This is a genomic window from Sulfitobacter albidus (assembly GCF_018200035.1).
In the GTDB taxonomy this organism is placed as follows: domain Bacteria; phylum Pseudomonadota; class Alphaproteobacteria; order Rhodobacterales; family Rhodobacteraceae; genus Sulfitobacter; species Sulfitobacter albidus.
Genome location: NZ_CP073581.1, coordinates 3,349,835 through 3,405,547, shown reverse-complemented (window position 1 = coordinate 3,405,547; position 55,713 = coordinate 3,349,835). Strand labels below are relative to the sequence as shown.

At 64.4% G+C, this 55,713-nt stretch carries 56 protein-coding genes and 4 pseudogenes (1 of these 60 running past the window's edge); 34 read left to right on the top strand and 26 right to left on the bottom strand.

Features of this window, described 5'->3' with window-relative positions; all coding sequences use genetic code 11:
* Positions 1–56 precede the first annotated feature (56 nt).
* From KDD17_RS16675 to KDD17_RS16665, 3 genes are all read left to right on the top strand, one after another.
* Complete coding sequence (locus tag KDD17_RS16675; RefSeq protein ID WP_212704683.1) at positions 57–395, top strand: STAS domain-containing protein; 339 nt, start codon at positions 57–59, stop codon at positions 393–395.
* Positions 392–838, top strand: coding sequence for an ATP-binding protein (locus KDD17_RS16670; protein WP_212704682.1), 447 nt, complete (start codon positions 392–394; stop codon positions 836–838). Before KDD17_RS16675 ends, KDD17_RS16670 begins: the two co-directional genes overlap by 4 nt.
* 219 nt (positions 839–1,057) lie before the next feature.
* On the top strand, positions 1,058–2,632 hold the full coding sequence (locus KDD17_RS16665) for a gamma-glutamyltransferase family protein (protein ID WP_212704681.1): 1,575 nt from the start codon (positions 1,058–1,060) through the stop codon (positions 2,630–2,632).
* A 226-nt stretch (positions 2,633–2,858) separates the two neighbouring features.
* Here the strand turns inward: KDD17_RS16665 and hspQ are convergent, their stop codons facing one another.
* A complete protein-coding gene (gene hspQ / locus KDD17_RS16660; RefSeq protein ID WP_212704680.1) occupies positions 2,859–3,185 on the bottom strand; it encodes a heat shock protein HspQ in 327 nt (108 codons plus the stop codon).
* A gap of 84 nt (positions 3,186–3,269) precedes the next feature.
* Here hspQ and KDD17_RS16655 point away from each other — a divergent pair, with 84 nt between their 5' ends.
* The 3 genes from KDD17_RS16655 (at position 3,270) to KDD17_RS16645 (ending at position 5,164) form a co-directional block, all read left to right on the top strand.
* Entirely contained in the window at positions 3,270–4,151 is an 882-nt protein-coding gene (locus KDD17_RS16655) for an AEC family transporter (RefSeq protein ID WP_212704679.1), read from the top strand.
* 75 nt (positions 4,152–4,226) lie between these two features.
* Entirely contained in the window at positions 4,227–4,811 is a 585-nt protein-coding gene (locus tag KDD17_RS16650) for a transglycosylase SLT domain-containing protein (protein WP_212704678.1), read from the top strand.
* On the top strand, positions 4,808–5,164 hold the full coding sequence (locus KDD17_RS16645; protein ID WP_212704677.1) for a VOC family protein: 357 nt from the start codon (positions 4,808–4,810) through the stop codon (positions 5,162–5,164). Before KDD17_RS16650 ends, KDD17_RS16645 begins: the two co-directional genes overlap by 4 nt.
* Before the next feature lie 3 nt (positions 5,165–5,167).
* Here the strand turns inward: KDD17_RS16645 and KDD17_RS16640 are convergent, their stop codons facing one another.
* The 4 genes from KDD17_RS16640 to KDD17_RS16625 form a co-directional block, all read right to left on the bottom strand.
* Positions 5,168–5,773 (bottom strand): LolA family protein, encoded by a 606-nt coding sequence (locus KDD17_RS16640; RefSeq protein WP_212704676.1) that lies wholly within the window; start codon positions 5,771–5,773, stop codon positions 5,168–5,170.
* 190 nt (positions 5,774–5,963) lie between these two features.
* On the bottom strand, positions 5,964–8,996 hold the full coding sequence (locus KDD17_RS16635) for a DNA translocase FtsK (protein WP_212704675.1): 3,033 nt from the start codon (positions 8,994–8,996) through the stop codon (positions 5,964–5,966).
* Positions 8,997–9,009: 13 nt separating this feature from the next.
* Positions 9,010–10,197, bottom strand: coding sequence for an aminotransferase class I/II-fold pyridoxal phosphate-dependent enzyme (locus KDD17_RS16630; protein ID WP_212704674.1), 1,188 nt, complete (start codon positions 10,195–10,197; stop codon positions 9,010–9,012).
* Positions 10,198–10,313: 116 nt separating this feature from the next.
* Entirely contained in the window at positions 10,314–11,651 is a 1,338-nt protein-coding gene (locus KDD17_RS16625) for an amidase (protein ID WP_212704673.1), read from the bottom strand.
* A gap of 84 nt (positions 11,652–11,735) precedes the next feature.
* On the opposite strand from KDD17_RS16625, the gene KDD17_RS16620 reads away from it, so the two are divergent.
* Positions 11,736–12,962 (top strand): FAD-dependent monooxygenase, encoded by a 1,227-nt coding sequence (locus KDD17_RS16620; protein ID WP_254796832.1) that lies wholly within the window; start codon positions 11,736–11,738, stop codon positions 12,960–12,962.
* On the opposite strand, the gene KDD17_RS16615 is transcribed toward KDD17_RS16620, so the two are convergent.
* The 5 genes and pseudogenes from KDD17_RS16615 to KDD17_RS16595 all read right to left on the bottom strand — a co-directional run bounded on the left by KDD17_RS16615 (position 12,959) and on the right by KDD17_RS16595 (position 16,528).
* Positions 12,959–13,111: a Trm112 family protein gene (locus KDD17_RS16615; protein WP_431358162.1), complete on the bottom strand. Its 153-nt coding sequence runs from the start codon at positions 13,109–13,111 to the stop codon at positions 12,959–12,961. The genes KDD17_RS16620 and KDD17_RS16615 overlap by 4 nt on opposite strands.
* Before the next feature lie 29 nt (positions 13,112–13,140).
* Complete coding sequence (locus tag KDD17_RS16610) at positions 13,141–13,785, bottom strand: LON peptidase substrate-binding domain-containing protein (RefSeq protein WP_212704670.1); 645 nt, start codon at positions 13,783–13,785, stop codon at positions 13,141–13,143.
* 26 nt (positions 13,786–13,811) lie between these two features.
* Positions 13,812–14,725, bottom strand: a pseudogene (locus KDD17_RS16605) (tetratricopeptide repeat protein).
* A 68-nt stretch (positions 14,726–14,793) separates the two neighbouring features.
* The gene (locus KDD17_RS16600) at positions 14,794–15,582 is read right to left on the bottom strand and encodes an exodeoxyribonuclease III (protein WP_212704669.1); all 789 of its coding nucleotides are present in this window, start codon (positions 15,580–15,582) and stop codon (positions 14,794–14,796) included.
* Between the two features lie 259 nt (positions 15,583–15,841).
* On the bottom strand, positions 15,842–16,528 hold the full coding sequence (locus KDD17_RS16595; protein ID WP_212704668.1) for a response regulator transcription factor: 687 nt from the start codon (positions 16,526–16,528) through the stop codon (positions 15,842–15,844).
* 164 nt (positions 16,529–16,692) lie between these two features.
* On the opposite strand from KDD17_RS16595, the gene ribA reads away from it, so the two are divergent.
* Complete coding sequence (gene ribA / locus KDD17_RS16590) at positions 16,693–17,772, top strand: GTP cyclohydrolase II (protein WP_212704667.1); 1,080 nt, start codon at positions 16,693–16,695, stop codon at positions 17,770–17,772.
* Positions 17,769–18,263 (top strand): L,D-transpeptidase family protein, encoded by a 495-nt coding sequence (locus tag KDD17_RS16585; protein WP_212704666.1) that lies wholly within the window; start codon positions 17,769–17,771, stop codon positions 18,261–18,263. The genes ribA and KDD17_RS16585 overlap by 4 nt, the downstream gene beginning before the upstream one ends.
* On the opposite strand, the gene KDD17_RS16580 is transcribed toward KDD17_RS16585, so the two are convergent.
* Positions 18,260–18,913 (bottom strand): YggS family pyridoxal phosphate-dependent enzyme, encoded by a 654-nt coding sequence (locus KDD17_RS16580; protein ID WP_212704665.1) that lies wholly within the window; start codon positions 18,911–18,913, stop codon positions 18,260–18,262. The two genes, KDD17_RS16585 and KDD17_RS16580, sit on opposite strands and share 4 nt — an antisense overlap.
* 100 nt (positions 18,914–19,013) lie before the next feature.
* Positions 19,014–19,913 (bottom strand): porin, encoded by a 900-nt coding sequence (locus KDD17_RS16575; RefSeq protein WP_212704664.1) that lies wholly within the window; start codon positions 19,911–19,913, stop codon positions 19,014–19,016.
* A gap of 265 nt (positions 19,914–20,178) precedes the next feature.
* Between KDD17_RS16575 and KDD17_RS16570 the strand changes: the two genes are divergently transcribed.
* The 5 genes and pseudogenes from KDD17_RS16570 to KDD17_RS16550 all read left to right on the top strand — a co-directional run bounded on the left by KDD17_RS16570 (position 20,179) and on the right by KDD17_RS16550 (position 25,418).
* On the top strand, positions 20,179–20,673 hold the full coding sequence (locus KDD17_RS16570) for a DUF3576 domain-containing protein (protein WP_431358133.1): 495 nt from the start codon (positions 20,179–20,181) through the stop codon (positions 20,671–20,673).
* 84 nt (positions 20,674–20,757) lie between these two features.
* Positions 20,758–23,319, top strand: coding sequence for a leucine--tRNA ligase (gene leuS, locus KDD17_RS16565; protein WP_212704663.1), 2,562 nt, complete (start codon positions 20,758–20,760; stop codon positions 23,317–23,319).
* The gene (gene lptE / locus KDD17_RS16560; protein ID WP_212704662.1) at positions 23,306–23,815 is read left to right on the top strand and encodes an LPS assembly lipoprotein LptE; all 510 of its coding nucleotides are present in this window, start codon (positions 23,306–23,308) and stop codon (positions 23,813–23,815) included. The genes leuS and lptE overlap by 14 nt, the downstream gene beginning before the upstream one ends.
* A pseudogene (holA, locus tag KDD17_RS16555) lies at positions 23,812–24,809 on the top strand (DNA polymerase III subunit delta). Before lptE ends, holA begins: the two are co-directional and overlap by 4 nt.
* A gap of 18 nt (positions 24,810–24,827) precedes the next feature.
* Positions 24,828–25,418 (top strand): glutathione S-transferase family protein, encoded by a 591-nt coding sequence (locus KDD17_RS16550; RefSeq protein WP_212704661.1) that lies wholly within the window; start codon positions 24,828–24,830, stop codon positions 25,416–25,418.
* On the opposite strand, the gene KDD17_RS16545 is transcribed toward KDD17_RS16550, so the two are convergent.
* Together KDD17_RS16545 and KDD17_RS16540 are read right to left on the bottom strand one after the other, a co-directional pair.
* A complete protein-coding gene (locus KDD17_RS16545) occupies positions 25,415–26,599 on the bottom strand; it encodes a TIGR03862 family flavoprotein (RefSeq protein ID WP_212704660.1) in 1,185 nt (394 codons plus the stop codon). The two genes, KDD17_RS16550 and KDD17_RS16545, sit on opposite strands and share 4 nt — an antisense overlap.
* Positions 26,596–27,934, bottom strand: a pseudogene (locus tag KDD17_RS16540) (mechanosensitive ion channel family protein). Before KDD17_RS16540 ends, KDD17_RS16545 begins: the two are co-directional and overlap by 4 nt.
* An 80-nt stretch (positions 27,935–28,014) precedes the next feature.
* On the opposite strand from KDD17_RS16540, the gene KDD17_RS16535 reads away from it, so the two are divergent.
* On the top strand, positions 28,015–28,314 hold the full coding sequence (locus tag KDD17_RS16535; protein WP_212706281.1) for an HNH endonuclease family protein: 300 nt from the start codon (positions 28,015–28,017) through the stop codon (positions 28,312–28,314).
* A gap of 123 nt (positions 28,315–28,437) precedes the next feature.
* Here the strand turns inward: KDD17_RS16535 and KDD17_RS16530 are convergent, their stop codons facing one another.
* Positions 28,438–29,046 carry an enoyl-CoA hydratase/isomerase family protein gene (locus KDD17_RS16530; protein WP_212704659.1) on the bottom strand — a complete coding sequence of 203 codons (609 nt, stop codon included), beginning with the start codon at positions 29,044–29,046 and terminating at the stop codon, positions 28,438–28,440.
* Positions 29,043–29,789, bottom strand: a complete 747-nt coding sequence (locus KDD17_RS16525) for an SDR family oxidoreductase (protein WP_212704658.1) — start codon at positions 29,787–29,789, stop codon at positions 29,043–29,045. The genes KDD17_RS16530 and KDD17_RS16525 overlap by 4 nt, the downstream gene beginning before the upstream one ends.
* A gap of 142 nt (positions 29,790–29,931) precedes the next feature.
* Between KDD17_RS16525 and KDD17_RS16520 the strand changes: the two genes are divergently transcribed.
* The 6 genes and pseudogenes from KDD17_RS16520 to lpxK all read left to right on the top strand — a co-directional run bounded on the left by KDD17_RS16520 (position 29,932) and on the right by lpxK (position 36,263).
* Positions 29,932–31,461: a DUF2125 domain-containing protein gene (locus tag KDD17_RS16520; protein WP_212704657.1), complete on the top strand. Its 1,530-nt coding sequence runs from the start codon at positions 29,932–29,934 to the stop codon at positions 31,459–31,461.
* 127 nt (positions 31,462–31,588) lie between these two features.
* Positions 31,589–32,934, top strand: a pseudogene (locus KDD17_RS16515) (TldD/PmbA family protein).
* Positions 32,921–33,712, top strand: a complete 792-nt coding sequence (locus KDD17_RS16510; RefSeq protein ID WP_212704656.1) for an inositol monophosphatase family protein — start codon at positions 32,921–32,923, stop codon at positions 33,710–33,712. Before KDD17_RS16515 ends, KDD17_RS16510 begins: the two are co-directional and overlap by 14 nt.
* A gap of 64 nt (positions 33,713–33,776) precedes the next feature.
* The gene (locus tag KDD17_RS16505; protein ID WP_212704655.1) at positions 33,777–34,019 is read left to right on the top strand and encodes a DUF4170 domain-containing protein; all 243 of its coding nucleotides are present in this window, start codon (positions 33,777–33,779) and stop codon (positions 34,017–34,019) included.
* Positions 34,020–34,029: 10 nt separating this feature from the next.
* A complete protein-coding gene (locus tag KDD17_RS16500; RefSeq protein WP_212706288.1) occupies positions 34,030–35,262 on the top strand; it encodes a 3-deoxy-D-manno-octulosonic acid transferase in 1,233 nt (410 codons plus the stop codon).
* On the top strand, positions 35,262–36,263 hold the full coding sequence (lpxK, locus tag KDD17_RS16495; protein WP_212704654.1) for a tetraacyldisaccharide 4'-kinase: 1,002 nt from the start codon (positions 35,262–35,264) through the stop codon (positions 36,261–36,263). The genes KDD17_RS16500 and lpxK overlap by 1 nt, the downstream gene beginning before the upstream one ends.
* A gap of 61 nt (positions 36,264–36,324) precedes the next feature.
* Here lpxK and KDD17_RS16490 read toward each other — a convergent pair whose 3' ends face one another.
* The 3 genes from KDD17_RS16490 to KDD17_RS16480 are packed head-to-tail and all read right to left on the bottom strand — an operon-like array spanning position 36,325 to position 38,679.
* Positions 36,325–37,437: a CaiB/BaiF CoA transferase family protein gene (locus tag KDD17_RS16490; protein WP_212704653.1), complete on the bottom strand. Its 1,113-nt coding sequence runs from the start codon at positions 37,435–37,437 to the stop codon at positions 36,325–36,327.
* Positions 37,437–38,120 carry a DsbA family protein gene (locus KDD17_RS16485; RefSeq protein WP_212704652.1) on the bottom strand — a complete coding sequence of 228 codons (684 nt, stop codon included), beginning with the start codon at positions 38,118–38,120 and terminating at the stop codon, positions 37,437–37,439. Before KDD17_RS16485 ends, KDD17_RS16490 begins: the two co-directional genes overlap by 1 nt.
* A 40-nt stretch (positions 38,121–38,160) precedes the next feature.
* A complete protein-coding gene (locus KDD17_RS16480) occupies positions 38,161–38,679 on the bottom strand; it encodes a DUF721 domain-containing protein (protein ID WP_212706280.1) in 519 nt (172 codons plus the stop codon).
* Between the two features lie 149 nt (positions 38,680–38,828).
* On the opposite strand from KDD17_RS16480, the gene mutY reads away from it, so the two are divergent.
* The 3 genes from mutY (at position 38,829) to KDD17_RS16465 (ending at position 41,564) form a co-directional block, all read left to right on the top strand.
* Positions 38,829–39,860, top strand: coding sequence for an A/G-specific adenine glycosylase (gene mutY / locus KDD17_RS16475; RefSeq protein WP_254796831.1), 1,032 nt, complete (start codon positions 38,829–38,831; stop codon positions 39,858–39,860).
* 70 nt (positions 39,861–39,930) lie between these two features.
* A complete protein-coding gene (locus tag KDD17_RS16470; RefSeq protein WP_212704650.1) occupies positions 39,931–41,082 on the top strand; it encodes an alkane 1-monooxygenase in 1,152 nt (383 codons plus the stop codon).
* Positions 41,083–41,138: 56 nt separating this feature from the next.
* A complete protein-coding gene (locus KDD17_RS16465) occupies positions 41,139–41,564 on the top strand; it encodes a response regulator (protein ID WP_212704649.1) in 426 nt (141 codons plus the stop codon).
* Between the two features lie 111 nt (positions 41,565–41,675).
* Here KDD17_RS16465 and KDD17_RS16460 read toward each other — a convergent pair whose 3' ends face one another.
* The 3 genes from KDD17_RS16460 to KDD17_RS16450 all read right to left on the bottom strand — a co-directional run bounded on the left by KDD17_RS16460 (position 41,676) and on the right by KDD17_RS16450 (position 44,185).
* Positions 41,676–42,776 carry a site-specific DNA-methyltransferase gene (locus tag KDD17_RS16460; RefSeq protein WP_212704648.1) on the bottom strand — a complete coding sequence of 367 codons (1,101 nt, stop codon included), beginning with the start codon at positions 42,774–42,776 and terminating at the stop codon, positions 41,676–41,678.
* A gap of 104 nt (positions 42,777–42,880) precedes the next feature.
* A complete protein-coding gene (gene rnhB, locus KDD17_RS16455) occupies positions 42,881–43,495 on the bottom strand; it encodes a ribonuclease HII (RefSeq protein WP_212704647.1) in 615 nt (204 codons plus the stop codon).
* 147 nt (positions 43,496–43,642) lie between these two features.
* On the bottom strand, positions 43,643–44,185 hold the full coding sequence (locus KDD17_RS16450; RefSeq protein WP_212704646.1) for a hypothetical protein: 543 nt from the start codon (positions 44,183–44,185) through the stop codon (positions 43,643–43,645).
* Positions 44,186–44,362: 177 nt separating this feature from the next.
* On the opposite strand from KDD17_RS16450, the gene KDD17_RS16445 reads away from it, so the two are divergent.
* From KDD17_RS16445 to KDD17_RS16415, 7 genes are all read left to right on the top strand, one after another.
* On the top strand, positions 44,363–44,647 hold the full coding sequence (locus KDD17_RS16445) for a hypothetical protein (protein WP_212704645.1): 285 nt from the start codon (positions 44,363–44,365) through the stop codon (positions 44,645–44,647).
* A gap of 1 nt (position 44,648) precedes the next feature.
* The gene (locus tag KDD17_RS16440) at positions 44,649–45,323 is read left to right on the top strand and encodes a winged helix-turn-helix domain-containing protein (RefSeq protein ID WP_212706279.1); all 675 of its coding nucleotides are present in this window, start codon (positions 44,649–44,651) and stop codon (positions 45,321–45,323) included.
* 1 nt (position 45,324) lies between these two features.
* Complete coding sequence (locus KDD17_RS16435; RefSeq protein ID WP_212704644.1) at positions 45,325–45,789, top strand: hypothetical protein; 465 nt, start codon at positions 45,325–45,327, stop codon at positions 45,787–45,789.
* Positions 45,749–46,525 (top strand): aldolase/citrate lyase family protein, encoded by a 777-nt coding sequence (locus KDD17_RS16430; protein WP_212704643.1) that lies wholly within the window; start codon positions 45,749–45,751, stop codon positions 46,523–46,525. Before KDD17_RS16435 ends, KDD17_RS16430 begins: the two co-directional genes overlap by 41 nt.
* Positions 46,522–47,697, top strand: coding sequence for an MFS transporter (locus KDD17_RS16425; protein ID WP_212706278.1), 1,176 nt, complete (start codon positions 46,522–46,524; stop codon positions 47,695–47,697). Before KDD17_RS16430 ends, KDD17_RS16425 begins: the two co-directional genes overlap by 4 nt.
* A 74-nt stretch (positions 47,698–47,771) precedes the next feature.
* A complete protein-coding gene (locus KDD17_RS16420) occupies positions 47,772–48,794 on the top strand; it encodes an aspartate-semialdehyde dehydrogenase (protein WP_212704642.1) in 1,023 nt (340 codons plus the stop codon).
* Positions 48,795–48,895: 101 nt separating this feature from the next.
* Positions 48,896–50,500 (top strand): DUF4139 domain-containing protein, encoded by a 1,605-nt coding sequence (locus KDD17_RS16415; protein ID WP_212704641.1) that lies wholly within the window; start codon positions 48,896–48,898, stop codon positions 50,498–50,500.
* Between the two features lie 174 nt (positions 50,501–50,674).
* Here KDD17_RS16415 and KDD17_RS16410 read toward each other — a convergent pair whose 3' ends face one another.
* Genes KDD17_RS16410 through KDD17_RS16395 form a run of 4 tightly spaced genes read right to left on the bottom strand, consistent with a single transcriptional unit; the run spans position 50,675 to position 53,412 of the window.
* Entirely contained in the window at positions 50,675–51,376 is a 702-nt protein-coding gene (locus tag KDD17_RS16410; protein WP_212704640.1) for a hypothetical protein, read from the bottom strand.
* Between the two features lie 42 nt (positions 51,377–51,418).
* The gene (locus KDD17_RS16405) at positions 51,419–51,730 is read right to left on the bottom strand and encodes a P-II family nitrogen regulator (protein WP_212704639.1); all 312 of its coding nucleotides are present in this window, start codon (positions 51,728–51,730) and stop codon (positions 51,419–51,421) included.
* Positions 51,731–51,734: 4 nt separating this feature from the next.
* Positions 51,735–52,718, bottom strand: a complete 984-nt coding sequence (locus KDD17_RS16400; RefSeq protein WP_212704638.1) for a sodium-dependent bicarbonate transport family permease — start codon at positions 52,716–52,718, stop codon at positions 51,735–51,737.
* A 43-nt stretch (positions 52,719–52,761) separates the two neighbouring features.
* Entirely contained in the window at positions 52,762–53,412 is a 651-nt protein-coding gene (locus KDD17_RS16395; protein WP_212704637.1) for a carbonic anhydrase, read from the bottom strand.
* 148 nt (positions 53,413–53,560) lie between these two features.
* Between KDD17_RS16395 and KDD17_RS16390 the strand changes: the two genes are divergently transcribed.
* The 3 genes from KDD17_RS16390 to KDD17_RS16380 form a co-directional block, all read left to right on the top strand.
* The gene (locus tag KDD17_RS16390) at positions 53,561–53,941 is read left to right on the top strand and encodes a hypothetical protein (protein ID WP_212704636.1); all 381 of its coding nucleotides are present in this window, start codon (positions 53,561–53,563) and stop codon (positions 53,939–53,941) included.
* Positions 53,942–54,011: 70 nt separating this feature from the next.
* On the top strand, positions 54,012–55,394 hold the full coding sequence (locus KDD17_RS16385) for a leucyl aminopeptidase family protein (protein WP_212704635.1): 1,383 nt from the start codon (positions 54,012–54,014) through the stop codon (positions 55,392–55,394).
* Positions 55,391–55,713, top strand: the start of a protein-coding gene (locus tag KDD17_RS16380; protein WP_212704634.1) for a C40 family peptidase. It continues 478 nt past the right edge of the window; only the first 323 of its 801 coding nucleotides appear in the window; it begins with the start codon at positions 55,391–55,393; the stop codon falls past the right edge of the window. The genes KDD17_RS16385 and KDD17_RS16380 overlap by 4 nt, the downstream gene beginning before the upstream one ends.

The window sequence follows — 55,713 nt, the reverse complement described above, 5'->3', positions numbered from 1 at the left end:
GTTGTTAGGTTTTGACCCCTAAGAGGGATCGCATCCGAATTTTGCAGGAATGTATCATGGACCTGACCAGCTCGAAAGAACCGCAACTACAAGTCGTCACCGTGCAGGAGCCGCGCATCGACGCCTCCGTCGCACTGTCGTTCAAGGATCGCATGCGCGACATCACCGAAGGCGAACGGGAAACCGTGCTTCTTGATCTGCACCACGTGCAATTCATCGATTCCAGCGGCCTGGGCGCCATCGTCGCCGCGATGAAGGCGCTGGCCCCCGATCGCCGCCTCGTGCTGGCCGGGCTGACCCCCACCGTGGACAAGGTGTTCCGGCTGACCCGCATGGATTCGGTTTTTGGCGTCTACGACACCGTCGACGGCGCCCTGGCAGAGCTGCGCGGATGACCCAGACCGCCCCGCAGACCCGTTTTGTGGTCCGGGTGCCGGGGTCCGAGGCCGCCGTGCGCGAGGGCCTCGCCGAAGTCATGGCGCATCTCGCGCCCCTCGCGCTCAGCCCCGACGACAGCGGGACTGTCGAACTGGTGCTGGCCGAAGCGCTCAACAACATCGTCGAGCACGCACTGGCGCAGACCTGCGAATTGCACGACATCCGCGTCGAGGGGCGGCGCGACCCTGCCGGGCTGCATCTGCTGATCAGCGATCCCGGCACGCCGATGCCCGGTGGCCAGGCCCCCGCGGGCGCGCCGCCGCAGATCGACCTGCCCACCCAGACCCTGCCCGAAGGCGGCTTTGGCTGGTTCATGATCCAGACACTGGCGCAAGACGTGCGCTACGCCCGCATCGGTGCCGAAAACCGGCTCTCCCTGCGTCTACCTCTTTCGGGCTGATCCTTCCGCGAAAACACCCCAAACCCGCCGCCGCCGCGTCTCATTGCTGCCACGCTTGACCGTCATATACGGTCCTGTAGCTGCATATAGCTTCCTCCGGCGCTGCGTTTCATTGCCCCCACCCAGTACGTGGCGCCGGAGCACTTTCCTTTCGCACATTGGCACTCCCCCCGCTCCGGTCTACGTTGCTGCGCAATTGACCAGACCAGCGAGGCTCCCATGCGCGATTTCCACCTTCCCGGCCGTTCCCCCGTTTTCAGCACCGGCGGCATGTGTGCCACCTCGCACCCGCTGGGCGCGAAAGTCGCCATCGACACGCTGGCGCGTGGCGGCAACGCCATGGATGCGGCCATTGCGGGCGCGGTCCTTCTGGGGATCTGCGAGCCACAGATGACCGGGATCGGCGGCGACTGCTTTGTGCTGTGGTCCGAGCCCGGCAAACCGGTGCAGGCGCTCAACGGATCCGGCCGCAGCCCGGCAGCATTGGACGCAAGCGCGCTGCGCGACGCGGGTGAGGCGACCGTGCCCACATACTCCGCACACGCCGTCACCGTACCGGGCGCCATCGACGCATTCTGTCACCTGTCCGACACCGTCGGCAAAATCGGCCTCGACGCGATCCTCGCCCCTACCATCCACTACGCCGAGGCGGGCGTGCCCGTCGCCCCACGCGTGGCCTTTGACTGGGCGCTTGAGACGGAAAAGCTGCAAGGTGCCGCACGCGAGCACTACTTGCTCGACGGGAAAATCCCCACCGCAGGCCAGATCTGGCGCTCCCCCACGCAGGCCGAAGTCCTGCGCCGCATCGCCAAAGACGGGCGCGACGCGTTCTACACCGGTGAGATCGCCGATGACATGATCGCGACGCTCACCGCGCTGGGCGGCAAACACACGGCGGAGGATTTTGCAAATGTCGCCTGCACCCCCACCGACCCCATCGCGGGCCGCTACAAGGATCTCGACGTGGTCGAGCATCCGCCAAACGGGCAAGGCGCCACCGCGATCCTGATGCTCAACATTCTCGCGCAATTCGACATCGCCTCGATGGACCCGAACGGCGCCCAGCGTGTGCATATCGAGGCCGAAGCGGCCAAGCTTGCCTATGACGCGCGCGACCGCTTTATCTCGGATGCCGATTACGCGACGCGCACTGAACACATGCTGTCGATGGACACGGCCCGCGCGCTCGCGGCCCTGATCGACCCTGCCCGTGCCATGGAATCGCCCCGCGCGGTGTCGGAGGCCGTGCACAAGGACACGATCTATATCACCGTGGTCGACGGCGACGGCATGGCCGTCTCATTGATCTATTCGATCTTCCACGGCTTTGGCTCCGGCATCGCGTCGGACAAATTCGGCATCCTGATGCAAAACCGGGGCGCTGGCTTCACGCTTGAGGCGGGCCACCCGAATGAGCTCAAGGGCGGCAAGCGCCCCATGCACACGATCATCCCCGGCATGATCGTCGAGGGCGGGCGCGTAACCATACCCTTCGGCGTCATGGGCGGCGCGTATCAGCCCAACGGCCACGCGCGCTTTGCCTCCAACCTCAGTGATTTCGGCATGGACCCGCAGGCGGCCATCGACGCCCCGCGCGCGTTTTCGGACGCAGGCACGCTCAAGGTCGAACGCGGCTATTCAGACGCCGTGCGCGCCGAGCTGTCAGAGATGGGCCACACCGTCGACATCCCCCAAGTCGCCATCGGCGGTGCCCAGGCGATCAAGATCCACGACAGCGGCGTGCTCGAAGGCGCGTCCGATCCGCGCAAGGACGGCTGCGCGCTGGGGATGTGAGGGCGCTGGCAAGAGCCGCACCGGACGCACTCGCGTTCCTGGCTACGGGGGCAGGTCTTTTTCGAAACCCTTTGCCTGCGCCCCGGCCCTTTCCGCTCCGCGGGGAGGTGTTTCTGTCGGGCGCGATCCTCCCGGCGCCCCCGTGAGCCTCACCGAACAGCCCGGCCAACGTGTACAAAATCGTATGCACGCCCTGTGCACAGGTGGTGTACGCCCCGTGTACGGCTCAGTTCAGCTGAAAATGCAGCGGGTAGGCGCCGTTTTCGAACGGGCCAAACAGGTCGGGGATGTCGGGATGGTCCACCGGCTCGCCGGAATAATCGGCCACCAGATTCTGCTCTGACACATAGGCGACGTAATAGCTTTGATCGTTTTCGGCCAGCAGGTGATAGAATGGCTGGTCCTTGACGGGCCGACTGTCCTCAGGGATCGCCTCGTACCATTCGTCGGTATTGGCGAACTCAGGGTCCACATCGAAGATCACCCCGCGAAAAGGGTGCTTGCGGTGACGGACCACTTGGCCAAGATGATATTTCGCGCGTGTTCGGATCATTGCACTGCGCCCCCTACCGAGGCTTTGTAGCTGAGACAAGGGCAATTTGTCCAACCGATGCGTGTAGAAATCAGGAAACAGACTGTGCACTTAACCATAACCGTGCTCGAGATCGTGGCGCCCGTGTTCTTGCTGGCCGCCGTCGGATTTGCCTGGGTCAAGCTGGGATTCGAATACCGCATCGGCTTTGTCACGCAACTGGCGACCAGCCTTGCGGTGCCCTGCCTGATCTTTGTCTCGCTCATGCGGACCGAGATTGCGCCGCAGGCGCTGACCGCGCTGTCGCTCGCCACGCTTGCGGCCTACGGCGCGATCACGTTGGTGGCCGCTGCATTGGTACGGCTCGGGCGGCTGGATCGGCGGACCTATGAGGCGCCGATCATCTTTGGCAACACCGGAAACCTTGGCCTGCCGCTGGCGCTTTTTGCCTTTGGCGACGAGGGGTTGGGATATGCCGTCGTGGTCTTTGCGATCATGGCGGTTTGGACGTTTACCTACGGGATCTGGCTGGTCGCAGGCTCTGGCAGCTTTGGGAAAGTGCTGCGCGAACCACTGGTCTGGGCGACGGTGCTGGGCGGGATTTTCCTGTGGCAGGACTGGCAGACACCGGCCTTTCTGACCAACACCCTAGCGCTGATCGGGCAGATGGCGATCCCCTTGATGCTGATCACCTTGGGCGTTGCCGTGGCGCGGCTGAAACCGCGCGGAGTGGGGCAGGCCGTGGTGATTTCAGCGATCAAACTCATGCTGTGTGCAGGCATCGCCTGGGGCGTGGGGCGCTGGTTTGCGCTCGATCCTGTGGCTTTTGGCGTATTGGTGCTTCAGGTCGCAACCCCGGTTGCCGTCACGTCCTACCTGCTGGCCGAGAAATACGGCGCCGATGCGCAGGCGGTCGCGGGGCTGGTCGTGATCTCGACGCTGATGTCGGTCGGCGCTCTGCCGCTGCTGCTGGCGTTTTTGTTATAGGATACCCCTGTTGCGGAACGGATTTCTGCGCTAAACTAGCGTCAAAATAAAAAACCAAATTGAGGCGAGAGGCAGATGAAAACACCCCTTCGCGCTATGTTGATCGTGCTGCTGCTGGCAAGCTGTGGCGGTTCCTCCAGCACCCCTCCGCGGGATCTGGACAATGCCTGCACGATCCTGAAACAGCGCCCGAATTACCACAGAGCCTTCAAGAATGTGGAGCGTAAATGGGGCGTCCCCATCCACGTGCAGATGGCCACCATACATCAGGAAAGCAAGTTCGTCTCGGACGCGCGCACGCCGTTCCGCTATGTGCTGGGCGTGATCCCGATGGGGCGGCAATCAAGCGCGTTCGGATACTCTCAGGCACTGGACGCCACATGGGATGAATACCGCGCCGATCAGGGCCGCCGCAGCGCCAAGCGGGACGATATCCGCGACGCGACCGACTTCATGGGCTGGTATATGAACATCAGCCGTGAGCGGAACGGTATCCCGCTCACGGACGCGCGCAATCAGTACCTAGCCTATCACGAAGGGCACACCGGCTTTTCGCGCGCCAGCTACAACCGCAAGCCGTGGCTGGTTGGCGTGTCGTCCAAGGTCGCGGCCCGCTCGCTGATGTACCGCGACCAGATCGCCGCCTGCCGCCTGCGGTGAGTGTTCTTCGGATCGTGCCGAATATCGCGGCCACGGATATGGATAACGTGGCTGCGTTCTACCGCGATTTGCTGGATCTTGAGACGGTGATGCAGCTGGATTTCATCACCACGCTCAAGGCCCCCGGCACCTGCGCCCCGCAGCTGAGCATCGTGCGCGAAGGTGGCGGCGGTACGCCGGTGCCGGACCTGTCGATCGAGGTCACGGATGTGGATGAAACCCACGCGCGCGCGGTCGCCATGGGTGCGCAGATCACCCTTCCCCTGCACGATACCGATTGGGGGCTGCGGCGGTTTTTCGTCACAGACCCGGCGGGACGGACGCTGAACATCCTGTCCCACCGGAGCGATTAAGCGTCAGCGATTGACCGAGGATCCGGGGCTGCCCACGTCAAACAGACGGTTGGGCAGGTTGCCGCCCTTCTGCAACTCTCCCAGAACCACGGTGGTCTGGCTGCCGTTCCCGTCGTTGATGATCCACTGACGCAGCTCCGGCTGCGGGCCGGTGAATTTCATCTGGATGTTGCCGTATTGTGGGTTGTCGGGGTCTTGCGCCGTCACGGTCGTGGCCGTCCCGTCAAAGTTGTGGCCCGTCACCATACGCGCCCGGCTCAGATCGACATTGCGCGCAAGGATGATCGACAGCGGCGTGCGCGACAGCGGATAGGTCTCGGGCGGTTGGTTCGACTTGGTGTCATAGATCACCACGGTGTTCGAGCCCGCCACGACCAGCCCGGTTTCGGGCGCGTTGTATTCAAACCGCACCCGGCCCGGACGCTTGATATAGATCGTGCCGGTCGAGATCGTACCGTCGCCGTTGATCTGCGTGAACTCCCCCTTGGCGGTGGTCAGACCGTTGAGGTAGCTGCTGATCGATCCCAGCGGCAGCTTGTCCGCCCAGCCAGCAGTTGCGGTTGTCAGCGCCACGGCGGCGCCCAGCGCGAGGGATGTGAGAAGTCTCATGTGATGTGTCCTGTCTCGTCTTCTTTGCGCCAACATAGGACGCGTGCGGCTGTTATGCGATAGCACTCGGCGGGTAAACGCCCGTCGCCCTCCCCAACGCTGGGGGCATCCTCGCGTTCCACAGAAAAACGGCCCCTCCCGCATAAAGGGGAAGAGCCGTTTCCACGAGGTCACCGGACGGGTGCTGAGATCACCCTTGTTCCGGCACGAGAATTTCGCGTTTGCCCACATGGTTGGCCGGGGAGACAAGGCCCTCGTCCTCCATCTGCTCGACCAGTCGCGCGGCCTTGTTGTAGCCGATGGCAAGCTTGCGCTGGATGTAGGAGGTCGAGCACTTGCGGTCCTTGATCACCACCTGCACGGCGGTGTCATACAGCGCGTCCTCGCCATCGGTATTGCCACCGGTATTGAGGCCCAGCACGGCGTCAAGGTCGGCTTCCTTTTCCTCGGGCGGTCCTTCGACAACGCCGCTGACGTAGTCGGGCTCGCCGAATTGCTTGAGGTGGTTGACGATTTCCTCGACTTCCTCATCGCTCACGAACGGCCCGTGGCAGCGCACGATCTTGGATCCGCCGGCCATGTACAGCATGTCGCCCATGCCCAGCAGTTGCTCGGCGCCCATTTCGCCCAGGATGGTGCGGCTGTCGATCTTCGACGTGACCTGGAACGAGATCCGCGTGGGGAAGTTCGCCTTGATCGTGCCGGTGATCACATCGACCGACGGGCGCTGCGTGGCCATGATGAGGTGGATGCCGGACGCCCGCGCCATCTGCGCCAGACGCTGGATGCACGCCTCGATCTCCTTGCCCGCGACCATCATCAGGTCGGCCATCTCGTCCACGATGACGACGATATAGGGCAATTTGACCGGCGTGTTCTCTTCGGTCTCGAAAATCGGCTCACCGGTATCCTCGTCAAATCCGGTTTGCACGGTCCGCTCGAAATTCTCGCCCTTGGCCAGCGCTTCGGCCACGCGTCCGTTGTAGCCTTCGATATTGCGCACGCCCATCTTGGACATCTTGCGGTAGCGGTCCTCCATCTCGCCCACGGTCCATTTCAGCGCGACAAGCGCCTTCTTGGGGTCCGTCACGACGGGGCTCAGCAGATGCGGGATGCCGTCATAGACGCTAAGCTCCAGCATCTTGGGGTCGATCATGATCATCCGGCATTCTTCGGGGCTCAGCTTGTAGAGCAGGCTCAGGATCATGGTGTTGATCGCCACGGATTTACCCGAACCGGTCGTGCCCGCAATCAGCAGGTGCGGCATCTTGGCAAGGTTGGCCACCACAGGCTCCCCACCGATATCCTTGCCCAAGGCAAGCGGCAGGCGCTGGTTGCCATCGCCGAAATCGCGGCTCGCGAGGATTTCGCGCAGCACGACTTTCTCGCGGTTCTCGTTGGGCAATTCGATCCCGATGACAGAGCGCCCCGGCACGGTGGAGACGCGCGCACTGAGTGCGGCCATCGAGCGGGCGATGTCATCGGCCAATCCGATCACGCGGGACGCCTTGAGGCCCGGTGCGGGTTCGAGTTCGTACATCGTGACGACGGGGCCGGGGCGCACGGCGACGATTTCTCCCTTGACGCCGTAGTCGTCCAGCACGGTTTCCAGCATCCGCGCGTTTTCCTCAAGCGCCTCGTTGCTCAATTGCAGGCGCGGCACGCTCTCGGGGCTTTCCAGCAGCGCCAGCGGCGGCAGTTCAAACCCGGGATGCGTATCGTCAAAGCTGAGCGTAGGTTGCGCCTCGGTCTGGGCCTGCTTGCTGGGTTTGACAGGGTTGCGCGCGGGCTGCTTCACGACCGGTTTGCGCGGCGCATCCGCCACGAGCGGTTTGCGCGGGGCCTCAGCGATCGGTGCGGCTTCTTCCATCGGCGAATCGAGGAAGATGTTGGCTTCATCCTCTTCCACCACCGGCGCCGGATCAAAGGAGACCTTTGCCACCGGCTGCGGCGCCGCTGGGGCGGGGGGAACGGCGATCTGCGCCGTCAGCGGCGGCTCGACCGGGCGGGGCGCGGCGGCGGCAGCGGTCAACGGCGGCTCTGCCCGCGTGGTGTTGAGCACCAGCGGATCGGGTCCACGCCCGCGCCCGCGCGTCAGCGGAGCGGTTGTAGCCGTATGCACGGCATTCGTGGTGCGCACGCGGTTGCGGATCACGTCCGAAATCTTGGATTTAATGCGGTCTGTATCGGGCACATCGTCGCCGTGCGGCGTGAAATCAGGCGCCTCGGCCACAACCAGTTCGGGCTCCGGCATGGGATCGGGCGCGCGTTTGATCAGGCTTGGCATACGCGACAACAACCCGGCCTTGGGTTCCGCTTCTGGCAGGGGCGCGTCCTCCCAATAGGGATCCTCTTCGATCAAGGGTTCGGGATCGGGGATCGGCATCGCGCGGGAGGCGATGATCGCGGGGCGGCGGGCCGCTTCGGCGGCCATGGCGGGCTGGACCTGCGCCGCCGCTTGTGCTTCGGCCTGCGTATAGGCGGCCTGTTCTGCGGCGTAGGCCTCACGCTGCGCGCGCCGCTCTGCCTGTTTGGCCTGCAACGTCTGCGCGGCCCCCACGGCGCCGGAAGCACCCCGGCCCAGCACAGTCATCAGCGTCGCGTAGGCCATGATCGTGCCCACCAGCAGAAAGCGGCCAAACCGCGTCAGCTCAACACGGGTAAAGCCCAGCACAAAGGCGCCAAAGATCACGATGCCCACGCCCATCAGCAGCGACATCAGCTTGATCGTAAAGGTTGATCCGATGGGCAGCACCGTCAGGATCACGCCCATCACGGTATCGCCGAACAGACCACCCAGACCAAAGCTGTGCGTCTCAAGCCATTCAGACCCCGGCGTCAGCGTCGCGGCATAGATCGCGCCAAAGGCCACGGCGATGGGGGCAAAGATCGCCCGGCTCATCGCGCGTTCCTGACCGCGGTGCAGCACGAAACGCAGGCCCCAGACCAGCAGAACGGCGGCCAGACCCCACGCGCCCCACCCCACGATCATGAACAGCGGCGCGGCGAGCGATGCGCCCATGCGACCCAGCCAGTTTTGCGCAGGCGCGTCCGTGGCCAGCATCCAGTTGGGATCGTCGGGCGTGTAGCTGCCGATCATCATCGCGGCCATGACGCCCAACACCACCAGCACGACACCCAGCAATTCCTTGCCGCGTTTCTCGATGGCCTCGCTCATGTTGCTGTCTAGCAGCGGATCGCGTCCGCGGGTCTGGTATGCCATGGTGCTCGTCCTCTTAAACCGCGTACAGACAGTCGCGGATGGCCTGCAGGCCCCGCTCTGTCTCTTCTTTTGGGGCCACAAGCGCGGCCCTTATGTATTTCTTGCCGGGGTTTTCCTGCCCGGGAACGTCCTGCGCCAGATAACCGCCCGGCAGCACCTTGACGCCTGTCTCGCGCCAGAGTTTGACCGCCGCCGCCTCGTCGTCCTCGACCGGCAACCACAGGAAAAACCCGGCCTCTGGGCTGGTGTAGCCCGGCACATTGCCAAAGATCCGGTCGGCGATCTCGAACTTTTCGGCGTAGAGCGCGCGGTTTTCCACGACGTGGGTCTCGTCCGCCCACACCTTTGCCGATGCGGCCTGCAAGGGCAGCGGCAGTGGCGCGCCCGCATAGTTGCGCAGCTGCTTGATCTCGGCGATCACCTCGGCCCCGCTGGCGACAAAGCCAGAGCGCAGACCGGGCAGGTTGGAGCGTTTGCTCAGGCTGTGGAAAATCACCACGCGGTTCAGATCGGCGCCCATCTCATGCGCGACCTGCAATGCACCAACGGGGGGATCAAAGCGGTAGATCTCGGAATAGCATTCATCCGCGAAGATGCGGAAATCGTGCTTTTCCGCGAGGCGAATGAGGTCTTCCCAATACTCCCGGCTCGCCACCGCACCCTGCGGATTGGCCGGGGAGCAGATGTAGACGGCGGCCATGCGGTCGAGCGTTGCGGTGTCCACCGTCGAAAAATCGGGCAGGTGGCCGGTCCCCTCGGTGGCGTTGACCATGATCGGATCGCAGGCGCCCGATATCGCGGCGATCATGTAGACCTGATAGAACGGGTTTGGCATCGCGATGGCGGGGCGCTGGCCTTTCTTGGCCTCGGGGCACAGCGCGATCACGGCGTTATAAAGCCCCTCGCGGGTGCCGTTGAGCGCCATCACCTGCGTGTCCGCGTCCGTCGGCACGCCGTAGCGGCGCGTGATCCACGCGGCAATCGCTTCGCGCAGCTCAGGCGAGCCGTCGTTGGGCGGGTAGCTGTTGAAGCCTGCGGCGTTCTCGACAATCACATCCGTGACCCACGCCGGAAACGCGTGTTTCGGCTCACCAATCGTCATCTGGATCAGGGGGCCACCGCCCTCGTGGACGTCCAGCAAGGCGCGCAGGCGCGGCCACGCGTGCGCCGGTAGGTTCGAAAACCGCTCGGGAAACTTCATTACAACTGCCTCAGATCGGGATCATTATCGCCCCGTTTCGCCAAAGGTAGCTTATGGCCCCCTGCCCCGTCCAGCCGGTTTGACCGGGCGGGGCGGGGTTTGTGGCTTTTTCGTCGCTAGGAGCGGGCCGCCAGCGCGCGCTCTGCCGCAGCGCCCAGCCGCAACAGCGCGCGGTCCTGATCGGGGGCGGCCATCAGCATGACGCCGCAGCCGGGCGTACCCGTGGGCAGCGTCAACCCGCACAGGCCCATCAGGTTGCCGATGCGCGTGTTGCGCAGGGTCAGCAGGTTTTCGGTGACGTAATAGTCGCTGTCCTGGCTCAGCTTTTCGCGATCTGGCGGCACGTTGGCCGCCGTCGGGATAATCACCGCGTCAAAGCCTGCCGTGGCCGCATCGTAGGCCGCGCGATAGCCGCGCAGCTTGGCCCAGGCAGCGACGTAGTCGGGGCCGCTATGATCCTTTCCCAGACGGAAGCGGGTGAGGATTTCGTCGTACATCTTCTCGGGCGCCGCCTCGATCACGTCGCGCCACAAGCCATAAGCTTCGGCGGTGAACAGGCAGCCGGAGAGGCCGTGCGCCTGCGCGACCTCCGGCACGTCGATCCGGGTGACGTGCGCGCCCGCAGCCTCGAACGCCTCGACCGCGTGGTCGAACGCCGCGCGCGGCGCGTCGCGCAGATCGTCCATCGCGATGGTGTTGAGCACGGCCAGCTTGCGCCCTGCCAGATCGCTATCGGCCAGATCGGCGGGCTTTGTCCCCTCCATCACCGCCAACAGCAGCGCGGCATCCTCGACCGAGCGGCAAAGCGGGCCAACCGTGTCAAAACTCAGCACCAGCGGCACAACCCCTTCAAGCGGCAGCCGCCCGTGAGTGGTTTTCAGCCCCACCAGATCGTTCCACGCCGAGGGCACGCGGACCGAGCCGCCGGTGTCCGACCCGATGCTCGCCGCCGCCAGACCAAAAGCCACCGACGCGGCGGAACCTGAGGACGACCCACCCGGCACAGCGCCGTCGTCGTTGACATTGGGCGGTGTCGCGGTCGAAGGGTTATGGCCAAGGCCCGAAAACGCAAGCTCGCTCATATGCACCTTGCCCAGACAGACAAGCCCCGCCGCCGTGGCATTGGCCAGCACCAGCGCGTCGCGGTCAGGCACGCGCCCCTCCAGCAGCTTTGATCCCGCTTCGGTCGCGATGCCTGCGGTATCGAACAGATCCTTCCAGCTGATCGGCACCCCGTCGAGCGGCGACAGGCGCAGACCCGCGCGCGCCCGCTCCGCGGCGGCGCCCGCCTCTGCCAGCGCGCGATCGGCGGTGACGCGGGCGTAGATGCGATCACGGGCGGGGTGTGCGTCAATCGCGTCGAGGTATGTCTGGCAGAGCGCCACCGGGTCGATGTCTCCCGCGTCGATGCCACGTCCCAGATCCGCCGCGGTCATTGTCAGCCAGTCTTGCATGTCGTTCCCTTTTCGCTGTTGCCCCGGACGGTAGCGGCGTCAACGCGCATGGACAATCCCCGGCGGGGGCGCATATTGCGGGGCATGGATTTTAACACGGATATCGCCATCGTTGGCGGCGGATTGAACGGGGCGGCGCTGGCGCTTGGCCTCGCGCAGCTGGGCCTGCGGATCACGATCATCGATGCCAGCCCGCAAGCTGTGGCGCGCGACGCGGGCTTTGACGGGCGTTCTTACGCGATTGCTCTGACGTCCGGTCGGCTCTTGCAGGGTCTGGGTCTGTGGGATGCGCTGGAGGCGGACGCCCAGCCGATGCTGGATATCAAGGTGACAGACGGGCGTGCGGGCGACGGACCATCGCCGTTTTTCATGCATTTCGACCACACCGAAATCGACGAAGGGCCGCTGGGTCACCTGATCGAGGATCGGCACCTGCGCGCGGCCCTCGCCCACGCCGTCGCAGACAACCCCCAGATCTCCCTGCACAGTGGCGCGCGCGTCACCGGGCAGGTATCCGGCGCAGACGGGGTTACGCTGCACCTTGATGACGGCGCAACACTGCGCGCGCGGCTCTGCGTGGGCGCGGACGGTCGCGGCTCTGGTGTGGCGCAGCGGGCGGGCATCCGGCGCATCGGCTGGCGCTATGGACAGACAGCGCTCGTCTGCGCAATTGCGCATGAGCTGCCGCACGAGGGCGTCGCGCATCAGTTCTTCATGCCGCCCGGCCCGCTGGCGATCCTGCCGTTGACGGGCAACCGTTCGTCTATTGTGTGGTCCGAGACGGACGCGCAGGCCGCAGCAATCAACGCGCTGGACGATGACGCCTATCTCGACGTGCTGCGCCCCCGGTTCGGCGATTTCCTGGGGGAGATTTCATTGGCGGGCGCGCGCTATACCTATCCGCTGAGCCTATCGCTGACCCACAGCATGATCGCGCCGCGTGTGGCGCTGGTAGGCGATGCCGCCCACGGCGTGCACCCGATTGCCGGACAGGGACTGAATGCCGGGCTGCGCGATATTGCGGCACTTTGCGAGGTGATCGCCGATGCCACCCGGCGCGGGGAGGACTTTGCCGCGCCGCAGGTGCTGGAGCGCTATCAGGATTGGCGTCGTTTCGACAACGCCACGCTCGCGCTGGCGACGGATACGTTCAACAGGATGTTTTCGAACGACAATCCTCTGATCCGTGCCGCGCGGGATATCGGCATGGGCGCGATCAATGCACTTCCCGGCCTGCGCCGAGGTTTCATGCGCGAGGCCGCCGGCCTTACCGGAGAGCTGCCCCGTCTGCTGCGCGGACAGCCGCTTTAATCCAGCGTACGCGCCTCGTCCACCAACATGACCGGAATGCCATTTCGGATCGGGTAGGCAAGCCCCGCTGACTTCGATATCAACTCCTGCGCCTGCGCGTCGTAGCGCAGTGTGGTCTGGGTCCGCGGGCAGATCAGCGCTTCGAGCATGCGGCGGTCAAATCCGGTTTCGGCATCGCTCAATTCATCATCTCCCCGCCGTCACCGCCGCGCATGGCGTATTCGATCAGGGTCACCAGCGTTTCGCGCCGGGTACTGAGCGAGGGCGCCTCCAGCAGTGCCTGCTTATCCTCTTGATCGAAATCCAGCATCATCGACAGCGAATTGACCAACAACTCGTCATCGGCTTCCTTGAGGGTGTCCCAATCCGCCGACAGCCCTTTGGTATCGAAGAAACGCCCCAGCGTGACGAGGAATTTCTCCCGGTCGAAGCCGTTGTCCTTTTCCTCGGGCCCAAGGTCACGGTCGAACCCGTCCCACGCAACCTCGCAGCGGCGATAGGGCGCGAAGCCATCGACCTCCTGCACCACGCGAAAGCGCGACGTCCCCGCGAGCGTGACCATGTACCGGCCATCCTCCGTCTCGGAGAATTGGGTGATGCGCCCGGCGCAGCCGATGGTCTGCAGACCGGGCCCCTCTCGTCCCGGCACGACATTAGGTTGCACCATCCCGATCAAACGGGAGGGTGTTTTCAGCGAATCCTCGATCATCTGCAAATAGCGCGGCTCAAAGATATGCAGCGGCAATCGCGAGCGCGGGAGCAGAAGCGCACCGCCCAAGGGAAAGATCGGGATCGTGTCAGGCAAATCTGCTTGTTTTATCATGTGCTGGAGGTAGCGCCGTAAGGCCCTCAGGCAAATATCATGGAGCTTAGTTTTCGCCGTCCATTCAACACGATGGGATCGTTGGGTTTTAGCGCGTCAAAGATCGTGAAAAGCTGGGTTTTCGCCGCCCCGTCGTTCCATTCCTTGTCGCGTTTGAACAACTCCAGCAGATGATCCACGGCCGCTCCGGGATCGCCATTCGCATGCAGCGCCTGCGCCAGATCGAACCGCGCCTGATGATCCTCGGGATCAGCCTCGACAGCGGCTTGCAGCTCTGTCACCGGGCCTGCGTCCTGCGCCTGGCGGGCAAGTTCCAGCTGCGCGTGCGCGGCCTCAAGCTCCGGCGATTTCGAGATCTCGATGGGGGCGCCGTTCAGCAGCCCTTCGGCCTGATCCAACTCTCCCATCGCGATATGCGCGCGCACCATGCCGCCGTAGGCACCGGCATGCATCGGATCCTCTCCGAGGATCGCGGCAAAGGTCTCCGCCGCATCCGTGGCGGCCCCCTCGCCCAGCATTTCCTCGGCGGCCTCGACCGCGTCGTTGAGCGTATCGGTCGGCGCCTCGCCCCCGATGCCTTTACGACCCGATCAACGAACGCCTGAATCTCGGATTGCGGCACGGCACCCTGAAAACCGTCGATGGGCTGGCCCTTGTGAAAGGCATACACCGTTGGGATCGACTGGATTTGCAGCTGACCGGCGATCATCTGCGCCTCATCGACGTTGACCTTGACCATCTTGACCGCGCCCTTGGCAGCAACAACCGCCGCCTCAAGCTGGGGGCCGAGCGTTTTGCAAGGCCCGCACCAGGGCGCCCAGAAATCCACAATGATCGGCGTCGTTTGCGAGGCTTCGACCACATCGGCCATAAAGGTGGCTTCGGTCGTATCCTTGATCAGATCGGCATCGGGTGCGGCGGCAGAGAGGTTCAGTTCCATCGGTCAATCCATTCGGTTTGCGTTTGGGGAGCGCTATCACGCTTTATATGTGTTCCGGCGCGCGGAGTTCAAAGGTCGAAGCGGGCAAAAACCGGCGCGTGGTCAGAGGGTTTTTCCCAACCGCGCGCGGTGCGCAGCACCCGGCTGTCGCTGGCGGCAGTGGCAATATCGGCAGTGGCCCACACGTGATCGAGCCTGCGGCCCTTGTCGGCAGCATCCCAGTCCTTGGCACGGTAGGACCACCAGCTGTACAGCTTGCCGTCGGGAATATCGGCCCGGGTCACATCCGTCCAGCCACCGGCATCCTGCACCGCACCCAGCGCCTCGACCTCGACGGGCGTGTGGCTGACGACCTTCAACAGTTTCTTGTGATCCCAGACGTCATCCTCGCGCGGGGCAATGTTAAGATCGCCCACGAGGATCGCGCGTTCGGGCCGGTCGGCGTGGAATGTGTCGCGCATCTCGGCCAGATAATCGAGCTTCTGACCGAATTTCTCGTTGACCTCCCGGTCGGGCACATCGCCGCCCGCAGGCACGTAGAAATTATGCACCGTCACCCCGTTGGGCAAACGTGCCGCCACGTGGCGGGCGTGGCCGAGGCTGGCGAAATCGCGGCTGCCCGCCTCCTCAAGTGGGAGGCGCGACAGGATGGCGACGCCATTGTAGCCTTTTTGCCCCTGCGCGACCATGTGCGGGTAGCCGAGATCGGCAAAGGCCTGCAGCGGGATCTTGTCGACGGGGCTTTTGCACTCCTGCAGGCACAGCACGTCGGGCGCTTCCTCGGACAGCAGTTTGCTTACCAGTCCTTCGCGCAGGCGTACTGAGTTTATGTTCCAGGTGGCGAGGGTGAAGGACATGGGCGCGCTCCGCTTGTGGGTCGCGCGCAACCTATGCGGGGGCGGTAGCGGGACAAGCAATCAGTTGTCCGGCCGTCCCGCAATTGGACAAAAAAAGACCGGGCACAAAGGCCCGGCCAAGTCCAACAGGGAGGTAGAGTGGCACTTGGCCCGGCCACTCATCTTCGGGCTCAAACCGACGGAAAACTCATGAAAAAAATCCGTCGTCTTGTGAGGGTAACATCCACCGGGCTAATTTGGTTCCCAGGCGATGTCGAATTTATGCCATCAGACGGTAACCGCCTGATTCAGTTACCAAAAGACGCGCGTTCGAAGGATCGGGCTCGATCTTTTGGCGCAGGCGGTAGATATGCGTCTCAAGCGTGTGGGTCGTCACGCCGGCGTTGTAGCCCCAAACCTCGTGCAGCAGCGTATCGCGCGGCACGACACCATCGGTGGCGCGGTAGAGGAATTTGAGAATATTGGTTTCCTTCTCGGTCAGGCGCACTTTCTTGTCGTCCTCGGTGATGAGCATCTTCATCGAGGGTTTGAAGGTGTAGGGGCCAAGCTGGAAAATCGCGTCCTCCGATTGCTCGTGGGTGCGCATCTGGCTGCGGATCCGGGCCAGCAGAACCGGAAACTTGAACGGTTTGGACACATAGTCATTCGCACCCGCGTCCAGACCGAGGATTGTATCGGCGTCGCCATCGTGCCCTGTGAGCATCATGATCGGGCTCTTGATCCCCTGCTTGCGCATCAGGCGGCACAGCTCGCGGCCGTCGGTGTCGGGCAGGCCCACGTCGAGGATGATCAGATCATAGGGCATTTCCTTGGCCCGGCTCATCGCCTCGGTGCCATTGGCGGCCTCGAAGACGTCAAAATCCTCTGTCATGATCAGCTGCTCGCTGAGCGCCTCGCGCAGGTCCTCGTCATCGTCGACAAGCAGGATCTTTTTCAGCTGGGCCATGATCTCTCTCCGTTGTGTTGACTTCAAAATATGCCCCTTGCGACAATCAACAAGGCTTTGCGCGCCGTTCTCACGCGGGTGTGTCAGACGCACGGTCAAATGTTTCAATTCCGGCCTTTGCGGGGTAGGAGTCTTTCAGAAATCGAGTGGAGTTGTAACAATCCATGTCTTTTGCCCCCGATCCTGTCGAGATTACGGCGCGCGCGCGTGCCGATCTGCGCATGGGCGTACCCGTCGTGCTGGGCAATGCATTGGTTCTCGCAGCCGAGACGCTGGGGGCCGAACGGCTCCACGCACTGCACGCGCTGGAGGGCGCCCCGGTTCTGGTGCTGTCGGAGCGGCGGGCGCAAACGCTCAAAGCGCGGTGCTATGACGGGGATCTCGCGCGGATTTCCATACCCGAGGGCGCGAACCTGCGATGGATCCGGGCACTGGCGGATCCCAAGGACGATCTGAGCGTGCCGATGAAAGGGCCCCTGATCGCGGAGCGGGGCGGCGATGTGGATGTGCACCGCGCGGCACTGGCCCTCGTGAAATCCGCCCACCTGTTGCCGGCAGCGATCGTCAGCCCGATTCCCGCCGCGTCCGCCTTTGCCGCCAACACCCGCCTGACCTACGTCAGCCTGCCTGCCGCTCAAGAGGTGCTCAAGGCGCGCAGCCCGTTGCATCCGGTCGTACAGGCCCGACTGCCGATGGAAGCATCTGAAGCCGGACGGCTGCATATCTTTCGCCCCGATGACGGCGGAGAGGAGCATTACGCGATTGAAGTCGGCCGCCCGGATCGGACCCGCCCCGTGTTGAGCCGACTGCATTCGGCCTGTTTCACGGGCGACGTGCTGGGCAGTCTGAAATGCGACTGCGGCCCGCAGCTGCGCGCGGCGCTGGCACAGATGGGCGCCGAGGGCGAGGGCCTCTTTCTCTATCTCAATCAGGAAGGTCGCGGCATTGGGTTGGCGAACAAGATGCGCGCCTATTCTCTGCAAGATCAGGGTTTCGACACCGTGGAGGCGAATCACAGGTTGGGCTTTGAAGATGACGAGCGTGATTTCCGTTTGGGTGCGGATATTCTGTCTTCGCTGGGGTTCAGCGCGGTACGTCTGCTGACCAACAATCCACGCAAGGTCGAGATGATGCGCGCAAGCGGCATCGAGGTGACCGAGCGCGTGCCCCTCATTGTCGGGGAAAACCGCCACAACGCGGCCTATCTGGCCGTGAAGGCGCGCAAATCCGGTCACCTGTTATGAGCCCGGACGATCTGGTCCTCACGCCACGCGGCCTGCGGTTTCAGGGGCGGCTGTGGCCCTGCACTATCGGGAAAGGCGGGGTATCGGGGCGCAAACGCGAAGGCGACGGCGCTACGCCGCGCGGTGTACACAGAATTGTCGGCATGCTTTACCGGCCCGACCGGATGGTGGCACCAACTGATTGGGCGGTGCCCATCGGGCCGGGTGATCTGTGGTCGGATGACCCCACGGCCGAGGATTATAACACCATGGTCCGCGCCCCCTATTCACCCAGCCATGAGCGCTTGCGGCGGGCGGACCCGTTATATGACTTAGTGATTCTCACGGATTGGAACTGGCCCTATGCCGTGCCGGGGCGCGGATCGGCTATTTTCATTCATCAATGGCGGCGACCGGGCTATCCGACCGAAGGCTGCGTCGCCCTCCGGCGCGACCACCTGCACGCTATCGCGCGGCGCATACGCTTTCGGACACGCCTGATCGTGGCCTAGCCCGGCACACGTTCACCGAATATGGCGGAGCCTACACGCACGTGGGTGGCCCCCAACGCGATTGCGCGCTCGAAATCGCCGCTCATCCCCATGGACAGCCCGCTGAGGTCATTGCGTGCCGCGATCTTGGCCAGCAGTGCAAAATGCAACGCGGGTTCTTCCTCTACAGGGGGGATGCACATCAGGCCCGCGACGGGCAGGTCGAGGGCACGACACTCTGCGATGAAATCATCGGCTTGCGCGGGCATCACTCCCGCCTTCTGCTCTTCCTCCCCGGTGTTGACCTGAATGAAAAGCTCCGGGCACTGACCTATTTCCTGTGCGAGGCGGGCAAGGGTTTTTGCCAGCTTGGGCCGGTCGAGCGTATGGATGGATTGCGCCAGCTCCATCGCCTGCCTGGCCTTGTTGGTCTGCAACGGGCCGATGAGGTGCAGATCCACGCCCGCGAAACGCTCGCGAAAATCGGGCCACTTGCCCGCAGCCTCCTGCACGCGATTCTCGCCAAAGCAGCGGTGCCCCGCCTCCAGCACGGCTTCGACCCGCTCGTTGGGCTGTACCTTGCTGACCGCGATCAATTTGACGCTATCCTCAGCGCGATTTGCCGCCTGCGCGGCCTTTGCAATGCGGTCTTTGATCGTCTCAATGGTCATGCGGCGGTCTCCTTGTCCTGACTAGAAATAACAGCCGCGCACAAAAGAAAAGGGGCGCACCCGAAGGTACGCCCCAAATCGTCAGGTTGTTGCGGTCAACTTAGAAGTTGAAGCGAACACCCAGGTCGACCAGCTGCTCGTCACCGAGCGAACCGCCTGTTGTGATACCACCGCGCAGCGATGTACCGCCGCCCATGTCGTGGTTGAAGTCGATACCGAACGATGTGTCGTTCCACTGATCGGCGTCGGCAACGTAGGCTTCGATGTTGGTTGCGGCACCAACGTCAACGCGGCCTGCCAGAACGATGTGGTCGCCAGCTGTGCCGTTGTCGGCATAGGCCAGTGTCACGTCTGCGATACCGAAGGAACCACCAACCGAAGCAGCGAACTCAGTGTCAGCTGCGTTGTCGGAGTCCTGTGCACCCAGTGCGAATGTCCAGCCGTTCCATGTGTATGCTGCGTGTGCGGCAATACGGTCGTCTGTGTCGGAAGCCGAAACGTGCACGGAGAAGTCGCCTGCGGAGTACAGAACTTCAACGCCGTTGTCGCCGCCATCGCCCAGACCGCCGGAGGAGTATGCGTCGCCGCGGAAGTTGTACGCGGTGTAGTCATAGTTGTGACCGGTCAGACCGATGTCGATGGGGTACATGCCAGGCATGAATTCCAGGGCGCCGAAGATGTTGCCAACGCCGACTTCCAGACCGCCGGAGCGGGCGAAGTAACGAACGCCGTTGAACTGTGGGCGCTGACCTGCGGCTGCGTCACGCTCTTCGCCTTCGAGGCGAACGCGGGCACCAAATGTCACACCAGCGTCGGATTCAGCTGTTGTGTCGATCTGCAGGCGCCAGCGGCTTGTCAGGTTGGTGTCGCTGTTGCCCAGGCCATCGGCGTCGGACTGGTAGATGATACCAAAACGGCCGTAGCCGGAAAAGCTTACGTCTGCTGCGGCAACGGAAGCTGTTGCAACCAGAGCAGTCGTTGCGAAGAGAACTTTTTTCATGAGTTTTCCCTCGGTTTGAAATCAGTAGGACCCGACCGGGGAATTCCGATCTAGGTATGAGGGTCTTTTGCGCCGCCGCCCCTGTTTTGGCAAGCGAACCCGACAGGCCCGCAAAACTGCGCCGCGCGATGGTGCAGCTTTGCCACAGTTTCGCCATCGGTGCCTTAAATGCGCCGTCGGCCCCCGCGCGTGCGCACGTACATATACCTTGCCCCGCCCTGTTCGCTTGGGTATTCCATGGCCAACTTGCATAGAGGTGGCGGGCATGATGCGCAGACAGGTAGTGAATTTTGCGGTAATGGTGTTCGCCCTTGGCGTGCTGGTCGCCTGTGGTGGGCGACAGTTGGGCTCCCCCGCGACGGACCGGCCCGAATACTACAACAACCAGAACATCCCCTCGAACGTCGAGACGAATCCCGCCAACACCATCTGGTCAATCTTTCGCAACAACCGCACTGAAAGCACGGTTTTGGTGAACCGCTACCTGTGGTCCGCCTCTCTCGAAGTGCTGAATTTCCTGCCGGTGCAGTCGGTCGATCCTTTCACGGGTGTGATTGTGACCGGCTACGGCACCCCGCCGGGCGGCGGCCGTGCGTACCGTGCCACCGTTCTGATCGACGATCCCGCACTCGACGCGCGGTCGCTGAACGTCGCCCTGCAATCGCGCGGCGGTCCGGTCAGCGCGGCCACGTCCCGCGCGGTTGAGGATGCCATCCTGACCCGCGCCCGTGAACTACGGATCGCCGACAACCGGCTCTGAGCGTTCATATCTTTCCGAATTCTTCCAGCGCCGGGCTCGTGTGACATCCACATGTCCGGCGTTGTTGCGTAAAAAGGCATTCCCATGACCCGCTACACCCCCTCCGAGATCGAAGCCCGCTGGCAAGCCGCCTGGGATCAGCGCGAGATCTTCAAGGCGACCCGTGCCGCCGACAAACCCAAATACTACGTGCTTGAGATGTTTCCCTACCCGTCCGGGCGCATCCATATGGGCCACGTGCGCAACTACACCATGGGCGACGTCATCGCGCGCTACAAAAAGGCGAGCGGTTTCAACGTGCTGCACCCGATGGGCTGGGACGCCTTTGGCCTGGCCGCCGAAAACGCCGCCATGCAAAAGGGCATCCACCCCGGTGAGTGGACCTACCAGAACATCGAGGACATGAAGGGCCAGATGAAGCCGCTGGGCTTCTCGCTCGACTGGAGCCGCGAAATTGCGACGTGCCATCCCGAATACTACCGTCACCAGCAGGCCATGTTCATCGACATGATCGAGGCCGGGCTGATCTACCGCAAGAACGCGGTGGTCAACTGGGATCCGGTCGACATGACCGTGCTCGCCAACGAGCAGGTCGAACAGGGGCGCGGCTGGCGCTCGGGTGCATTGGTCGAACGCCGCGAGTTGACGCAGTGGTTCTTCAAGATCTCGGATTATTCCGAAGAACTGCTCAGCGCGCTGGACTCGCTTGAAAACTGGCCCGCCAAGGTACGGCTGATGCAGGAGAACTGGATCGGCAAATCGCGCGGTCTGCAATTCGCTTTCTCGACCGTGGATGCCCCCGACGGGCATGACCGCATCGAGGTCTACACAACGCGCCCCGACACGCTGCTGGGCGCCTCCTTTGTCGGCATCTCGCCCGATCACCCGCTGGCCAAGCTGCTGGAGGCCGGTGACCCCAAGGTAGCCGAATTTGTCGCGGAATGCCGCAAGGGCGGCACCACTGAGGAAGCCATCGAGACCGGCGAAAAGCTGGGCCTCGATACAGGGATCCGGGTGCGCCATCCCTTTGATACCGCGCACGAATTGCCCGTCTACATCGCGAATTTCATCCTTATGGAATACGGCACCGGCGCGATCTTTGGCTGCCCCGCACACGACCAGCGCGATTTCGAATTTGCCACCAAATACGGGCTGCCCATCATCTCGACCTACCTGCCGTCGGAGGACGCAAACCCCGAGCTGACCGAAGCCTACGTGCCCGCAAAGACGGAAAAAGTGTTCTACAACCGCGGCTTCGCCGGGGAGCCATGGCAGACGGGCCTTGAGGCCATCGATGCCGCCGTGACCTTCTGCGAGGACAAGGGCGTGGGTCAGGGCGTGACCAAGTACCGCCTGCGCGACTGGGGCCTGTCGCGCCAGCGCTACTGGGGGTGCCCGATCCCCGTGGTGCATTGCGACGCCTGCGGCGTGGTCCCCGAAAAGAAGGAAAACCTACCGGTTAAACTGCCCGAGGACGTGACATTCGAGACGCCCGGCAACCCGCTGGATCGCCATGACGCCTGGCGCAACGTGCCCTGCCCGTCCTGCGGGGCTGCGGCCCGCCGGGAAACCGACACGATGGACACCTTCGTCGATTCGTCGTGGTATTTCGCCCGCTTCACCGCTCCGCGCGCCGACACGCCGACGGTGATGGACGACGCGCAATACTGGATGAACGTGGATCAGTACATCGGCGGGGTCGAACACGCGATTCTTCACCTGCTCTACGCCCGTTTCTTTGCGCGCGCGATGCAGATGACGGGCCACCTGCCCGAGTCCGCGATCGAGCCTTTTGACGCGCTTTTCACCCAAGGGATGGTGACCCACGCGATCTACCGCAGCAAAGGCGCCGATGACCGTCCCGTGTTTCACTACCCCGAAGAGGTCGAGCTGCACGGCGACCGCGCCGTTCTGAAGGATGGTGGCGCGGAGGTCCAGATCATCCCGTCGGCCAAAATGTCGAAATCCAAGAACAACGTGGTTGATCCGCTCAACATCATCTCGTCCTACGGCGCCGACACTGCCCGCTGGTTCGTGCTGAGCGATTCGCCCCCGGAACGGGACGTGGAATGGACCGCCTCAGGTGCGGAGGCCGCGTATAAGCATCTGTCGCGCGTGTGGAACATCAGCGACCGGATCGCCGGGATGGACGAGGGCGCGCCGGGTGAGGGTGACGATGATCTGCGCCGCGAGATACACAAGACCATCAATGACGTCTCGCTCGCCATCGACAGCTTTGGCTTCAACGCGGCGATTGCCAAGCTTTACGGCTTTACCGCCGTGTTGCAGAAATCCAAGGCAGGGCAGGCCGCACAACGCGAGGCGGTGATGACGCTGGCACAGCTTATGGCGCCGATGACGCCGCACCTGGCCGAAGACATCTGGGCCACGCAGGGGGGCGAAGGGCTGATCGCCACCGCCGATTGGCCGGTGGCCGACGAGGCGATGCTGGTCTCTGACACCGTGACCCTGCCCATTCAGGTCAACGGCAAACGCCGGGCAGAAATCGAGGTGCCCGCCGATATGGACAAGGCCGAGGTTGAAAAGCTGGCCCTTGCCCATGAGGCGGTGATCCGTACACTCGACGGCGCAACCCCGAAAAAGGTGATCGTCGTGCCCGGCCGGATCGTGAATGTCGTTGCTTGAGCGGCGCAGGAATACGCCATCGTTCAATCGCCGTGCCCTCCTGCTCGGCGCCCTTGGCCTTGGCGCCTGCGGGTTCACGCCCGTCTACGGCCCGGACGGTGCGGGCACCGCCCTGCGGGGCCGGGTCGAGGTGCAGGCCCCGACGACCGAAAGCGGCTATCTGATGACCCGCCAGCTGGAGCAGCGCCTTGGCCGCGCCGCCACCCCGCGCTTTGCGCTGGATATGGGGCTGTCGACCTCTTCCGAAGGGCTGGCCGTGAATACCGAGGGCGATATCGAACGGTTCAACCTCATCGGTGCCGCCGCCTATTCCCTGCGCGATCTGGAAACGGGTGCGGTCGTGACCTCGGGCGAGGTCAACCAATTCACCGCCTATTCCGCCACCGGCACCACCGTCGCAACCCTCGCCGCCGAGCGGGACGCGCTGGAGCGGTTGATGGTGATCCTTGCCGATCAGATCGTCGCGCGGCTGTTCACCTCAGACATTCCCGCATGAAGCTGTCGATGCGCGAGGCCGCCGGGCTGATCGCCAAGCCCCGCGCGACGCACTCGGGCTTTTGGTGTTCGGCGCCGATGCCATGCGCGTGGCGATCAAGCGGCAGGATTATCTCAAGGCGCTGCTGGGACCGCAGGCCGAGGAGGAAATGCGCCTGACCCGCCTGCCAGCCGGTGATCTGCGGCGCGAGCCCGCGCTCTTGAACGACGCCATCAAGGCCGTCGGATTCTTTCCGGGCCCCCGCGCCGCCTTTGTCGAGGGCGCGACCGAGCAGTTCGCCAAACCGATCCTCGACACCCTTGCCGACTGGCAACCGGGCGACGCCCAGATCGTGATCAGCGCGGGTGATCTGAAAAAGACCTCGAAACTGCGCAAGGCGTTCGAGAGCCACCCCAACGCCTACGCCCTTGCCATCTACGACAATCCGCCCACCCGGGCCGAGATCGAGGCTATGCTCACCGATGCGAAACTCACCGTCGACGGCACCGCCATGGGCGCGCTCGAAGAGCTGGCGCGCGCGCTGGATCCCGGTGATTTTCGTCAGACGCTGGAAAAACTCGCGCTCTACAAACTCAGCGATCCCGACGCACCCATCACGCTCGACGATATTGCCGCCTGCGCCCCTGCCTCGGTCGAAGCGGGAGTGGATGATATCCTCAACGTCGTGGCTGAGGCGCAATCGGCGCAGATCGGCCCGTTGATGCGGCGCCTGCAAAGCCAGGGTGTGAATGCCGTCACGCTCAGCATCATGGCGATGCGCCATTTTCGCACGTTGCACCGCATCGCCTGCAACCCCGGCGCACCGGTCTACGGCGTGCGCGACCGCGACCGGGTGAGTCGTCAGGCGCGCGACTGGGGGGCGGTAAAGCTGGAAGAGGCGCTAGAGATGTTGACGGATACCGACCTCAAGCTTCGCTCCGCCGGGCAGACCGCCCCGGCGTTGGCGATTGTGGAGCGGTTGTTCATCCGTCTGGCGATGTTTCGCGGCAGGTAATTCAAGGGAGAGACAGACATGTACACGGTAATCGGCACGGTGAAATCGCGGGCGTTCCGCGTGATGTGGATGCTCGAAGAGCTGGGGCAAAGCTATGATCTGATCCCCGCCGGGCCACGGTCCGACGAGGCAAAGCAGTACAACCCCTCCGGCAAGATCCCGGCGCTGAAGGACGGCGAGGATGTGTTGACGGATTCGGTTGCGATCATGCAGTACCTCGCCGACAAGCACGGCGCGCTGACCGCCCCTGCAGGCACCCCCGCCCGCGCGCGTCAGGACGCGATGCTGTTCTGGCTGATCGACGAATTCGATGCGATCCTATGGGCGGCGGCCAAACATTCCTTTGTCTTTCCCGAGGAGGCCCGCGTGCCCGCGATCAAGGACAGCCTCAAGGCAGAGTTCGCCCGCTCGGCCAAGGCGCTGTCAGACCGGCTCGATGGGCCGTTCCTGATGGGGGATGCGATTACCGTGCCGGACCTGCTGGCGGTGCATTGTCTGAACTGGTCGATCGGTGCGGGGTTTGATCCGGTCGACGATAAACTCGGCGCCTGGGCGGGTGAGCTGCGCAAGCGCGACGCGTTCAAGGCCGTGCGCGCCCGCGACAGTTAGGCGCCCGCCGCCAGACGGGCTGCCGCCGCGCGCCCCGCGTGCAGGCCGGTGGCCAGACAGGCGGTGATCAGATAACCGCCCGTCGGTGCCTCCCAATCAATCATCTCTCCGGCGGCGTACACGCCGGGGAGTGCTTTGATCTCCAGATCTTCCGTCAGCCCGTCCCACACAATACCTCCTGCGGTCGAGATCGCCTCGTCCATCGGACGCAGGGTGGCGTCGCTCACCGGCAACGCCTTGACGACGGCGGCGAGCACACCGGGATCCTGTGGCAAGGGGCGCGCCAGTTCCTGCAAGAGCGCGCGTTTCACCGGATCCAGCTTCAGCCGTTTGCGCAGGTGATTGGAAAACGACGCTTTGCCGCGCGGGCCGCTGAGCCGCGCCGCGATCGCGTCGGCCGTCAGATCCGGCGCGAGGTCCAGTGTCAGCGGATGGCCCTCGCGCAGCCCCCGACTGACGCTATAGATCCCGCCGCCCTCCAGCCCGTACGCCGACAGGATCGCCTCGCCGCGGCTGCTGTAGGGGCCGCAGCGCAGGCCGATCGCCTTGAGCGGTGTGCCGAAATGTGCTGCCATATGCGCGGACCACGGGCGCGCCACGGCAGCGTTTGCCGGGGCAAAAGGCGCAAGCGGCACACCGCGCGCGGCCAGCGTGTTGGCCCATCCGCCATCCGACCCAAGACGGCGCCAACTTGCCCCGCCCAGCGCCAGTATCGTCACATCGGCATCAAGGGTCTGCGCACCATCGGGCGTGTCGAACGCCAGCGCACCGCCCTCCCACCCGGTCCAGCGCCAGCGGGTACGCAGAGTGGCCCCATCCTGCATCAGCCGCCCGAGCCACGCGCGCAGCAGTGGCGAGGCTTTCATCGCCTCAGGAAAAACCCTGCCGCTTGTGCCAGTGAACACCGGTTGATCCAACCCGCGCGCCCAGTCCATCACCCCTTGCGGGCCCAATGCCGCCAGCATCGGGCGCAGACGCGGGCTCGCCTCTGCGTAGGTGTCGGCAAAGGTTTCCGGCGCCTCGTCCTTGGTCAGGTTCAGCCCGGATTTCCCGGCCATGAGAAACTTGCGCCCCGCCGATGGTTTCGCCTCGGCAATCGTGACGCGGTGGCCCGCCTGCGTCAGCGCCTGCGCCGCCATCAGCCCGGCGGGGCCGCTGCCGATGACGACCGCCCGGCTCACGCGGAATCGGCGCCGGGCAACCCGCCTTTGATCTCCACCACGCGCTGGGGATAGGGGATTGTGATCCCGGCATCGCGCAGCGCGTTCCAGATCAGGAACAGCACGTCGGAGGTGTATTTGTTCGGCCCGTCATCCAGCCCGTTCACCCAGAACTCCACCGCGAAATCGATGCCGTTCTCGCCAAAGCCGCGCAGCTCGCAATCGGGGGGTAGGGCTCATCCAGCACTTCGGGATGGGTGGCCACCGCCGCTTCGATCAGGGCGGGCACCTCGTTGATGTCGGTGTCGTAGCTGACGGAAAACGGCGCCTCGTAGCGGTTGGCGGACCCGCTGTCGGAATAATTGACCACCCGTGTGGTGATGAAATCCTCGTTGGGCACCACGATCCAGCGGCCATCGTAGGTCTCAAGGATCGCGGCGCGGGCGGTCATCTTGACGATCGTGCCCGCCTCACCGCCGTCAAGCTCCACGAAATCGCCGACGGTCGCCTGCCCCTCGACCAGCAGGATCACGCCCGAGATAAAATTCGACGCGATCTTTTGCAGGCCAAAACCAAGACCCACACCGATCGCCCCCCCAGCACCGCAAGGGCACCGAGATTGATCCCCATGATGTTCATCAGCAGGATGAAAGCCACGCCAAAGATCGTGAATTCCACCAGCTTGATCAGCAGCTGACGGATCGAGGGGCGCATCTCTTGCTGCTTTTCGATGGCGGCGGCGGTCTGCTGGTTGGACCATTGCCCCAGCCAGAAAAGCAGCGATCCCGCGATGATGCCGCGTACGATGGAAATCAGCGAAAACCGGATGTTGCCCACGCCCACAACCGTTTCGGTCAGCTGCAGGATGACCGTATCCAGCAGACCAACGGCATAAAGCGCGGCGATGGGCAGCAGGATAAACCGGCCCAGCACCGACAGGAACGGATCGCCCAGAATATCGCGCACAAAGGCGCGCGCCGCGAGGAACAGGAACACCCGCTTGCCAAAGGCAATCACCGCACCGCTGTCAAAGACCGAGCGGATCACCTGCTCTCCGATACCGGTAAGCGCATAGGCCAGCAGCGGCAGGATCAACGGCAAAAACCGCAGGATGAACTGGCGCGGCGCCGTGAACATATTCTGCTTTTCGCCCGGGTCGATCAGATTGCTGAGCGCCGGGCGCAGCCGCCGCGCGATCAGCACCGCCAGCACATAGGCCGCGACCAGCACCGCGAATTGCGACCAGGCGGCCGGGCTCAGCAGCCAGCCCAGCGCCAGCTCGTAGCCCTGCACGCCGTAGCCTGCGATCTGCCCTACGATGGGCGGATAGTCGTCCAAGTCAAAATTCACGCGCATCCCCTTGCCGGCCGGGCAATCAGTTACATTCTCTTGGCGCAGCACCTCGACAGGATCAACCCGTGGCCCGCACCCTCGACATTCACACCGACGATCCGATCTGCCCGCTCTGCCTGCGACCGATCCCGAAAGGTGTTCCGCAAAGCCTGCATCATCTGATCCCCAAGCTGAAAGGGGGAAAAGGCGGGCCAACGGTCCTGATGCACCACATCTGCCACCGCGAGGTGCACGCCAGCCTCTCCGAGGCCGAGCTTGCACGCGACTACAACACGCCAGAAGCGCTGCGCAGCCACCCGAGGCTGGCCAAATTCGCGGCCTGGGTGAGCAAACGACCGCCGTCGTTCAAATCAAAGGTGCCAGGGGGCATGCGCAAGCGATGACGCTGTGTTACGGCTACGCCAAGAGCATACACCAGCCTACAGGAACAGACCCATGCAGAAACTTGCCCTCTTTGCCGCCCTTCTGACACTCGCCGCCTGCGACGTGCCCTTCGTGCCGCTGATCTAACGGCACATCCGCTTGATGCCCTGCGCGATTTCGGGCGATGCCGCAACGGTATCGGCGCACAGCGCGTGGGCGGCATCCAGCAGCGCATCCGCCTCCACGATCCGGTCAATCAGGCCCATCGCCAATGCTTCGTCGGCGAGGATCTTCTGCCCGCCCATCAGGATCAGCTTGGCGCGTGCCGGACCGACCAGCGTCGCCAGACGCCCCGGATCGGAGTGCTGGGGCAGAAATCCCAGCTTCATCACCGGGTAGAAGAATTTTGCCGACGCGACGCTGATCCGCAGATCGCAGGCCAACGCCATGCCCATCGCGCCCCCCGCAAGCGTGCCGTTGAGGGCGGCGATGCTCAGCCCCGGCAGATCCGCGATCGCGCCCGACAACCGCTCCCACAGCGGCGATGTGGCAAGACCCGCGCGCGCGGCCTCCAGATCGGCCCCGGCGCTAAAGATCTTGCCGCGCCCCGTCAAAACGAACGCGCGCGCGTCACCCGCGCCTTCGGCAATCTCGCACAGTTCGATCAGCATCGCCTCGGTCAGCGCATTGGCCTTATCGGGCCGGTTGAGCGTGACCGTGGTGATGCCGTCCTGCGCGCGGTGCTCGATCATATGAGACCCACCGCCCGCCGGATGTCTTCGTCGCGGAGCGAGATCTCGTCCCCGCAAAAACGGTCTGCCTCGGCGCTGCACATCCAAAGCAGGCATTTCGCGGGCCAGTCGGCGGGGATGTGCGTTTCCCAATCAAGTTGGCTGACGGGATTTATGCCAGACGCCTTGATCGTGCGCTGCATCTGCGTGGCGACAGTACCGGGCGACAGGCCGATGGCACGGATGCCGTTGGCGGCCTCCTCATTGTGCAGCGCCCGGTTGAACATGTTGACCGCCGCCTTGGAGGAGCAATAGGCGCTCCACCCCTCGATCGCGCTATGCGCCGCGCCGGAGCTGATGGTCAGCACCGATCCACCGCCCTGCCTGAGCGCGGGCAGCGCCGCGTGCACGCCATAATAGACGCCCTTGAGGTTGATATCGATCAGCTGGCCCCATGCTTCGGGATCGGTGTCGCCGATGTGGCCGATGGGATCGACCACGCCCGCATTGTTGATCAGCACGTCCAGCCCGCCGAATGCCTGCACGGTCGTTTCCACCGCCGCCGTCATTTCGGCGTAGCGCGCGACATTGCAGGGGATGGCGATGGCACTTTGACCAATCTCGCCCGCGATTTCGGCGATGTCATCCTGCGAGCGGGCGAGCAGTGCCACATTGGCGCCCGCCTCGGCAAAAATCCGCGCGGCCGAAGCACCGATCCCTCGGCTGGCGCCCGTGATCATCACCGTCTTGCCGTTCATATCCATGCTATTCCCTTTCGATTGGGCGCACCAAGCACCCGGATTGCCCCAGAACTAGCAATTCACACGCCGGGCTGCCACCCCACCCTTGACGCCTCGCCACGATTCCCCGACCCTGCGTAGAGCATTTAGAGACGAGGATTTTTCCATGACCACACACATCGTTCCCCTTATCGGGTCCGCCTTCGGGCTGGGCTTGATCGCCACCTCCGCCGCGGCGGATCTGACCGCCGCCGAGGTTTGGGGGGACTGGCAGGGCTATCTCTCTGGCATGGGCTACGGTGTCGAGGCGACAGAGAGCACATCGGGCAACACGCTGACTGTCTCTGACATCACGATGAACCTTGCGGGCGGCCCCGATATCGAGACGATGCAGATCAGCATCGGATCGCTGTCGTTTGTGGAAAACGGCGATGGCACCGTCGATGTGGTCATGCCTGACACGATGCCGATCACCCTTGAGATCGAGCCCAAGAGCACCGATGAAGCCGCGAATATCGTGCTGACCTACAGTCAGGCAGGCCAGCGCATGACAGCAAGCGGCAGCGCGGACGCGTTACGCTATGACTACACCGCCGACAGCTTTGGTTTCAGTGTCGCAGGCGTGGTTGTCGATGGTGTCGATATGGGCGAGGCGATGCGCGTCAATCTGTCGGGCGAAAATCTCCAGTCGCAGACCGACGTCAGCGTCGGTGAGACGCGCAGCTATGATCAGACCTACTCCGCCAGCAACCTCGTCTACGACATCGCCTTCAAGGATCCGGCAGGCGACGATGGCGGCTCCGTGACCATGCGCGCGCAGACCGTGGGTTTCGAGGGGACAACCGCGCTGCCCGTCGATGCCGTGGCCAGCGCGGCGGACATGAATGCACTAATGCAGGCGGGATTTGCCTTTGACGGTGTGTTCACCACGGGCAACGGTGAGACCCTGATCGACATTACCAGCGCCGATGGCACCACCCGGATCAAAACCGGATCAGTCGCCGGGGACTACCGCATCAAGATGGACGCCGACGGGCTGCGCTATGATCTTGGGGCCACCGACATGCTGATCGGGGCGCAGATTGCGGGCCTGCCGATCCCGCTCTCAGCGCAGATGGCCAGCGCCGGGCTTGAGCTGGCCGCGCCGGTCGTGAAATCGGACACGCCGCAGGATTTTGCGCTGGGTTTCAACCTCACTGAATTTTCGATGTCGGATGTCATCTGGGGCCTTTTCGATCCCTCTGCCCAGCTTCCCCGCGATCCCGCCACCGTGGTGCTGGACTTGAGCGGCAAGGCAAAGCTGTTGTTCGACATGCTGGACCCTGCAGCGGCGGCACAGCTCGCTCCTGGTACGGCGCCGGGTGAGATCGACGCGCTCAAGATCAACACCTTGACGGTGGATGCCGTGGGGGCGCGGCTGGATGCGACCGGCGATGTGGCCTTTGACAATACCGACAAGACGACGCTGCCGGGCTTTCCCAAGCCCGTTGGCGCCGTCACCGTCGATCTTGCTGGGGCCAACGGGCTGATCGACAAGCTGATGGCGATGGGCCTGCTGCCTCAGGAACAAGCCATGGGCGCACGTATGATGATGGGTCTGTTCGCGGTGCCGGGCCAGGGCGAGGACACGCTGACCTCGACCATCGAGTTCAACGACGCGGGTCAGATCCTGGCCAACGGGCAACGTCTGAAATAGGCAAGCTGACGCTGCGCAGGGGGCGGTTCGGGCACACCGGGCCGCCCTTTTTCTTTTGGCGCCTGCCCTTGCTAGGATGCGGGCGGGCGGCTACCTGTCGTGCGATGCCACAGCCCCGGAGATTTGCATGACCAACCCCCTTGAGGCGCTGACCGCGCAGATGCTGGAGGCAGCGCAGCGCGCGGGTGCGGATGCGGCGGACGCCATGGCCACGCGCGGCACGTCGCTTTCGGTGGATGTGCGTGGCGGTGCGCTGGAAGAAGCGCAACGCGAGGAAAGCACCGATATCGGCCTGCGGGTGTTTGTGGGGCAGCGGCTGGCAATTGTCTCGGCCTCCGACACAGCCACGCGCACGATTGACGAGATGGCGGCGCGCGCCGTCGCCATGGCCCGCGAGGCGCCCGAAGACGCATACGCGGGCCTCGCCGATCCCGACATGCTCGCGCAGGGCGCGGATGCAGAGGCGTTGCAGCTTGCCGATCCGACCGATGAGCCCACGCCTGCGGCCCTGCAGGACGACGCTGCCCGCGCCGAGGCCGCCGCCTTGGAGGTGCCGGGCGTTGCGCAGGTGCAATCGGCCAGTGCGGGCTACAGCGCCGACCAGATCCATCTCGCCGCCAGCAACGGCTTTTCTGGCGGCTATCGCCGCACCAGCCGGGGTCTGAGCTGTCTTGCGATCGCGGGCACCGGGACGGGGATGGAGCGGGACTATGACGGTGACAGCCGCATCTTCCAGGCCGATCTGCGCGCGCCGGAAGAGATCGGCACCCGCGCTGCTGCCCGCGCGGTCGAACGGCTCGACGCGCGCAAGCCGCCCACGGGACGCTACCCGGTGCTGTTTGACGAGCGGATTGCGAGCAGCCTTATCGGCCATCTGCTGGGCGCGGTGAACGGATCCTCCATCGCGCGCGGCGCATCCTTTCTGCGCGACGATCTGGGCAAGCGGATCCTGCCCGCGCATCTGTCGCTGGTGGAAGAACCACACCGCCCCGCGTGCCCGGCTCACGCCCTTTCGATGCCGAAGGCCTGGCCACGGCAAACCGAACTATCGTGGCCGATGGCGTGTTGCAGGGCTGGACGCTGGATCTGGCGACCGCGCGTCAACTGGGGCAGCGCTCAACCGCGAATGCGGCGCGCGGCACCGGCAGCGGCCCCTCACCCGCCACGTGGAACGTGCGGCTGGCGGGCGCGCAGGCCACGCGCGCGGATCTGTTGGCGCAGATGGGCACCGGGCTGCTCGTGACCTCGATGATCGGATCGACGATCAATCCCAACACCGGCGATTATTCCCGCGGTGCTGCCGGTTTCTGGATCGAGAACGGGGAAATCACCTATCCCGTCAACGAATGCACGATCGCGGGCAATCTGCGTGACATGCTGGGCGCCATGGTGCCCGCCGACGACGCGCGCGACTGGCTGAGCCGGGTGGTCCCGTCGATCCTCGTGCCGGGGATGACCCTTGCCGGGAGCTGACCTGCCGCTCTTGATCGACGCTGCCCGCATGGCCGGGCGCATCGCGACCAGCTTTTCCGGCGCGCGGGCGCAGCGTTGGGACAAGCCCGACGGCGCCGGCCCGGTGACCGAGGCCGATCTGGCCGTCGACCGCGCCCTGCACCGGACGCTGACCCTCGCGCGCCCCGATTACGGCTGGCTGTCGGAGGAGTCCGAGGATGATACCGAACGCCTGTCGCGCGAGCACGTGTTCATCATCGATCCCATCGACGGCACGCGCAGCTTTACCGAAGGGGCAAACACCTGGGCCCATGCCCTCGCCGTGGCCGAGCGGGGAGAGATCACCGCCGCCGTCATCTACCTGCCGCTGCGCGATCTGCTGTATTCTGCGCGCAGGGGGGGCGGTGCCTATCTGAACGGGGTGCGCGTGCACGCATCCCCGGTTGCGGCGATGGAGGACGCGACGATCCTGGCGGCCAAACCCGCGCTCGCGGCATCCCTGTGGCGGGCGGGCGCCTGTCCTGCCTTCAAACGCGCCTACCGGCCCTCGCTCGCTTACCGGCTGGGGCTGGTGGCGCAGGGGCGGTTCGACGCGATGCTCACCCTGCGGCCCAGCTGGGAATGGGACATCGCCGCAGGGGCGCTGATCGTGGCGGAGGCCGGCGGCCGCTGCTCGGATCGCCACGGGCGCGACCTGGTGTTCAACAACGCCGACCCGCGCCTCGACGGGGTGGTGGCGGGCGGATGCCCGATTCACGACGCGGTTATTGACGCGCTCGATCCGGTCGCCACGCGCTGATCCGCTTGACGCCACCCGGCGCGCGCGTACACACAAGATCGAGCCCGAACCAAAGGAGTGCCCCATGGTCCAACGACTTCACCTCGTTTTCGGCGGAGAGCTGGTAACGCCCAGCGAAAACGTCTTCAAGAACGTCGATGATCTGCACGTCGTCGGCATCTTCCCGAATTACGACGCGGCCTATGATGCGTGGAAAAACGAGGCACAGCGCACCGTGGATAACGCACATATGCGCTATTACATCGCCCATCTGCACCGGCTGCGGGACGAGGAAACACCCGTCTCGCCCACCGAAGAGCTGGGCTGACCGCGCGGCCGTGGCCCGCTCACTGGGATTGCGCGCCTACCGGGCGCTCGCGCGGCGCACGCAGGCGGGGGCGGTCGATACCGGCACGCCCCGCCCTGCCGGAGAGCTGTTGTGGCTGCACTGCGCCCGCGATGCCGATTTTCTGGCCACCGTGGATCTGGCCGCGCAGCAGATTGCCTTGCGCGAAGGACTGTCGGTGCTGGTGACCCTGCCCGCGCCCCTGCGCGATGGCCACAAGCGCGCCGTCGCGCACCACTACGCTATTCACTTGCGCCCGCTGCCCGGCGACCATCCCGATGCATGCACGGCCTTTATCGACCACTGGCGCCCCGATTGCGGGATCTGGATCTGGGGGGCGCTACAGCCAAATCTGATCCTTGCCGCTGACGACAGTGGCGTGCCCTTGATTTTGCTCGCCGCGCATGAAGCCGGGTTCGAGCAGCGCCGCGACCGCTGGTTGCCGGACGTGCTGCGCACATTATTGCCGCTGTTCATGACCGTCCTCGCGGCCTCCCCCGCCGCCGTCGGCAAGCTGACACAAACAGGCCTCGACCGCTCGCAGATCGAACTTGCCTCGGCCCTGTTGGCAGGCGGGCGGGCACTGCCGTGCAACCCCGACGACGAGACCGAACTGACGGCGGCCTGCGTGGGCCGTCCGGTCTGGTTTGCCAACGGGGTGGAGGCCGAAGAGTTGGGCACTGTCCTGGCCGCGCACCGCCGTGCCTTGCGCCTGTCGCACCGTTTGTTGCTGGTGCTGCGACCCGCCAAAGCGCTCCCTGCCGCCGACGCCATGGCCGAATGTCGCCAGCAGGATTTTCGCGCCTGTGATTGGGATAATGGAGAGTTTCCCGACGAAAGTACGCAGGTTTTGCATTTTCAGGACCCCCGCGAGATTGGGCTGTTCTACCGGCTGGCCCCGGTCTCCTTTCTGGGTGGTTCCCTGGGCCAGGGCACACAAAGCTGCGATCCGATGGAAGCCGCGGCGCTGGGATCGGCCATCCTGTACGGGCCGCGGGTGGGCCCGTATCTTGAAAGCTATACGCGGCTGGCCAATGAAGGCGCGGCGCGCATCGTGAACGACAGTACCGCGCTGGGAACGGCCGTGACGCAGTTGGTGGCGCCGGACCAGGCCGCGCTGATGGCCCGGGCCGGTTGGCGCGTTGTGAGTGAGGGCGCGGCGCTTTTCGACCGGATCAGCGATCTGATTCAGGATACACTCGACACACAAGCGGGCACCCGCTGATGCGCCCGCCCGCGTTCTGGGATCGCCCCCGCCCCGGCCTGCGCGCGCGCGCGCTGCAACCGCTCGGCTCGCTCTATGCCGCAGCTACCGCACGGCGGCTGGCGCGGGGAACGCCCCGGCGCCTTCAGGTGCCCGTGATCTGTGTTGGCAACATCAACGCAGGCGGCACCGGCAAAACGCCCACGGTGATCGCCGTGCTTGAGCGTCTGCGCGATCTTTACCTTGAGCCCCATGTCGTCAGTCGTGGCTACGGCGGGACACTGACCGCGCCCACCCGCGTCGATCCCGCTCGCCACAGCGCGGCCGAGGTCGGGGACGAGCCGCTGTTGCTCTCGGCATTTGCCGAAGTGTGGGTGGCGCGCGACCGCGCGGCAGGAGCGGCAGCCGCGGTGGCCGCCGGGGCGGAAGTGATCGTGCTGGACGATGGATTTCAAAACCCCGCCCTTGCCTACGATCTGAGCCTTGTGGTGGTCGATGCGCAGCGGGGGTTCGGCAACGGGTTGTGCCTGCCTGCCGGGCCTTTACGCGAACCCGCAACGGTCGGGTTGGCGCGAGCCGATATGCTACTGTCGATCGGGGACGATGCGGCGCAGGCCGAGTTTGACACGCGCGCCGCAGGGCATGTGCCGGACGGCCTGCCCCACCTGCGCGCAACGTTGAGCCCCTTGCAAACCGGGATGGACTGGACGGATACACCGCTACTGGCCTTTGCCGGGATCGGGCATCCGGAGAAATTCTTTGCCACGCTGCGCGGTCTTGGCGCCACGCTGGTGCACGCCGAAGCGCTTGACGATCATCAACGTCTCAGCGCGGCGTTGTTGGGCCGGCTGGAGGCCGATGCACGCGCCGCCGGTGCGCAACTGGTCACGACAGAAAAGGACGCGGTCCGCCTGCCGCCAGAATTCCGCCATCGGGTCATCACCCTGCCGGTCCGACTGGTGTTCTCAGACGACAGCGGCCTGATCGCAGCCCTGAAACGCATCACCACACCGGCCACGTGAGCGGAATTTTCCAAAAATTCCGGCCCGAATTTTTCGAAAAATTCGGATTCCCGGGGAGAGGTCAGTCATCCTCACCGAGTTTCGGCGCGGGGCGGTGCAGCGCCAACTCGGCGCCGGAAAATTTGAACGGGGAGTTGATGCTGGGAATGCCGTCGATCTCCAACTGCATGCCGCGCGCCTTGACTTGCGGGTCCTCGAACACATCCGCCATGTCGTTGATTGGGCCGGCCGGCACATTGTGCGCCTCACAGGCGGCCAGCAGTGCGTCGCGGGTGAAACGCCGGGCCGCCTCCTGAATCCGTCTGTTCATCTCGGGGCGATTGGCCACACGGTCGGCATTGCTGGCATAGTCAGTATCGCTTGCCATATCGTCGAGGCCCAGCAGGCGGCACAGCCGCTGGAATTGCCCGTCGTTGCCGGTTGCAAGAATGGCGTGACCATCGGAGGTCTCGAACACTTCGTAGGGGGTCAGATTGGGATGGGCATTGCCCAGCCGGACCGGCGCCGTGCCCGTCGTCAGATAGTTCATCGCCTGATTACCGGTAATCGCCACCGCGCAATCCATCAGCGCCATGTCGATCTGTTGGCCCACGCCGGTTTGCGCACGCTGGTGCACCGCTGCAAGGATCGCCGTCGTCGCGTAAATCCCGGTGAAGATATCCGTGATCGCCATGCCATGCTTTTGCGGCTGGCGGTCAGGCTCCCCGGTGATGCTCATCAGGCCCGACATGCCCTGGATGATGAAATCATAGCCCGCGCGATGCGCATAGGGGCCGGTCTGCCCGAAACCGGTGATCGAGCAATAGATCAGCCGGGGGAACCGCGCCGACAGGGTCGCGTAATCCATCCCGTATTTGGCAAGCCCGCCGGTCTTGAAATTCTCGATCAGGATGTCGGCATCTTCGAGCAGTGCGTGCATCTTCTCGCGCCCCGCATCGGTGCGCAGATCCACCGTGACCGACGCCTTTCCCCGATTGGCCGAATGGAAATAGGAGGCCGAGCGATCGCCCTCCCGCTCCACAAAGGGCGGTCCCCACTGCCGGGTATCATCGCCCTGCGGGCTTTCGACCTTGATGACCTCTGCACCCAGATCAGACAGGGTCTGACCGGCCCATGGGCCCGCCAGAACCCGCGCGAGTTCGATGACTTTCAATCCGGCAAGGGGCGCCGCCATCAGCTTTCCAACGCCTCGTCGATGATCTGCTTCATCTGGCTGTAGGCCATGTTGGAGTATTTCGTGCCGTTGATGACAAAGCTCGGTGTGCTGTCGATGTCGTCTTTTTCGGCGTTCTGCTGGTACCACGCCACCAGCGTCTGCGCTTGATCGCCGTCCTGCAGGCAGGCCTCGATGGTTTCGGTGTCCATGCCTGCGAGGCGCCCGATCTTGCGCAGCTCTTCGACAATCGCCGCCGGGTCGCCCGCGCGGGTCCATTCGGACTGCCCGGCGTAGATCAGATCCGTGATGCCAAAGAACCGCTCGGCCCCGCCGCAGCGCGCAACCAGCGACGCCCACAGGCCGAAGCGATCAAAATAGACCTCGCGGTAGACAAACCGGATCTTGCCGGTGTCGATGTAATCGGCCTTGAGCTGTTTGTAGGGGCCTGCGTGGAAGGTTGCACAATGCGGGCACGTAAAGGACGCGTATTCGATGATCTCGACGGGGGCGTCGGGATTGCCCGCGACCATTTCCTCGATCCCCGAGATGTCGATGTCGCCCGCGCTGGTCTGCGCATTGGCGGCCCCCGGCAGCGCCAGATCGGGCGCGCCCGCCGTGCCGGAAGGGCGCGGCGTGGTCAGATACCAGCCACCAAGGCCAAGGGCGGCAAAGGCGCCAAGCAAAAGATTTCTGCGGTTCATCTGTTCGTTCCTCTATTGAGTGTGCGTAGCGACGTGACGCTCAGCCCCGTCGCGGTGTGTTTGTTCTGGTCAGTACATTCTCGGCCAGCCGCGCGAGCGCTTCGCGCAGGCCCGCGTCACCCACATCCGCTGCAGTCTGCTGCGCGCGGGCGCGCAGGGCGGGGTCGGGCGTGGCGGCGGTCTTTTTCGGCGCGTGTTCAAATGCGACCTTGCCTTCGGAAAAGCCGGTAGCGGCGGTTTGCGTCACACGGATGCGTGCAATGGCGTTGTAGCCGTAGACGGCATTGACCCGCGCGCGCAGCTGTTCCTTTTGCATCTCAAGCAAGGGCGCCTGCGCGCCGGTGGTCAGCAGCGTCAGCGTCGCCCCCATGCCGCCACGCCCGTAGGATACCTCGACCGGGCGCGACATCGCTGCCGTCTCTTCGCCCACGACTTCGGCCCAGTTGGTCAACAGACGCGACTGCGCAAAGCCACGCGATTCCGACGCCTGCCGGATCCGCTGCGTCAGCAGATTGGACGTGCGGGCGAACCCCTTTGTCGTGGCGCGGCGTTTTGGCATCGGTCGGGTGGGTGCCTTTTCATTGCGGTCGGTGCGGCCTATCACGGTCTGCACCCTATGTGGGACAGCAGCGATGATAGCGCAAGCCTGACCCGTTCACACCCTGCCATATCAAACCGAGATCATAAACTGTGCGTGACAAAGATAACATGTCTGTAATCCTGCTGGAGTGGTACGACCGCCACGCTCGTGAGATGCCGTGGCGTGTTTCTCCGCAGGCGCGCAAGGGCGGCACGCTGCCCGACCCCTACGCCGTCTGGATGAGCGAGATCATGCTGCAACAGACGACCGTTGCCACGGTAAAGGATTACTTCATCCGCTTCATCACCCGCTGGCCGACCGTCGCCGATCTGGCCGCGGCCGAGGATGCGGCGGTGATGGCCGAATGGGCCGGGCTGGGATACTACGCGCGGGCGCGCAACCTGCTGAAGTGCGCGCGCGCGGTGGTGGCCGATCACGGCGGCGCCTTTCCCGCCGATCACGCCGCGCTGCTCAAGCTTCCGGGGATCGGCCCCTATACCGCCGCTGCCGTCTCCTCCATCGCGTTTGATCTGCCGCACGCCGTGCTCGACGGGAATGTGGAACGGGTGATGGCGCGGCTGCACGACATTCACACGCCTCTCCCCACGGCCAAGCCCGAATTGATGGCCCGCGCCGAGGCTCTGACGCCAGCCACACGGCCCGGAGATTACGCCCAAGCCGTGATGGACCTCGGCGCCACGATCTGCACCCCGCGCAACCCGGCCTGCGGGATCTGCCCGTGGCGCGATCCCTGCGCGGCGCGCGTGGCGGGCACGGCGGCGGATCTGCCGCGCAAATTGCCCAAGAAGGCCAAGCCAACCCGCTACGGCACCGTCTACCTCGGGCGCCGCGCCGATGGCGCATGGCTGCTTGAGACGCGGCCCGAGCGGGGGCTGTTGGGCGGCATGCTGGGCTGGCCCGGATCGGAATGGGCCGAAGGGGACGCCCCCGAAGCCACGCCGCCCGCCCCCGGCGACTGGACAGAATTGCCCGGCGAGGTGCGCCATACCTTCACGCATTTCCACCTGATCCTGCGCGTCATGCGCGCCGATCTTCCTGCGGACTGTACCCCCACCCGTGGCAGCTTTCGCACGCGGGCCGAATTCGGCCCCGCCGATCTGCCCACCGTGATGCGCAAGGCCTTTGATCTGGCGCAGTGACGCAGCGCCACATATTGCAGGGTGCAAATCTGTGCTATGGCTGCGTCTGTAGCCAACGACGGACGACCCCATGACTGACGCGACCACGCCCCTTGCCCCCGCAGAGCTTTCGAAGTTCAGCCGCGCCTTGCCGTTCTGGCTATCGCTGGGGCTGGTGCCGCTGGCGTGGATCGCCGCCCTCTACGGCGGGTGGGCGATTGCAATCGTGCCGGTCGTGACGTGGTATCTGTTCACCGCGCTGGATGCGGCATTGGGGCTGAACACCGAAAACGCGGATCTCTCGGCGACCGAAGATGATCTGTTTTGGTATCGCGCCATCACGACAATCTGGGTGCCCGTGCAATTCGCGCTGCTGATCAGCCTGCTGTGGTACGTGCCGCAGGCGGCCCATCTGATCGGATGGGAGAAGGTCGGCGTCTTCTTCGGCGTCGGTGTGATCACCGGCACGGTGGGCATCAACTATTCCCACGAGCTGATGCACCAGCGCAACAAGATGGAGCGGTGGTTTGCCGATATCCTGCTGGCGATGGTGCTGTATTCGCATTTCCGGTCCGAACATCTGTTGGTGCATCACCGCTATGTCGCCACGCCGCGCGATCCGGTGACGGCGCGCTATAACGAGGGGTTCCACCGGTTCTACCCCCGCGTTCTGCGCCAATGCTGGCAATCCGCCTTTGACGCCGAGGCCGCGATGCTGGCGCGCAAGAACAAGCCTTGGACCGACCGCAGCAATCCCTTCTGGCGCTACTGGGCGCTGCAAGCGGCGTTCTTTGTGATTGCGTTCTCCCTTGGCGGCTGGACGGGTGTCGGGCTGTTTCTGGTGCAGGCCGGCGTCGCGATCTGGCAGCTGGAGCTGGTCAACTACATCGAACACTACGGGCTGACCCGCAAACATCTGGGCGACGGCAAATACGAACACGTGCTGCCCCGCCATTCGTGGAACGCCGCGCAAAAGGCCTCGAACTGGCTGCTGATCAATCTGCAGCGCCATTCCGATCACCACTACAAACCCGACCGCCGTTTCGCCGTGCTGCAGACCTACGGCCCCGATGAGGCGCCGCAGCTGCCCCACGGCTATCCGGTGATGACGATGCTGGCGTTGGTGCCCCCGCTGTGGCGGCGGGTGATGAACCCGCGTGTGCGCGAATGGCGCAAGCGTTACTACCCCGAGATCAGCGATTGGAGCGCCTACAACGCGGCCGCCAATCCGCCTCCGCGCTAAACACTTCTTAACGTGCGTGGGGCATAGGAGTGGCATGTCGAGGTGAGGGAGACCGCATGCAACACCAGACCCACCAACAGACCCGAACACTTGATCCGACTTGCCTGATCGTCGAGGACAGCCGATTCGATCAGCTGATGATGACCCGTGTGATCGCCAAATCTGCCCAGCGCATGGGCGTGAAGGTCGCCGCAACGCTGCAATCCGCGCGCGAGGCATTGGCCGAGGGGCAGATCAGCCTCATCCTGCTCGACAACAACCTGCCCGACGGCATCGGCGCGAATTTCGCGCTTGAGCTGGCGTCAGACCCCCGGTTGGCGCAGATCCCCGTGATCATGGTCAGCGACTGGCCCACCCCCTTCATGTGGGAGAAGGCGGCAAGCGCGGGTGTGCTCTATGTCGTGAACAAATCGGAATTCGGGACACAATACGTGCAACAGGCGATGCAGCGCCGCCCGAAACGCCGCCCACGCATCAGTTGACGCAAAAAAAAAGGGCCCCGCCAAAAAGGCGGGGCCAAGGTGAGTGTCATCGATGCGGTCCCTCATGTGGAGGGCGCAGTGACACTGGCGGTGTTCGAATGTCGGTGGGGATCAGTTCTGCATCTCGGCCCTGATTTGCTGGCGCAGAACGTCGATGGGCACGCGTTTGCCTTCTTTCTTATAGCACCAGTAGGTCCAGCCGTTGCAGCTTGGCGCGCCTTCGAGGGCGGCACCGACCTGGTGGATCGATCCTTTCACATCGTCGCCGATCAGCGTGCCATCGGCACGGACCTTCGCCTTGTGGCGGTTGTTCATCGAATAGAGGTTTTCGCCCGGGCGCAGCATGCCGCGTTCGACCAGCTGGCCAAAAGGCACGCGCGGCTCTGCGCGTTTCGAGGTTGTGGTTTGCAGCGCCTCGCTATCGAATTTGCGGGTGTCGGCGATGCGCTTGGTGGCAACCTTGCGGTAGGCTTCCTCACGCTCGATCCCGATCCAGTCGCGGCCCAGCATCTTGGCCACGGCACCCGTAGTGCCGGTACCAAAGAATGGGTCGAGCACGACATCACCGGGGTTGGTCGATCCGACCAGCACCCGGTGCAGCAGGCTCACGGGTTTTTGCGTCGGGTGCGCCTTGTCGCCATGCTCGTCCTTGAGTCGCTCGTGGCCGTTGCAGATCGGGAGAACCCAGTCACTGCGCATCTGGATGCCTTCGTTCAGCGCCTTGAGCGCTTCGTAGTTGAAGGTGTATTTGCTCGACTCGTCCTTACCCGCCCAGATCATCGTCTCATGGGCATTGGTAAAGCGCTTGCCACGAAAATTCGGCATCGGGTTCGATTTGCGCCAGACCACGTCGTTGAGGATCCAGAACCCCTGATCCTGCAATGCGGCACCGACGCGAAAGATGTTGTGATAGCTGCCGATCACCCAGATCGCGCCGTTGGGTTTCAAGAGCCGCCGGGCGGCCTTGAGCCAGGCGCGGGTAAAATCATCGTAGGCCTTGAAGCTGGAGAACTGATCCCAGTCGTTGTCGACGGCGTCGACCTTGGAGTTGTCGGGACGATGCAGATCGCCGCGCAGCTGCAAGTTATAGGGCGGATCGGCGAAGATCAGATCAACGCTTGCCTCCGGCAGACTGTTCATCGCTTCGATACAATCGCCGCTCAGGATCGTGTTCAGGGGCAGCGTTTCCGCTGCGCTCGTCTTGGTCTTCATGCTCTGCCTCTGCCCCGGTGCATTTGTGCACTCATTGGTTGACGACCAAGATGACCGGGGGGTGATTCCCGGTCAATTCGTTTTTTGAAACAGAAATTTAGTAATTATTCTTGCCACAAGATATTGTGGATGGGCCTGAAGCTACGTCTATGGTGTGGGGTCACGCCAAGATTTTGCAGCGCAGACATGTGGCTTTTTGATCCATAACCCATGTTGGTGTCCCAGCCGTAGCCGGGGTGCTGTTGCGCAAGGGACAACATGACACAATCGCGCCGTATTTTGGCCATAATTGAGGCCGCCGAAATGGACACCGACCGCGCATCGCCCTTCACGATTGTTTCCGCCGGAAGGGATAATCCCCGGGGGATCATATTGCCGTCGATCAGCACGTAGTCTGGCGGCGTGGCCAGACCTTGAATCGCGCGCACCATGGCGATGTGGCTGGCACGCAGGATGTTGTGCGCGTCGATCTCTTCGACGCTGGCATGGGCGACGCTGACGTCCGCCAGCGCGAGGATCTGCTCATACAGCGCCTCGCGCCGCCGCTTGGTCAGTTTCTTACTGTCGTTGAGGCCTTCGGGGATGCGCGCCGGATCCAGCACAACGGCGGCGGCGGTGACGGGACCGGCCAGTGGCCCGCGCCCCACCTCATCCACGCCGGCGATGCGCAGATAGCCCTGGGCCCGGGCGGCGGCCTCGAATGAGTAATCAGGTGTCATGCCCCTGAAAAACCGGATCGACCGGCACAGCACAAGCGAAAAGGGGGAAGCGCCCGAACGCCTCCCCCTCCCCTGATGGACCGCGACAGGGACATGCCGCGGCCCGCCGGCGCCGGGGTGGTGATACCCCCGTTGGCGCCGGATCCCTCAGCCCCGTGCGAGGCTGTATCCGTTGCGGCGCAGGCAGCGCGCGTTGTAGCCGCGGCGTTTACCGTCGTAGGTGCGGATGCGCTGGGCGCAGGCCTGCGGCAGGCGGTTCACGAACTGATAGGACCGTTCAAGGCAGCGGCGCCCGAACATATAGGCCGTGCCCTGCCGGGTGTCGTAGCTGCGAAAGCAATGCTTGGGCAGTTGCTTGCGGTCCACGCGACGCGGCAAAGGGCGCGGCTTGGGCTGGTGCGAGCGATGCGAGTGCCGCACCTGCCCGTCGTGATGGCGATGGGTGAGATGCCCGTGGCGGTGCGTATGCGCCTGCGGCTTGTAGACCTGCTGGCGCGCCTTGCGCTTCTCTTTGTCATCCTTGCGCTCGTCGTGGATGATCTTCCCCACGATGGCGAGGCCAAGGATCGTGGCGAGTGCCCGTGCCGTGCGGTCGTCATCGGCATAGGCCGGCGCGGCGGTAAAGGCGGTCAGGGCCAGCGCCGTCGCGGCAAGTGTGCTGAGAAAGCGGGAGGAGAGGGCAAGTCGCATGGGTCTGATCCTTTTTCTGTGGGCGCCGACCCGGGCACAGACACCGGGCAGCAAGATGGGATCAGGATGGGCATCGGTCTGCGAGACAGGCAATAACAGCGCGGTGCTATCGGATAACAGCCACGCCGCGCGGCGTGGGATATTGAATATCCCCGCGTCCCAACGCATCAAGGGGACATGAAACACCTTCTTCTTTCCCTCACGCTGATCGGCACGCTGGCCCTGCCCGCGCAGGCGGCCGATTGCTACGCCGACTATAAGGCGAAACAGGACAATCCGCTGCGGCTGCACTACGGTGTGGCCGAGCTGCGCGGCGACTGCTCACGCAATGCCGCGCGGGACGAGTTGGCGCGCCGTCTGGGCGCGCGCGGCTGGACGCTGCTGAATGTCGTGTCGGTCTTTGGCCCCGAAGGTCTTGAGCAAAGGAGAGACAGTGCCGGATCAAATTTCCTCCGCTTCTGATATCCGCCGCTCGGGCGGGCGGATCGTGGGCGTCGGGATCGGCGCCGTGGTTGCCCTGTTGCTGGTGGGCGCAGTCGTGATGTTTCTGGCCCTGCCCGACGCCAATGCGTTCAATGCGCGGGTCGAACGGATCTTTATCGAAAACGACGATCTGACCTCCGCCGCCGAGATCAAGCTCCTGGAGATCCTGGCGCAATCGGGCACCGCGTTTTCCGACACGCTGACGAATTACCGGCTTCTGGTCACTGTTTTGCTGGTCTTTGCCGCGGCTATGCTGGTGGCGGCGGTCGTGTTTCTGGTGATGCTGATCGGCTTTAACCGCCGCATGGCGCAGATTGAACGCGCGGGGATACAGGTGAACTCCCTTCTGATCAGCCGCGAGGAGAACAAGGTTTACCTCAACAACCTTGGCTTCAAACTGACCGATGCGGCGATGGAGACGCTGGCGGTTTTGGCCGAGGCGCGCATGGACGATGACGTGATGTCGGGCAGCGAGATCGAAGCGGTGATCTCCGGCCGCGCGGCAGTGGATTGCGAGGAGGCCGCAGGGGCGACACGCATCAAACGCCTGCGCGATACTTTGGGCAATCAGATCGTGGCGGAATTGCTGGTCAAGAACATCGCGCGGCGCGGCTATATGCTGGCCATCGACAAAGACGTGATCAAGGTGCTGTGAGATGAGGCGCCGCAGCTTTCTTGCCGGTTTGGGGGCGCTGGCGGGCAGCGCACTGGTGCCGTTCGCACGGGTGCGTGCGGCGGCGGTCGCGGCACCGGCGATCCCGCCCACGGCGCGGGCCTGGGCCACGCTGATCGTGCGGGCGCAGGGGCGGTCAAGCCCCGCGATGCTGGCGCGGCATCTGGGTCTGACACCGGCGCAGGCCAACGCGCTTTTCTCTTCGCTGCTGCGTGAGGGAGTCGTGCAGGCGCCCGGCGCTGCGGGCATCGCACGGGCGACGGCCCCGCTGCAAACCACAGGCCGCACGGCGACCCGTGCCGCCGCCCTGCGCGCCCGGCTCGCCCGCGCCGCCACGGCCACACAAGCACTGGTCAAAGACGCGCCCGTGGCGCAAAGTCCCGTCGAACAGGACGAGGACCAGACCCATGCCGGCACCGATCAACCCCTTCAAGAAAGCGCTCGCTGACGGCGAGATTCAATTCGGCTGCTGGCTCGGCATCCCGACCGGTTTCACGACCGAGCTGATGGGCCACGCCGGTTTCGACTGGCTGGTCATCGACGGAGAACACGGGCCGCAGGATTACCGCGCCACGCTCAACGCACTGCAAGTGCTGGCAGGCACACCCGCGCACCCGGTGGTGCGCGTGCCCGTGGGCGATACGGTCATCATCAAACAAATGCTCGATCTGGGCGCGCAGACGCTGCTGGTGCCCATGGTGGAAAGCGCCGCACAGGCCGAACAGCTGGTGCGCGACGTCACCTACCCGCCCCACGGCGTGCGCGGTGTCGGCTTTGCGCTGAGCCGCGCGGCAGGGTTCAGCACCATCGCCGACTACGGCAAGACGGCGGACGCGCAGATCTGCCTTCTGGTGCAGGTCGAAAATCGCGCGGGGCTGGCCGCGCTGGATGAGATCCTTGCCGTCGAGGGCGTGCACGGCGTCTTTATCGGCCCTTCCGATCTGGCCGCCGACATGGGCCACATGAGCAATCCCGAACACCCCGACGTACAGGCCGCAATCATGGACGCGATCACCCGGATCCGCGCGGCGGGCAAGGCGCCCGGCATCCTGTCGACCCGCGATCCGATGACCAACGCCGCGCTTGAGGCGGGCGCGCAATTCGTGGCCGTTGGCGCGGACGTGCTGTTGCTGGGCACCGCCGCCCGCGGCCTTGCGGCCAAATGGCAGGCCACGCGCGGGTGAACGCGGGCCTTGCCCTGCTGGCCTTTGCCTATGTGCTCAGCCAGTTCTTTCGCGCCTTTCTGGCGGTGCTCAGCCCGTTCCTGCAAAGCGATCTGGGTGCCACGCCGCAGGATCTCGCCTTTGCCTCGGGGCTGTGGTTCATCGCCTTTGCCGCGTTGCAGCCGCCCATCGGCTGGGCGCTGGATACCCACGGACCCCGCCGGACCGCCGCCGGGTTGATGCTGCTGGGCGCGGGTGGCGGATCGGCGGTGTTCGCGCTGGCGAGCAGCCCGCTGCATATCTCGGTCGCGATGACACTGATCGGCGTGGGCTGCGCGCCCGTACTGATGGCAAGCTATTACATATTTGCGCTGGATCACCCGACGGATCGCTTTGCCTTTCTTGCCGCCCTCATGGTCGGGATCGGCACGCTGGGTAATCTCGTCGCCTCCTACCCCATGACGCTCGCCGCCGAGACGATTGGCTGGCGCGCGGCGATGTGGGCGCTCTGTGCCGCGTCTTCGGCCACCGCGCTGGGGATTCTCGTGCTGGTGCGTGACCCGGTGAAGGGCCCGCAGACCGAGGTCGGCAGTTTTGCCGCCGTGCTGCGCATCCGCGCGCTTTGGTTCATCTTTCCGCTGATGCTGGTCAGCTACGCCGAGGTCGGCGCGCTGCGCGGCCTGTGGATCGGCCCCTATCTGGCCGAGGTCTTTGCCGCCCCGCCCCGCGTGATCGGGCAGGCCAGCCTTGCCATGGGTCTGGCGATGGTCGTGGGGCCGATGGCCTATTCCGCCGCCGACCGCATCATCCCCAGCCGCAAATGGATCATCTTTGGCGGCTCTGCGCTGCTGCTGATATCGACGCTGGCGCTGATCGGCGCGCCGGACCGCTCGATCCTGTATGTCGCGGCGATCATGTGCCTGATAGGCTTTTTTGGCTCGACCTATCCCGCGATCATGGCCCACGGGCGCAGCTTCCTGCCGCCGCATCTGGTCGGGCGCGGGGTCACGATGCTGAACCTGTGCTCCATCGGGGGTGTGGGCATCGCGCAATTCGCGACCGGGCGAATCTACAGCGGCGTTGACCCTGCGGCCGGTGCGGTCGCGCCCTATTGGATGATCCTGATCTTCTTTGCCGCGCTGCTGACGCTGGGGCTTGCGGTGTATCTGTTTTCCCGCGACGCGCCAACGTGAGCGCCGCGCCCCTTTCCAACCGGGGCAATCGCGTATAACAGGCGCGCACTACCCACCCTAATTGGAGAGAAAAAATGGGTTATCGCGTCGTCATCGCGGGTGCCACCGGAAACGTGGGCCGTGAAATGCTGAACATCCTGGCCGAGCGCCAGTTCCCCGTGGATGAAATCACGGTCCTTGCCAGCCGCAAATCGCTGGGCACGGAAGTCAGCTTTGGTGACAAGACACTCAAGACGAAAGACCTCGATACCTTCGACTTTGCGGGTTGGGATATGGCCCTGTTTGCCGTCGGCTCCGAGGCGACAAAGAAATACGCGCCCAAGGCCGCCGCGGCAGGCTGCGTGGTGATCGACAACTCATCGCTCTACCGCTACGACAGCGAGATTCCGTTGATCGTGCCCGAAGTGAACCCGCAGGCCATCCACGGCTATTCCAAGAAGAACATCATCGCCAATCCCAACTGCTCGACCGCGCAGATGGTGGTGGCGCTCAAGCCCCTGCACGACCGCGCGCGCATCAAGCGCGTCGTGGTCAGCACCTATCAATCCGTCTCCGGCGCGGGCAAGGAAGGCGCGGACGAGCTGTGGGATCAGACCAAATCCATCTACAATCCGACGTCCGACGTGCCCCCGTCGAAGTTCACCAAGCAGATCGCGTTCAACGTGATCCCGCATATCGACGTGTTCATGGACAGCGGCGAGACCAAGGAAGAATGGAAGATGGTCGCCGAAACCAAAAAGATCGTCGATCCGTCGATCAAGGTCACGGCCACTTGCGTGCGCGTGCCGGTCTTTGTCGGCCATTCCGAGGCGATCAACATCGAGTTCGAAGACCACCTTGACGAGAACGAAGCGCGCGACATCCTGCGCGAGGCGCCCGGTGTCATGGTGATCGACAAGCGCGAGGATGGCGGATACGTCACGCCCATCGAATGCGTGGGCGATTTTGCGACCTTCATCAGCCGCATTCGCCAGGACAGCACTATCGACAACGGCCTGAACATGTGGTGCGTCAGCGACAACCTGCGCAAGGGGGCAGCCCTGAACGCCGTGCAGATCGCAGAGCTTCTGGGCCGCGAAGTGCTCAAGAAGGGCTGAAACCCGCCGAAACGAACAATTGCGGAAGGGGTGCCCCACGGCGCCCCTTTTTCTTTGGCACGCGGCGGGGCATGTTTGATCCAACACACAGGAGACCCGCCATGCGCCTCGCCCTCACCGCTTTGCTGATCCTCACCGGTCCGGCCCTTGCCGAAACCTACACGGCCACCTCCGCGCCGACATCCGTGACAGTCTATCCCGGTTTTGCTACCGTGACCCGACAGATCGACGTGGCGGTAGCAGCGGGCGCGCATGAAATCATCCTGCCCGACCTGCCGCGCGGGATTGACCCCGCACGGCTGCGCGTCACGGTCGATGGCGCCACCCTACGCAGCACTCGCCTGCGCCAGAATGCGTTGCCCCCCGCCCCCGACGCAGACACCCCCGAGATCACCGCCGCCCGTGCGGAGGTGGAGCAGGCGGAGGAGGATTTGCGCCAACTTGACGACCGCATCGAGGACGCGCGCCTCGTTGCCAGCGCCGCTGAAGCGCGCGTGACGTTTCTGTCGGGCCTTTGGTCAAGCAAGACACTGCCCTCGGACCCGGATGCGCTCGCGAATGTGGCAAGGATGATCGAGGCACAGACGCTGAGCGGCACACAGGCCCGCGTTGCCGCCGAGCGATCGGCCCGCGAGATCAGCGCACAGCGCCCTGATCTCGAGGAGGCGCTCAGCGACGCCCGCGCGGCCCTCGCAGCCCTCACACCGCCTGCCGATCCCGGTGCACTGCTGGTGCTGTCGATCTCCGTCCCCGACGCGGGCGAGGTCACTGTCAGCACGCAATACCCCGTCTCTGCCTCCTGGCAGCCGACATACGATCTGTTTCTTGATCGTGAGACCGAAACGCTTGCCTTGCGGCGCGGCGCCACCGTTTTTCAAAACAGCGCCGAAAGCTGGCGTGACGTGCGCGTCACACTCTCGACGCTCAGCCCATCGGGGCAGGTCAGCCCCTCGACCCTTTTCCCGCCACTGCTGCGCTTTGAGGAACCCGGTCGGGCGCAGCTTCAATCCCGCGCGGCGGCAAGTGATTTCGCCGCCGCCGTTGAACCCGTCATGGCGGAAAGCGGGGCGGTAGCCGCGAATTTCGACGGACCGGGGGTGAGCTATCCCGTACCGGAGAGCATCGATATCGCCCCCGGCGCCGATGGCGCGCGCGTTGCCCTCGATACATTGCGCTTTGACGCGCGGCTGTTCGCCCGCGCGGTACCTGCCTTCGATACCACCGCCTTTCTGATGGCCGAGGCCGTTAATTCCAGCGCCGAGCCGTTGCTTGCCGCCCCCGTGGCACAGCTCTTCGTCGACGGTGGTCTTGTCGGGCAAACCGCGTTTGCGGCCGTTGCCGCAGGTGCCTCGATCACGCAGGCCTTTGGCCCGATCGAGGATCTGCGCCTGACGCGCACCGTGCTCGATCGCAGCGACGGGGATCGCGGCATTATCAACCGCAGCAACCAGCGACTGCAATTTACCCGTCTGGAGATCGAAAACCTTGGTCAGGAGAGCTGGGAAGTTGAGCTGCGTGAGGCCGTGCCCTACAGCGAACAGGACGATCTGACGGTCAACTGGGCCGCTGATCCAGCCCCGACCACAGCGAATGTCGATGACACCCGCGGGTTGCTGGAATGGTCATTTACGCTTGGCGCTGGCGGGGAGCGGGCAATCACGCTCGAGCAGGACATCCGCTGGCCCGAAGGCACCAATCTGCGATAGTTGTCGGCATACGTCCGCCACTGCGGGAGGCAATCGACCGGAGGCGCGGCGCGCAGCAAACGGGATCCGCGCTTTGTCCGCGCGAATTTGCCATGATTGGCCACGCACAGCGGCGCCCATACCATCAATTTGATCAGACCCGCTTTTTTCTCAGGCCGGGGGCGCCATGTGGCCCTAGGTTCGTGTCGCGGTCAGCGGAGCCCCTGCGATATCGCCGCCCCTCTCTGGCAAGGGTTCACCAAACCGTGCAATCAGCGCATCATAGGACGCGCCAATCGCATCCGTGTTGCACAGATGCCGACCAGTCGATCTGACGTATATCCCCAGACCCGCGCCCAGCGCGCGCATCTCCATCCCCTCGCGGGCAAGGCGCGCAATCAGATCAGGCCAGCAGGTGGCGGCGGCGAGCTGCGCGCTCAGTAACCCATGGCGGCGGTCGTCCAGCTTGCCGGCGGGCATAACGCCGCGGTGTGTCATCGCGTGTGTGTGCTCCGGCATCGGGCCGCCGAAACGGCGCACCAGATCGCCGTATTCCATCCCCAGATCGGACGCTTTGCAGACACGTGTACCGCAGCTCAGCTTGCGCACGATCAGCTCGCCCGCGGCGAGGCGCAGCGCATAGCCATGCGGGCGCAATCGCACGGCCAGATCCTCCCAATCCCGCGCGGCGGCCATATCCGTGGCGAGGAGCGCCTGAAGGGCCGCGATAAGCCGTGGGTCCGGGGGCACCTTTGGGGTATTCAGCTGCCGGTCGACCTCACGCTTGAGAAGGACGCGTACCAAATGCCCGATGGTGACATCCTGCGCCGTCGCAACCCGCTGCGCCCCCGACAACAGCTCCCGCGGGAGCTTGAGCATGACCGATTCCAATTCCATGCCCCAGCCTGCGCGGTGCATGGTTAACGGCGCGTTAACGGTTCAGAACCGCTCCGCCCGCAGCACGTCGCAATCGACAACACTGACCACGCCGATGTGCCGCTCGACCACCGCAAAAGCGGCATCCAGCAGAGCATCCAGCCTGTCGGGGCGAATGATGCACACGACCTGCACCATCCCCTGCGCGCGGCTGACCTGCCCGGCACGTGTCCATGCGCCGGATCGACCCGACCCACCGAGAACGGGCAGGATGGAATAACCGGTCACGCCCGCCCCCTCCAGCGCGTTCGTCAGCCGCGACTGCATCACGTTCTCGATGGTGATTTCCACACGTTTAGCCTTGTGAGTCTGCATCGGATCAGCCTCCGGTCATTGCCATGGCGACACCCACGTAAAGGGGGATGCCGACGGTCAGGTTAAAAGGAAATGTTACGCCCAGCGATAGCGTCAGGTACAGCGACGGGTTCGCCTCGGGCAATGCGACCCGCATCGCCGCGGGCACCGCAATGTAGGACGCCGAGGCCGACAGCACCATCATCAGCGCCACACCGCCCGAGCTAAGCCCCAGCAAAAGCCCCGCACCGAGCCCGAAGGCCGACCCGATCAGGGGCATCAGCACGCCGAAGGCCAGCACGCCGGGCGTCAGCACCTTGCCGCCCCCGCGCAGCCCACGCCCCGCAACAAGCCCCATATCGAGCAGGAAAAGGCACAGCACACCCTTGAACGGATTGACGATAAAACTCGAGATTTCGGCCAGCCCCCGCTCCCCCGTGGCCCAGCCGATAAAGAAACTGCCGACCAGCAGCACGATGGATCCGTTCAGCATGATCTCGCGGATCAGCGCGCTATCCATCCCCTTTGCCGCATCCCCGCCCCCGCGCGAGATGAGCCATAGCGCCGACAGGATCGCGGGCGCTTCCATCGCGGCGGCGACAGCGACCATATAGCCCTCGGACTCCACCCCGCGCCCTTCGAGAACCGATGTCGCGGCAACAAAAGTCACGATCGAAATGGAGCCGTAATGCGCAGCCACCGCAGCCGCATCGAGGCGGCTCATCCCCGTCATCACCTTGAGCAGCGCAAAGGCAATGAGTGGCAGCAGCGCCGACAGGATCACCCCCGCCAGCAGCGAAAATCCCAGCCGCGCGTCCAGCCCGTAGGAGGCAACACTCGCCCCGCCCTTGAAGCCGATGGCAAACAGCAGATAGATCGACATGCCCTTGGCGACCGCTTCGGGGATGCTCAGATCCGACCGGGCCAGCGACGCCGCGAGACCAAGAACAAAACTGAGAATGATCGGCGACAGAAGATTCTGGCCCGCGAGGCTCAATAGATCGGACATGCTGCGCCTTTCTTTGCTTTCCCGCCACGCGGGTAAAGCGGGGTTACACTGCCCGGAACCGGGCCTCTTGCGTGTCGTAAAATTCCAGCGTCCCGGCGCTGATGTCGACCCATAGCCCGTGCAGGGTCAAGGTATCCTCCGCAACCTTGTCGGCAAGCCACGGGAAGGACATCAGGTTTTCCAGCGACATCATCACCGATGATTTTTCAAGCGCCCGCAGCTGCGTATCCTCATCGCCGATATCCTTCACGTCATCGTATTTGGGCCGCAGGATGTCCATCCAGCGCCCGACAAAGCTGTGGTTGCCTTCCAACTCGGGCGCATCGCCCCGGCACATGTTCAAACAGCCCTGAACGCCGCCGCAATTGGAATGGCCCAGCACGATCAGATGCGCGACCTTGAGAACCTGTACCGCGTATTCAATCGCCGCCGATGTGCCGTGCTCCTTCCCGTCGGGCTGATAGGGCGGCACCAAATTGGCGATATTGCGGTGGATAAACAGTTCACCCTGCTCGGCGCCGAACATGGAAATGACGTTTACCCGGCTGTCACAGCACGAAATCACCATGGCACGGGGGTGCTGCCCGTCCGTCGCCAGCTTCTGGTACCACGCACGGTTTTCGGCGTAACTTGTAACTTTCCAACCCTGGTAGCGTTGCACCAGGTAGGAGGGCAATGGTTTTGCCTCATGCATGGGTCATGGGTCCTCTTGTCGCAGTTAGCCCCAATTAGACCGAAATCCGCCCAATTTCGAGCGTTAATCCGCCCGGCCGCGAAAGGATTTCTAAAACTCCGGCCCCCATAAGGCTCGGCAGCCGTGGGGGCGCGTGAAGGGAAGTATCATGGGTGTTGTCGAGCAATTGCGACTTGTCGAGCAGGTCGAACTGGATCAGGTGCGTCTGGGCGCGCTCTATACGCAGCTGGGGGAGCAGAACGCGGAAAGCGTCGTTGCCCGTGCGATGGAGGAACTTGCATCGCGGCTCGCTCAATGCCGCGCGCAGTGGAACGGCGGAAAGACCGCGCAGTTGCGCAAGAACAGCCGCTCACTGATCGCCATTTCCGAACAGATCGGCATGTACCGGCTGGCGCAGGTCGCGGCAGACGTGACCAGCTCCATCGACGCGCGCGACGATGTGGCGGTGGCGGCAACGCTCGCGCGCCTGATGCGCACCGGGGAGCGGTCCCTGTCGGCGGTCTGGAAGATGGAGGACCAACGCCTTTAGAGGCGGTGGCTTGCGGCGGCGCGGGAACGGGCTACTCTGCCCGTCGACCTATTTGCCGGAGCCTTGCCCTATGCCGCCGCGTTTTGCGACCGATCCCGCCGCCGCCATTGCGACCCATGTCATCGCCAGTGACGACCTCGAAAGCTGGCTTTCCGATCAACCCGAACGGGTGCGCACCTGGGTGGGTGCCAGCGGCTTCACCGGCGCGCTGGGGCAATCGCTGACCCTGCCCGGCGAGGATGGCGCGATCGCCGCCGCCCTCATCGGCTACGGGACCGACGCACGCCGCAAGCGGGGGCGCTTTGCCCTCGCACAGGCGGCGCCGCGCCTGCCCAAGGGCAGCTACAGGATCGACAGCGGCCTGCCGGAGGACGTGGCGGAGATCGAAGCGCTGGGTTGGCTGCTCTCCGCCTACCGCTTTGACCGGTACAAGGATAAATCCCCCATGAACGCGCAGCTGATCGCGCCCGGCGGCGTCGATGCCGCGCGGATCGAAGCGATCGCCGAGGGTGAATATCTGACCCGTGATCTCATCAACACACCCGCTTCCGACATGGGCCCCCCGGATCTTGAAAAGGCGGCGCGCGATCTGGCTCAGGAACACGGCGCTGACATTTCGGTCATCACCGGCGAGGCGCTGCTGGAGGCCAATCTACCAATGATCCACACCGTTGGCCGCGCCGCCGACCGGGCGCCGCGCCTCGTTGACATGCGCTGGGGCGACGCCGGGCCGACGCTGACGCTGGTGGGCAAGGGCGTGTGTTTTGACACCGGCGGGCTGAACCTGAAACCGGCCGCGTCCATGGGCCTGATGAAAAAGGACATGGGCGGCGCCGCCGCCGTGCTGGGCCTGGCGCATATGCTCATGGCCACGGGCGCAAGGTTGCGCCTGCGCGTGCTGATCCCGGCGGTCGAAAACTCAGTGTCGGGCAATGCGTTCCGTCCGCAGGACGTGCTGACCTCGCGCAAGGGGCTGACGGTCGAGATCAACAATACCGATGCCGAGGGGCGGCTGGTGCTGGCCGACGCACTGGCGCTGGCGGATGAGGAGAAGCCGGACCAGATCATCTCGATGGCGACGCTGACGGGGGCCGCGCGCGTGGCCGTAGGCCCCGACCTTGCGCCCTATTTCAGCGATGATCCGCTGTTTGTCACGGCGCTTGAAGCCGCCGCCGCCGGTGTCGCCGATCCCGTCTGGCGCCTGCCGTTCCACGACCCCTACGAGAGCATGATCGAACCCGATGTGGCCGATCTGGACAACGCGCCCAAGGGTGGCTTTGCCGGGACAATCACCGCGGCCCTGTTCCTGCGCCGGTTTGTCACCGACAGCCGCTACGCGCATTTCGACATCTACGGCTGGCAGCCCAGCGCCGCACCCGCGCGGGCCAAGGGAGGTGTCGGGCAAGGCACCCGCGCGCTGCTGGAGGCACTCCCCGGGATCCTCTCGCGGTGAGCGATCCGCGACTGACCCCCGATCCCGCACGGATGATGCAATCCGAGCCTGCGCAGGTCTGTGTGCCGCTCACCGATCTGATGCGCCAACCTGGCGGTCCACGCGACCGGCAACTGCTGTTGGGCGCGGATGTGACGCTAATGGATGCGCAAGGCTCCTGGGCCTACGTGCAGGCGCAGGCCGACGGCTATTGCGGCTATGTCGAGCGGCACCACCTCGCGGCGGCCCTTGCGATCACCCACCGGATCATCGCCCCCGCGACGCACGCCTATCTTGACGCGGACATCAAATCGGCGGACCGCACCAGCCTCAGCCATGG

Coding starts and splice junctions, on each gene's coding strand:
- KDD17_RS16675 (WP_212704683.1), top strand. CDS start 57: ATGGACCTGACCAGCTCGAAAGAACCGCAACTACAAGTCGTCACCGTG.
- KDD17_RS16670 (WP_212704682.1), top strand. CDS start 392: ATGACCCAGACCGCCCCGCAGACCCGTTTTGTGGTCCGGGTGCCGGGG.
- KDD17_RS16665 (WP_212704681.1), top strand. CDS start 1,058: ATGCGCGATTTCCACCTTCCCGGCCGTTCCCCCGTTTTCAGCACCGGC.
- hspQ (WP_212704680.1), bottom strand. CDS start 3,185: ATGATCCGAACACGCGCGAAATATCATCTTGGCCAAGTGGTCCGTCAC.
- KDD17_RS16650 (WP_212704678.1), top strand. CDS start 4,227: ATGAAAACACCCCTTCGCGCTATGTTGATCGTGCTGCTGCTGGCAAGC.
- KDD17_RS16640 (WP_212704676.1), bottom strand. CDS start 5,773: ATGAGACTTCTCACATCCCTCGCGCTGGGCGCCGCCGTGGCGCTGACA.
- KDD17_RS16635 (WP_212704675.1), bottom strand. CDS start 8,996: ATGGCATACCAGACCCGCGGACGCGATCCGCTGCTAGACAGCAACATG.
- KDD17_RS16630 (WP_212704674.1), bottom strand. CDS start 10,197: ATGAAGTTTCCCGAGCGGTTTTCGAACCTACCGGCGCACGCGTGGCCG.
- KDD17_RS16625 (WP_212704673.1), bottom strand. CDS start 11,651: ATGCAAGACTGGCTGACAATGACCGCGGCGGATCTGGGACGTGGCATC.
- KDD17_RS16620 (WP_254796832.1), top strand. CDS start 11,736: ATGGATTTTAACACGGATATCGCCATCGTTGGCGGCGGATTGAACGGG.
- KDD17_RS16615 (WP_431358162.1), bottom strand. CDS start 13,111: ATGCTCGAAGCGCTGATCTGCCCGCGGACCCAGACCACACTGCGCTAC.
- KDD17_RS16610 (WP_212704670.1), bottom strand. CDS start 13,785: ATGATAAAACAAGCAGATTTGCCTGACACGATCCCGATCTTTCCCTTG.
- KDD17_RS16600 (WP_212704669.1), bottom strand. CDS start 15,582: ATGTCCTTCACCCTCGCCACCTGGAACATAAACTCAGTACGCCTGCGC.
- KDD17_RS16595 (WP_212704668.1), bottom strand. CDS start 16,528: ATGGCCCAGCTGAAAAAGATCCTGCTTGTCGACGATGACGAGGACCTG.
- ribA (WP_212704667.1), top strand. CDS start 16,693: ATGTCTTTTGCCCCCGATCCTGTCGAGATTACGGCGCGCGCGCGTGCC.
- KDD17_RS16585 (WP_212704666.1), top strand. CDS start 17,769: ATGAGCCCGGACGATCTGGTCCTCACGCCACGCGGCCTGCGGTTTCAG.
- KDD17_RS16580 (WP_212704665.1), bottom strand. CDS start 18,913: ATGACCATTGAGACGATCAAAGACCGCATTGCAAAGGCCGCGCAGGCG.
- KDD17_RS16575 (WP_212704664.1), bottom strand. CDS start 19,913: ATGAAAAAAGTTCTCTTCGCAACGACTGCTCTGGTTGCAACAGCTTCC.
- KDD17_RS16570 (WP_431358133.1), top strand. CDS start 20,179: ATGATGCGCAGACAGGTAGTGAATTTTGCGGTAATGGTGTTCGCCCTT.
- leuS (WP_212704663.1), top strand. CDS start 20,758: ATGACCCGCTACACCCCCTCCGAGATCGAAGCCCGCTGGCAAGCCGCC.
- lptE (WP_212704662.1), top strand. CDS start 23,306: ATGTCGTTGCTTGAGCGGCGCAGGAATACGCCATCGTTCAATCGCCGT.
- KDD17_RS16550 (WP_212704661.1), top strand. CDS start 24,828: ATGTACACGGTAATCGGCACGGTGAAATCGCGGGCGTTCCGCGTGATG.
- KDD17_RS16530 (WP_212704659.1), bottom strand. CDS start 29,046: ATGATCGAGCACCGCGCGCAGGACGGCATCACCACGGTCACGCTCAAC.
- KDD17_RS16525 (WP_212704658.1), bottom strand. CDS start 29,789: ATGGATATGAACGGCAAGACGGTGATGATCACGGGCGCCAGCCGAGGG.
- KDD17_RS16520 (WP_212704657.1), top strand. CDS start 29,932: ATGACCACACACATCGTTCCCCTTATCGGGTCCGCCTTCGGGCTGGGC.
- KDD17_RS16505 (WP_212704655.1), top strand. CDS start 33,777: ATGGTCCAACGACTTCACCTCGTTTTCGGCGGAGAGCTGGTAACGCCC.
- lpxK (WP_212704654.1), top strand. CDS start 35,262: ATGCGCCCGCCCGCGTTCTGGGATCGCCCCCGCCCCGGCCTGCGCGCG.
- KDD17_RS16490 (WP_212704653.1), bottom strand. CDS start 37,437: ATGGCGGCGCCCCTTGCCGGATTGAAAGTCATCGAACTCGCGCGGGTT.
- KDD17_RS16485 (WP_212704652.1), bottom strand. CDS start 38,120: ATGAACCGCAGAAATCTTTTGCTTGGCGCCTTTGCCGCCCTTGGCCTT.
- KDD17_RS16480 (WP_212706280.1), bottom strand. CDS start 38,679: ATGCCAAAACGCCGCGCCACGACAAAGGGGTTCGCCCGCACGTCCAAT.
- mutY (WP_254796831.1), top strand. CDS start 38,829: ATGTCTGTAATCCTGCTGGAGTGGTACGACCGCCACGCTCGTGAGATG.
- KDD17_RS16470 (WP_212704650.1), top strand. CDS start 39,931: ATGACTGACGCGACCACGCCCCTTGCCCCCGCAGAGCTTTCGAAGTTC.
- KDD17_RS16465 (WP_212704649.1), top strand. CDS start 41,139: ATGCAACACCAGACCCACCAACAGACCCGAACACTTGATCCGACTTGC.
- KDD17_RS16460 (WP_212704648.1), bottom strand. CDS start 42,776: ATGAAGACCAAGACGAGCGCAGCGGAAACGCTGCCCCTGAACACGATC.
- rnhB (WP_212704647.1), bottom strand. CDS start 43,495: ATGACACCTGATTACTCATTCGAGGCCGCCGCCCGGGCCCAGGGCTAT.
- KDD17_RS16450 (WP_212704646.1), bottom strand. CDS start 44,185: ATGCGACTTGCCCTCTCCTCCCGCTTTCTCAGCACACTTGCCGCGACG.
- KDD17_RS16445 (WP_212704645.1), top strand. CDS start 44,363: ATGAAACACCTTCTTCTTTCCCTCACGCTGATCGGCACGCTGGCCCTG.
- KDD17_RS16435 (WP_212704644.1), top strand. CDS start 45,325: ATGAGGCGCCGCAGCTTTCTTGCCGGTTTGGGGGCGCTGGCGGGCAGC.
- KDD17_RS16430 (WP_212704643.1), top strand. CDS start 45,749: ATGCCGGCACCGATCAACCCCTTCAAGAAAGCGCTCGCTGACGGCGAG.
- KDD17_RS16420 (WP_212704642.1), top strand. CDS start 47,772: ATGGGTTATCGCGTCGTCATCGCGGGTGCCACCGGAAACGTGGGCCGT.
- KDD17_RS16415 (WP_212704641.1), top strand. CDS start 48,896: ATGCGCCTCGCCCTCACCGCTTTGCTGATCCTCACCGGTCCGGCCCTT.
- KDD17_RS16410 (WP_212704640.1), bottom strand. CDS start 51,376: ATGGAATTGGAATCGGTCATGCTCAAGCTCCCGCGGGAGCTGTTGTCG.
- KDD17_RS16405 (WP_212704639.1), bottom strand. CDS start 51,730: ATGCAGACTCACAAGGCTAAACGTGTGGAAATCACCATCGAGAACGTG.
- KDD17_RS16400 (WP_212704638.1), bottom strand. CDS start 52,718: ATGTCCGATCTATTGAGCCTCGCGGGCCAGAATCTTCTGTCGCCGATC.
- KDD17_RS16395 (WP_212704637.1), bottom strand. CDS start 53,412: ATGCATGAGGCAAAACCATTGCCCTCCTACCTGGTGCAACGCTACCAG.
- KDD17_RS16390 (WP_212704636.1), top strand. CDS start 53,561: ATGGGTGTTGTCGAGCAATTGCGACTTGTCGAGCAGGTCGAACTGGAT.
- KDD17_RS16385 (WP_212704635.1), top strand. CDS start 54,012: ATGCCGCCGCGTTTTGCGACCGATCCCGCCGCCGCCATTGCGACCCAT.